Genomic DNA, 56,681 nt, shown 5'->3' on the forward strand with positions numbered 1-56,681 from the left:
GCTCCTGCTGACGAGCAAGTGGAGGAGGGCGATTCAGGCGAGGACGGCGCGGAGCTTCCTAGCGAGCCGCGCAGTCAGACAAACCTTCTCGATCGCCTGCTCTACAAGGGCGTACTGCCGCGATACGCCTTCCCGACGGATGTCGTCGCCTTCCACGTCTTCGATCGCGACAAGTCTGAGCCGTTCCACACCGAGTTCCGGTACGCCCCGAGCCAGGGGCTTTCCATCGCGCTCAGCCAATATGCGCCTGGCAAGGCCGTCTGGATCGACAACAAGGAGTGGACCTGCGGGGCGATCTACGCTCCGATGCACAAGGAACGATTCCAGGCATGGCGCGGCAAGTGGCTCTACTTCGAGTGCCAGGTCTGCCACTACGCCAAGCATTTCCCGTATGACCAGGCAGAGCGCGGTGAGGAGCGTGACTGTCCCGCGTGCGGAACGGTCGACAAGTTCGGCAAGGCGATGAACTGGATGCGCCCGCCTGGCTTCGCTCACCGTGCCAACGACGAGCCCGGCACCAGCCCAGATGATGCCCCCGCAAACAGCTACGCGACGCGCGCCAAGTTGGTAGCGGAAGGTCCCGAGGATGCCGAGGCGTGGGATCACGTCACTGACCGTCTGGAGCAGACCTACCGCCGCGACACACTTCTGGTCACCAACACAGGACCTCGCGGGGAGGGCTACACCTACTGCACCCGGTGCGGTCTCATCGAGCCGACCAAGGGCGCAACCGGTGTCGTGTCTGGAACCCACCCCAAGCCCTACCCGGACGAGCGCGAGCCGGACTGCCAGGGCTCGGCCTCGACGCGCGGACTGGTGCTGGGCACCGACTTCATCTCGGACGTGCTTCTCGTCCGCCTCAAAGTCGAGGCGCCGCTCACTCTGCGCCCGGAATTGCTCTCGACTCAGGTGGCGCTACGGACGATCGCGGAAGCCCTCACGATCGCGGCGACCGGCGAACTCGACGTGGACGCGAGCGAGTTGCAGGCCGAGTATCGGCCAGCGCTGACGCCGGCCGGTAACCATGGACTTGAGGCGGAGATCTACCTCTACGACACGCTGGCAGGTGGCGCGGGCTTCACGCGTCGTGTGCACGGCTATGGACTCTCGATCTTCAAGGAGGCGCTGGAGCGACTGGAGACCTGCCCGGCGGACTGTGATGCCTCCTGCTACCGGTGCCTGCGAAGCTTCCGGAACCGCTTCGAGCACGGGCTGCTGGACCGCAAGGTCGGGGCGGCCCTCCTGCGGTACGTGCTCGACGGCACGATGCCGAGCCTCGACGACGTTCGGGTGAGTCAGTCGATCGACAAGCTGCTCGCGGACCTCGACAGCCGCGATATCAACGGCCTCCAGTTCCTGAAGAACGAACCGGTTGATATCGATGGCCTGGGCACGATCACGGCACCGCTGTTGGCCCGCGGCAAGGGCAAGGATCGCATCTTCTACATCCAGAGCCCGCTCACCCGGGACCTGCCGCCGACTCAGGAACTCTGGGACGCCAAGGAACTCGGCGGCGTCCCCGTGTACCCGATCGATGACATGGTCGTGATGCGCAATCTGCCCGTGGCGAGCCAGCAGGTACTCAAGTGGCTGAGCTGACTGAACCGAGGGTGTACGAGACGGGGGTCGCCTCGAGACGAGCGTTCCTTGCCGGGGCGCCCGCAATGTGGAGCTATTCCTCGCTCAGGGACGTTGAGGGGTGCCCTCGTCGCTACGCACTCTCACGGGCGAACTACCCGGATCTGTGGGAGCAAAATGGGTATCCACGCATGCCCATTCCACCAGCGATCCGCGGCAATGTGGTTCATGGGGCACTGGAAATCATCCTCAAGGCGCTGGTCAAGGCGGGCTACACGTCAACTCGCTCAGCTGAAGCCGTGGCTGTTCTGCGTGAACTCGGCGGCTACACGAAGGTCGCGGAGGAGGTGCTCGCCGATCAACTCGCACAGTTTGACGGAAATCCCCGCCTCAGCAGCGACCGCCGCGAAAAACTCACTCGCGGACTCACGGATTGGATGCCCCAAGCGCGTGAACAGATCCAGACATACCTGAACCGCATGGAACTCCGACCATCGGCTGCATCTCGGGCGGGCACGCCTCAGAGCGACCCGGCCGTGCGATATCCAGCGCAGCCTGGTGATCACCTGGAGAAGGAACTGGTGGCGGGGTCGCTTCGTCTGCAGGGACGAATCGATCTGCTCAGCGTCGATGCCGATGGCGCCCAAATCACCGACTTCAAGACAGGCGTTGTAGACCCAGTTCATCACGACCAACTCCAGCTTTATGCGTTGCTCTGGAGTGAGGACGACATGGTCAACCCCGACGGACTCCCGGTGACGAGGCTGGTCGTGGCGTATCCAAGTCATGACGTCGCGGCAGCAGTGCCGACGGCTGAGGACCTGACCAAGCTTCGTAGTCAGGTGTCGGCCCGGATCGACGCCGCTGATGCTGCCGCCATCGGAGAACCTCCGGCTGCCATCGTTGCCGACCACTGTGGCTTGTGCAGCGTCCGTGGGCTGTGCGATACCTACTGGGCCAGCCGCACTGTGCCGACGGTCGAGGTGGCGGAGGGAGCCTGGTACGACCTGACCGGCACCGTCGTGCGGGAGCACGGCGTCAAGAGCTTCGTTCTCAGAGAGGCCGGTACCAACAGCGAGGTACTGGTACGGACACCAACACCGTCCTACGCCGTCACAATGGACCGCGAGATCCGCATCATCGGCGCCCGGCGGGTGGTGGATGCGGATGAGGAGGACGCGCTCATTGCCGCGGTCGCTAGCGTTTCCGAAGTCCTCGAAATGACCGAGTAGCCGCTACGACTGGCGGATGGCGCTCCGAAGCGGGTTGACCGGCAGCTATTCGTCATCGCCGGGCAGCGGCACCCGCGCCCCATGACGCACGGGCCGCACCAGGCGGTTAGTTCGCATAGACTCCTGCAAGTGTTCCTGCGCCGCGCGCCGCTTGGCCCATCGTTCAAACCACCAAGCAGCTACTTTCTCACCCCGGTCGGCAGGCTCTGGGTCCAGCAAATAGTTCGGCTCCTTGACGATGCCGAGCGAGTAGTCGCGAACGTTTTCGACAAGTGGGACACCGTAGAGGATGCGCTCGCGGCCGTGCTTCAGGAGTTCGTTTGTTGGCCAACCCAGTGCCGCCAGGCCTAGCCGCACCTTGCGCAGGCGCGGGCTTACGCCTTCACCGAACAGGCTGTTGACACGCACCAGTCCACCGCTGTGCTCGCAGAGTCGCACCAGCGCATCGACGGTAGGGTCGGAAAACTGCGACGTGCCGAACGACCGCGAACGACCCAACTCGTAGAAGCCCATGCGCTGATCCTCAGGACCGCCCATCGCTGAGGCGGGCCAGAACAGCCGGTTGTACTGACTGGAGCCTGTGCCATAGAGCGACGTCGTGCCGACGAATGACAACCGCGCCTCCCTGGTGATCGGCCGCCCCGCCATCGCCGAGGCGATCTCGCTGGGACGCGCGTACTTGGCGCGGTAGGCCGCGAGCACCGTCGGAGACACGGCGAGGGCGCCGACCAACTTGCCCGCCGCGAGTACGTTGTACGGCGCGATGGCACCGCAAACCGTTAGGTCCGCGACAACCGTGCCGACCCGCTCCCCTCGAGCACGTCGTGCCAGTCGCCCGATCTGAGTCTTCGCCTTTGAGTCGGCCAGCGCCTTGCGAAGCTCCACGGCGGTGGGCGCCAGACCGAGGTACCCGCCGATCAGTGACTGGATCTCCAGCGTCTCAGCGAGCAATGCGGATCGCTTCGACCGGAACAGGTGCGTCTCGGCCCGTTCCACCCAGGCATCCGTGTTGATGTTGCGGACCTCGCGGATCACAGCCGCGCGGTGGTGCTTGGCGCGGTGCCGTTCAGCATCCGCCTTGAGGCGAGCCACGACATCCGGGTGGGGGTGCTTCAGGTCGCGTGGCTGCAGCACGCCATCGCGCAGCAGGTCATCTTTATAGATCTCGTCACGCTGGGTGGCGATCCGCCTCGCGAGCCACTGAGCGACCTCGTCCGTCGGCTCGGCCTCGATCGCAGCCACGAACTGCTTGGTGTCCCAGCCCATCCAGTTGTCGCGCTCGGCAATCTGGACAACGGGGCTGGAGATGGCCGCCAGCCCGATCACGGCGTGGTACTCGGTCGCCGCATCCCGGATCAGGATGGGCATGGACCGTCCCGGCACCGTCGAGTAGGCGTTGGACCAGGTGTGGCGGAAGTAGCGCCAAATGTCGTGCAGCTTGAAGCCGGTCAGTTCACAGGTGCTGGCGCTGTCGACGATCTGCACGTATGGCTGGATGGTGTCGGCCGCGGGGTTCGCGGCCAACGCGTCGGCGAGTTCGCGGCCGTCACGCATCAGGTTGAAGACCGACACAAGTTCGCCGCCATGCTGGTGACTGCGTTCCATGCTTTGCACGAAGCGGCGAACGCTCGGCTGCCTGAGCTGCGCGTCACGACGCAAGTGCTCCTGCCGCCGGATGCGGGCCTTCTCGGTGTCCCGATCAGGGTGGGTATCGGGCGGGCTCAACAGTGGGACGTACTTGTCGACCTGGACCGTCCATCCCTGGTCAACTAGGTCGATGACCGCGTGCGCGGCAGCAGCCAGCGTCGGCTTGCTGTACAGGTCCGTGAGCCCCGCAGCGGTGAGCCAGAAGGTGTGGTCCAGCGGCTTCTCGGCGTCGGACTGCGCCCGTGACAACAGCGTGCACAGGTTGGAGAAGCCGCGTCGCTCGGTGCCAGTGGCACCCACCGGAAGCGTGAGGGAGACAGACTTGTCGTCGCCGTCGGTCATGACTTCTGCAGCATCCGTCCGTAGTTATTGCTCCAGACCTGGACAAGATCGTGCAGCGGCTGTCCGGCACGCTCCAACTGCACCGCACTTCGAGCGAAAGAGAGCAAGAACAACTCCAGCGAGGTGCGATGTTCGGCTGCAGCCTCGCCCTCGCCAGCTAGCAACGGTTGGTAGAGCGCTGCAAACGCTGGGTGGTCGGCATTCATGGTCAGGACGAGCGTCCGGTCCGCGAGCGCCGAGTGGAACATCGCCTCCATGGGTAGTGCCTCCGACGCCAGCCGATACTGGATCGCGCCACTGCATCCCCCGGACGGAATCACAGGCAGGTCAGGGTCGGCTGCTGCAGCGATTCGGCAGGAGGCCTCGGCGGCTGTCTGGAACTTCACCTCCTCGAAGGCCTGACGCACGCGGGCGTTGAGCATCCGGGCGATCGATTCCAACTCTGGTTCCATGGCCTCGCGGAGCGTCGCCGAGGGCCGGATACCTTGCTTGTTGATCGTGATGCCGAATTGCTCATCAAGGCGCGGGTCGAACTCGATTTCGCACCTCCACCAGTCGTCGTAGTTCTCCTTGCGTTTCCCCCCCATCAGGTACCAGCCACTGGCGATCTCTCGTCCAGCGCGCAGGATCGAGACGCCCCCACTGCCCACGATGCCGAGCCGACGCTTGGTGACGTTGTCGAGGTGGTGCCAGTGCTCGACCGGGAGCACGGTGAATCGGACAGACACCATGGCAGTACCGCCGCCGGCGATCTCCAACTCGTAGTGGAGTTCCTCGAAGGCGAGGCGCGCCGATGCTCCCTCGACCTCGGTGGTCAGCATGGTCGGGTCGACCGCTTCGACCGGCGTGCCGTTGATCGTCAAATGCAAACCAGAGGCAATGAAGCGACGGTACATCCGACCTAGATCACGGTGCAGTGACCGCTCAAGCCAGACCAGACGCCGATACTCTATCCGGTCGCACTGCATCCAGTGGACGCGGCACCCCGACGCGCCAGTGCTACGGGGACCGCGTTGCGCGACGAGCGTAGCATCGGTTCCCCCGGCGATGGCATCCACGTCGAGAGCTACTGTGCGTTCGTATCCGCCATCGCGCCAAGCCGTGACTTCGACGCGACGTGCTTGGCTGAGGCTCGCTGAAGGGAGACCCATTCCAAACCGTCCGAACGATTGGCGTGCGTCGAAGCGGGACGAACCGCCGAAGCGCAGGCAGAGTTCCAAAGTAGTCTTGGACATGCCAACCCCGTTGTCTTCGACCACGATCTCGGGAAGCGCATCTGCGTGTTCACGAGTGATCGAAATTGCCACTTCCGAGGCCGATGCTTGGAGAGAGTTGTCGACCAACTCAGCGAGGCTTGTGGAGATGCTGAGGTATCCAGACTCCCGCACCGCGCGGATGAAGTTGGAGGACACCAGAAGGTTCTCACCTCGGGGCGCGTATCGGCTCATGTTCCTCCTTGGGGCAAACTCCTTGGGTTCAGAGTAGCTCCGCGGAGGGCAGATGTCATCCTTGTGGCACGCCAGGTTTCGCCGCTTCAGAGCGAGAGAGCGGCGCGAGGTGAACTGCAAGGATTCCACGGTGGCTGCTCACTTCATCTGGTCAGGGTTTGCCATGTCTTCGGTGTAACTCATGGTTGCCTTCTTCAGTAGCGACGGCCGGTGGAGAGCCGCCCGTCGAAGTTGATCTCGAACGCGTTGAGGGCGCCCTGCCAGCGCTGTGTCCATCCTGCTCGTCGCGCCGGCGGGTTGTGCGCCACACAGCGAGGTACACACACTTGAGCGCAGCCTGCTCGTCGGGGGAAGTGTCAACGGGCCTTCACAGCCTACGGATCTGCGTTGACCGCCCGGGTCGCGTTCATGGTGCACCCGACCCGGGTGGATCTCGCCGTCGAACTGCAGGACCCGAACGAACTCCGCCCAAGCGTCGCACCACAGCTTCACGATCGCCACGCATCAGGTGCCCCATTCCTCGATGAACTCGAGGAACCGGGTCTCCGCTGCCGAGAACGGTGTCGGAGGTATAGAGCCACACGTCGGCAACGCGACGGCAGGCCTTCCACAGCCTGCGGACACTGCAGACGCGATGGCGGTCCTCTCACGGTTTTACCACTGCAGGGACCGATTTCCGCCTGCCGGGAATGTTGCTGAGTGAGCTCTCACTCACTACACTCGATCCGTGACCCGCGCGACACCCATGCCCCCACAGGAGCGACGCGCCTCCCTCGTCGAGGCGACCCTCCCCCTCCTCCTCCAACACGGCCCCTCCCTCACCACCAAGCAGGTGGCCGAGGCCGCCGGCGTGGCTGAGGGCACCATCTTCCGTGCCTTCACCTCGCTCCCCGACCTCATCGCCGCCACCACGCGTGAGGCGCTCTCAGCTGCACGTCTGCAGCGGGACATCGCCGCCGTCGAACCAGGCGACACCCTCCTCTCGAAGTCGCACGCAGCCATCGCCATCCTCACCCGGCGCATGGCCGACGTCCGCAACCTCCTCCACACCGTCCACCACAGCCAGGAGTCCGACGGCGGGGCCTGCCTCCGCGACGAACTCGAGGCTCGCCGCGACGAACTCGAGGCCTGGCTGATGGAACAGCTCGAACCCCACATCGACGAACTCTCGATCGAGCCGCAGGCCTACGTCGAGTTCCTGCGCACCATCGCACTGGGCCACGTGTTCAACTACACGCACGGCTCCGCAGCCCTCACCCCCGAAACCCTCGCCTCCCTCGCCCTCACCGGCGCCCGAAAGGCCAACTAATGCTCTCCCGCCTGGCGCGGCTCATCAACCGCTACATCCGCCCCTACTGGGGCCTCCTCTCCATCGTGATCGTGCTGCAGACCATCGCCACCATCATGAGCCTCTACCTCCCCACCCTCAACGCCCGCATCATCGATGAGGGCGTCGTGAAGGGCGACCCCGGCTTCATCTGGGGCACCGGCGGCATCATGCTGCTCCTCTCCGCCGTTCAGGGCGCCGCGCAGATCGGCGCGGTCTGGGCCGGCGCGAACGCGGCCATGCAGTTCGGCCGCGACGTCCGCACCGCAATCTTCAACCGCGCGCTGAGCTTCTCCACGCAGGAGCTCAACAAGTTCGGCGCCCCGTCGCTGATCACGCGCAACACCAACGACGTGCAGCAGGTGCAGATGCTGGTCCTCATGACCGCGGTCATGCTGGTCTCGGCACCCATCACCATGGTGGGCGGCGTGTTCATGGCGCTGCGTGAAGACGCCGGGCTGTCCTGGATCATCCTGGCCGCCGTCGTCATCCTCGGCATCGGCATCGTCGTGCTCATCGTCAACATGGGGCCGCTGTTCGAGAAGATGCAGAAGCGCATCGACTCCCTGAACCGCGTGCTGCGCGAGCAGATCACCGGCATCCGCGTCGTGCGCGCGTTCGTCCGCGAGCCCCACGAGGCCGTCCGCTTCGAGAAGACCAACGCCGAACTGGTGGACGTCACCACCAAGGTGGGTCGCCTCATGGCCTTCCTCTTCCCCTTCGTCGGCTTCATCATGAACATCTCGACGGTGGGCGTGATGTGGTTCGGCGCGCACCGCATCGAATCCGGCGACATCCAGATCGGCCAGCTCACCGCCTTCATCGCCTACCTCATGCAGATCCTCATCTCCGTGATGATGACCACCATGCTGCTGGTGATGGCGCCCCGCGCCGCCGTCTCCGCTGACCGCATCATGGAGGTCCTCGACACCGAGTCCTCCGTCGCCCCGCCCGCCGAACCGCAGCAGGCGACCATGGTGCGCGGCAACGTCGTCTTCGATGGCGTGAGCTTCGCCTACCCGGGCGCCGAGGCCCCCGTCCTCAAGGACGTCTCCTTCACGCTCACCCCCGGCAAGACCACGGCCATCATCGGCTCCACCGGCGCCGGCAAGTCCACTCTGATCAACCTCATCCCCCGCCTGTTCGACGCGACGGGAGGCCGCGTCCTCGTCGACGGCGTGGACGTGCGCGACTACGACCCAGACGACCTCTGGGCCCGCATCGGCCTCATCCCCCAGAAGCCGTACCTGTTCACCGGCACGGTGGGCAGCAACCTGCGCTATGGCAAGCCGGACGCCACCGACGACGAACTGTGGGAGGCGCTCACCGTCGCCCAGGCCGCGGATTTCGTCCGTGAACGCGACGGGCAGCTCGAGTCGAACATCGTCCAGGGCGGCACCAACGTCTCAGGTGGCCAGCGCCAGCGTCTGGCCATCGCCCGCGCGTTGGTGAAGAAGCCCGGCGTCTACGTGTTCGACGACTCGTTCTCGGCCCTCGACGTCGCCACCGACGCCCGGCTCCGCGCCGCTCTGGCGCCGGTGACGCGCGAATCGTCGGTGCTCGTGGTCGCCCAGCGCATCTCCACCATCACCTCCGCCGACGAGATCCTGGTCATGGACCACGGGCAGATCGTCGGCCGGGGCACCCACGAAGAGCTCCTCGAGAGCAACCCGACGTATCAAGAGATCGTCGAATCCCAGTTCAGCGCGGAGGAGGCGGCCTGATGACCGACACGACCACCACCCAGAACCCCGACGACGACATGGCCCTGCCCGTCAAGGCCAACGAGCGCCCCAAGCACGGCCCCGGCCGCCAGATGGGCCCTGGCGGCCACGGCATGGGCACCGGAGAGAAGGCCGCCAACTTCGGCGTGTCCGCGCGGCGACTGCTGCGCCACCTCCGGCCCGAGCGCGCCTGGATCATCACCGCCATCGCGCTGGGCACCCTCTCCGTCGCGCTCGGCGTGGTCGGCCCGAAGATCCTGGGCCTGGCCACCGACAAGATGCTCGAGGGCATCGTCGGCAAGCAGTTCCCGGCCACCGCCACCAAGGAACAGATCATCCAGGGCGCCGAGGCACAGGGGCAGACCGAGTTCGCCGACCTACTCCGCAACCTCAACTTCGTCCCCGGAGAAGGCATCGACTTCGGCGCCATCGGCAGCATCCTGATGCTGGTGCTGGCGTTGTACGTTGCTTCGTTCGCGTTCTCCTACCTCCAGGGCTGGATCCTCAACGGCGCCGTGCAGCGCACCATCTACGACATGCGCCAGCGCGTCTCCGCCAAGCTGGACAGGCTGCCGCTGCGCTACTTCGACAAGCAGCCCCGCGGCGAGGTGCTCAGCCGCGTCACCAACGACATCGACAACGTGTCGCAGACGCTGCAGCAGACGCTGTCGCAGCTGCTCAACTCGCTGCTGATGGTCGTCGGCGTGCTGATCATGATGTTCTGGATCTCGCCGACGCTGGCGCTCGTCGCCCTCGTCAGCATCCCCGTCGCCGTGCTCATCACCGCCATCATCGGCAAGCGCTCCCAGAAGCTGTTCGCGCAGAACTGGAAGTCGACGGGTGAGCTCAACGCCCACATCGAAGAGGCGTTCACGGGCCACGCGCTGGTGAAGGTGTTCGGCCGCCAGAAGGAGGTCGAGGCGGTCTTCGCCGAACGCAACGATGAGCTGTACAAGGCCGGCTTCGGTGCCCAGTTCATCTCCGGCATCATCATGCCGCTGATGTTCTTCGTCGGGAACCTCAACTACGTGGTGATCGCGGTGCTCGGTGGCCTGAGGGTCGCGACTGGCCAGATGAACATCGGCGACGTGCAGGCGTTCATCCAGTACAGCCGCCAGTTCACGCAGCCGCTGACCCAGGTGGCGTCGATGGCCAACCTCATGCAGTCGGGCGTCGCCTCCGCGGAGCGCGTCTTCGAACTGCTGGACGCCGAAGAGATGACCGGGCTCGACACGTTCGCCGAGTCCGGCCAGGCGCAGAGCGCAGGCCAGGCGGGAGCGCCCGGCAACGTGACGGGCCGCATCGAGTTCGAGCACGTCGACTTCTCGTACTCCCCCGACAAGCCGCTGATCCGCGACCTCAACCTGGCCGCCGAGCCCGGCCAAACCGTCGCCATCGTCGGCCCCACCGGAGCCGGCAAGACCACGTTGGTCAACCTCATCATGCGGTTCTACGACCTCGACAGCGGCCGCATCACCATCGACGGCGTGGACATCGCCATGCTCCCGCGCGGCGAGGTGCGCCGGAACATCGGCATGGTGCTGCAGGACACCTGGCTGTTCGGCGGGACGATCCGGGACAACATCGCCTACGGCCGCCCGGACGCCACCCCGGACGAGATCATCGAGGCCGCCAAGGCCACGTTCGTCGACCGCTTCGTGCACTCGCTGCCGGACGGTTACGACACGGTGATCGACGAGGAGGGCTCGAACGTCTCGGCGGGCGAGAAGCAGCTCATCACGATCGCCAGGGCGTTCCTGGCCGACCCTGCGCTGCTCATCCTCGACGAGGCCACCAGCTCCGTGGACACGCGCACCGAGCTGCTGCTGCAGCACGCCATGGCCGCGCTGCGGACCGGGCGCACGTCGTTCGTGATCGCCCACCGGTTGTCCACCATTCGCGACGCAGACCTCATCCTCGTGATGGAGGACGGGGCCATCGTCGAGAAGGGCGACCACCACGAACTGCTGGCAGCCGAGGGTGCGTATTACGACCTGTATCAGTCGCAGTTCGCGGCGGCGATCGAGGACTGACGGGTAGATCCGCGCAGCGCCGGCGAGCGCCGGAACCCCCGGGCACGGGGGGCCTGACCCAGGGCCCCACGGGTCCGGGGGTTCCTTCGTTCTAAACTGCGCCCACCCTTTGGGGTGGTTTTCGGGGCGGGACGCTGGCTCGAGCGATTTTGTCAGTGCGTTCTTATTTAATGGTACGTATGAACGAGACGCGCGAGGTGTTGCTGCAGGGCATGGCTGCCCTGTGGCAGGACATCGGCTCGCTGGGCCTGGACCCGGCAGCCGACGTCCAGCGTCGCGCCCAGCTCGCGGCATTGCTGGACGAGTTTCAGGCGCAGGCCGCGGGTGCCCGGCTGCGGCTGCTGCACGACGCACGCCTGGCAGCCGACGACGCATTGGTGGAGCGGGTGCGGCAGTCGGTGCGCACCACCACCGCGCAGGCCACCGCATCACTGAAGCTCGCCATGGATCTCGGGGAACGCTTCCCGCTCATCGCGTCCGCGTTGAACGACGGGGAGCTCTCGTTGGCGCAGGCCGAAGCGATCATCTCCGGGCTCCGAAAGCTCCCCAACGCCGTAACACGTGCGGAGTTGGTGAAGTGCCAGGAATCGGTGCTGGCGGAGGTTCACAACCTCGGCCCGGACGAGTTGCGGGAGCTGGCCAGTCACGTGTTCCGGGTGATCGACCCCGACGGCGCCGAAGCCGAAGACAAGAAGAGGCTCGACGCCCAAGACCGCGCCGCCCACCGCAGCCGGTTCCTGATCATCACCCCGGATCATCACGGGTCCTCGCGGTTCAGCGGCCAGCTCCCCACCGCCCAGGTAGAACTCCTCGCCGCGCAGTTGGACGCGGTGGCGCCGCCGGCGTCGTCGTACCGCGACTCGGATGAACCCTCCGGGCCCGCAGTGCGGCGCGCCGACGCGTTGATGATCCTGGTGCAGACCGCGGCCGCCACCGGGAAGCTACCCGCCCACGGCGGAGACCGGCCCCAGGTCCACATCACCGTCAACTACGACACCCTGCTCACCGGGCTGGGCCGCGTCGACGTCCTCGGCGGCCACAGCCAGGGCGGCCTATCCGCCGCCGACGCCCGCCACCTGGCCTGCGATGCGGATCTGATCCCCGTCGTACTCGGCACCCACTCCCAACCCCTGGACGTCGGCCGCAAACACCGCCTGTTCCCCACCGGGATCCGCACAGCCCTCGCACTGCGCGACGGAGGCTGCGCGTTCCCCGGCTGCACCGCCACACCACGGGCCTGCGAAGCCCACCACATCGTCCCCTGGTGGGCAGGCGGAGAATCGTCGATCACCAACGCAGTGCTGTTGTGTGCACACCACCACCGGCTGGTCGAACCAGACCCACACCAATCAGCCGAATCACAATGGCAGGTCCACCTCGACCCGGACACCGGAAAGCCGTGGTTCACCCCACCCCGGCATGTCGATCCGGCCCGGAGACCCAGGCAACACCGAAGGCACCTCCTACGCGAACACCTCACCTCCACCAAGGCACCACCCTGCCCAGATGAACCCGACACCGCCGAACCGGAAGGCACCGAGGCCGTCGTCACGGGGCATGAACCTGTGGACCGGCCTGCAGACTTCAGCCACCTCGACGACCTCGTCGCGAGAACAGCCGCAATCTGGCAACCCGTTTGAGGCGGCGCTCTCCCACGCCGTGGGGAAAGTGAGGTACCCAGCGTGCGTTTCAACACCGGGCTTCCTCGCCGTCCTTCACGTTCGCCAACAGCATCCCTCCAAGACAAGGAAACAACAATGACGGAGACAACCACCACCCGCGAAGCCGATGTGGCAAGCAGAGATCTCGCCCACACTGGTACAGCCGCAGCCCGCACCGACCCACTGCTGCTCGCTCTGGTGCGCACGTTCAATAGTGCAGATGCCGATTGCGCGCTGAGCATCACCCTCAGCGTCCAGGGGGAGATCATCACGGGCACGCTCATCGGAGTCAGGCAATGGGCGACGTTGGCCGCGCAGCAACTGCGCCAGAGCAACGTCGCCGGCGGAGGACTGGAACTCGTAGCGGCAGCCATTGAAAGGACCTTCGCGCCAACGGAAGAAGACCCCGAACGAGCCGCGCCGGGAGACGAGATCCACCTCATGGACGCTGCCTACTTCGGTTCCGGCTCTCCGCTCCCTCCGGAGGGGAACCTGCTTTGGCGCGGCAAGCTCGCCAGCGTCGACGGATGGCACTGGGGCACCTACCTCGGCTGACGTGAGCCCGGGGAGCCATGCACTCTCCCCCAACCTGCCGCTGCGGGCTGGCCCAGGGAGCGAGAACGTCCGCGATAACGAAAGCACTGGCGGCGGCCCAGGCCTGGGGGTGGCAGCTCACGGGGCACGGCATCAGGCTGAGGACCTCCTCGGCAACCCGTGCCTCGGAGGACGTCTCGGGCGACTGCTGGGTTTGACGCCGTCCTTGGCCTCAAAGTCAGCGCTGAGCGCAGCAGTGATAGCCAGTGCTGGGTTTGAAGCCCCACCGCGACTTGATTAGTTTAACTTTCAACCGTATACTGGAGGCATGACTCTCGCACCCGAAACGCGCATGGGCCGCCTCGAGCTGCGCGTCCGCGACCTGAAGCAGCAGCTCGCCTTCTACACCGACGGCGTGGGCCTCGTCCCGCTCTCGGACGAGCCCGGCGCCGTGACGCTCGGCCTGGGTCAGACCCCCATCGTCCGCCTCACCGAATCCCGCGACCTGCGCTCCGCGCCGCGTAGCGCCGCCGGCCTGTTCCATACAGCCGTGCTGTACAACGAGCTGCCGGACCTGGCCCGCACCCTGGTGTCGATGTACACCAAGTACCCCGAGACCTATGCCGGCACGGGCGACCACCTGGTGTCGCAGGCGTTCTACTTCACAGACCCGGAGGGCAACGGCGTCGAGCTCTACCACGACCGCCCCCGCGACGAGTGGACCTGGATCGGCGACCAGGTGCAGATGAGCACCCTCTACATCGACCCCGAGAAGTTCGTGCGCACCCACCTCACGGACCAGCCCACCAGCCAGGCGGGCGAGCTGGGCCACGTGCACCTTCAGGTGGGCGACGTGGCGTCGGCCCAGAAGTTCTACGTCGACGCACTGGGGTTCAACCAGACGTTCCTGCTCGGCGGCCAGGCGCTGTTCGTGTCCGCCGGCGGCTACCACCACCACATGGCGATGAACGTGTGGAACTCCGCCGGCGCCGGCCCCCGCACCAACACGCTGGGCATGGGCGTCGTGGACATCCTCGTGCCCACCGTCGACGAGGTCGCCAAGGCCGACGAGCGGCTGCGGGCCGCAGGCTTCACCGGGTCGCACGACGGGCGCACCCTCACGGTGCTCGACCCGTGGCGCAACGAGATCCGCCTGACGGCCGACGTCTGACGAACCCAGGGAGACGCCCAAATCCAGATTCGGTGTCACTCATGACCCCAGATCTGGATTTGGCATCCCGGGGCCCGCGATAGCCCCCATAGCGGCCCTCAGCGCGCAAGAATGGGTCATCCTCCCGAAAGGACTCCCCATGACCGATCTCTGGAGCCAGGACCCCCGGTACGCGCTGCGGGTCACACCCGATTTCGACCTGGCCACGTTCGACCGCAACTCCACCCCGGGCTGGGAGGGCAGCAAAGACGACGCCGAGGAGTACATCGCCGGCAACGAGAAGCTGCTGAACGAGCTCCAGGAACGGTTCTTCGCCCACGGTCGCTCCGGCGGCACGAAGAAGATCCTCGTCGTGGTGCAGGGCCTCGACACCGCGGGCAAGGGCGGCATCGCCCGCCACGTCTTCGGGCTGTTCGACCCCCAAGGCATCCGGCTCACCAGCTTCGGGGTCCCCACCGAGGAGGAGCGCGCCAACCACTACCTGTGGCGCGTCGAGAAGGCTCTGCCCCCGCCCGGCCTCATCGGGCTGTTCGACCGCTCCCACTACGAGGACGTGCTCGTCGTGCGCGTGGACGGCATCGTGGAGGAGGACGTCTGGTCCAAGCGCTACGACGAGATCAACGAGTGGGAGCAGAAGCTCGTCGACGACGACACCGTGGTGTTGAAGTTCGCCATGATGGTCTCGAAGGACGAGCAGGCCAAGCGACTGATGGAGCGCATCGACCGGCCGGACAAGCGGTGGAAGTACAACCCCGGCGACCTCGACACCCGAGCCAAGTGGGACGAGTTCCAGGAGGCCTACGCGGACGTCTTCCGCCTCACCAGCACCGGCTACGCGCCGTGGATGGTGTTGCCGGCGGACCGGAAGTGGTACTCCCGGTTGGCGGTCACCGAGATCCTGCTGCGCACCCTCATCGACATGAACCTGCGCTGGCCGGAGCCCGAGGAGGGGTGGACGCCGGAGCGGGAACGCGCCCGCCTGGCGGAGACCATGAGCACCGAGGCGCTGGCCGAGGATTTCGCCGACACCGAGGAGACCGTGCGCGACGCGATCGACAACAGCCTCGAAGTGTCCGAGGACGCGGCCCGGATCCGCACCCAGGCCGAGCCGCAGGACGTGCGGGAGACCGCCGTCGCGGACGTGGAGGCGAAGCGGGCAGCGCTCCTGGCGGATCTCGACGCGACGCTGGCGCACAAGAGGGAGTTGCTCGACCAACGCGGTAGCGGCGTCGGGGAATAGGACTTAGACGAGTTCGACGGGGCGTTCCAGCGCGGTGCGCTCGTCGTCGGGCAGGTACCCCATCAGCAGCCTCAACGCGTCCACGCGGACGGAGCTCTCGACGCCGTCGATCTGGCGCAGCATGTCTGCGGCGATGACCTCTGCCTGCGTGCTGCGCGGCGTGTACTGCCATGCGCGGGCGACCAGCTCGCGGTCCACCAGTTCCTTCTTCGCCAGACGGTCGAGCACGGTCATCACAGTCGTGTACGCGAGCTCCCGCTCTTCGGAGAGCTTGGCGTGCACGTCGGCGACACTCATGGGCGCTTGTGCGGCCCAGAGCACCTCCATCACACGCTGCTCGAGTTCACCCCTGGATGACATGGGCCAAGCATAGGCGCTACTCGCCCCAGTTTTAGCGACAGGTTGTCGAAGTACGACGCAAAGTAGTACCGTGCGGCCATGGATCCTGTGATTCTCGCACGGTGGCAATTCGGGATCACCACCGTCTACCACTATCTCTTCGTCCCCATCACGATCGCCATGTCCATGCTCGTGGCCGTCCTCCAGACACTGTGGGTGCGCACCGGCAAGGACGCCTACCTGCGCCTCACCAAATTCTTCGGCAAGCTCTTCCTGATCAACTTCGCGTTGGGTGTCGTGACCGGCATCGTGCAGGAGTTCCAGTTCGGCATGAACTGGTCCGAGTACTCGCGCTTCGTCGGCGACGTCTTCGGGGCGCCGCTCGCGCTCGAGGCGCTGCTGGCCTTCTTCCTCGAGTCCACGTTCCTGGGCCTGTGGATCTTCGGCTGGGACAAGCTCCCCAAGTGGCTGCACCTCATGGCCATCTACATGGCCGCGTTCGGCACCATGCTGTCGGCGGTGTTCATCCTCGCGGCGAACTCGTGGATGCAGCACCCCGTGGGCACCATCTTCAACAACGGCCGCGCCGAACTCGACGGCGTCGACGGCTTCCTCCAGGTGCTGACCAACCCGGTGTTCCTCGTCACGTTCCCCCACGTCATCTTCGCTGCCTACATGGTGGCCGGCGGCCTGCTGGCCGCCATCGGCGGCTGGCACCTGGCCAGGATCAACCGCGACGGCGAGGCCAAGGCCGGCGACACGCAGGCCTACCGGTTCGCCACCAAGTTCGGCGCCTGGGTGCTGCTCGTGGCCTCCGTCGGTGTCATCTTCACCGGCGACCTCCAGTCCAAGATCATGACCGAGGTGCAGCCCATGAAGATGGCCGCCGCCGAGGGACTGTTCTACACGGAGGAGAACGCCTCGTTCTCCATAGTGACGATCGGCAACCTGGAGGGCACGGAGGAAGTCTTCGCCATCAAGATCCCCGGCCTGCTGTCCACCCTCTCGGGCCACGAAACGGTCAAGGGCATCAACAACCTGCGCGACGAGTACGCCGCCAACGGCTTCCAGCGCTTCGACGAGACCAAGACCACGCTCCAGACCCAGTACGCGGCCGAACTCCAGGCCAACTACGAGGTGGACCCCATGCCCAACGTGGCCGTGTCCTACTGGACCTTCCGGCTCATGATCGGCCTGGGCTTCATCGGCATCGCGATCGCGGCCTTCACCCTATGGAGCGTGCGCAAGGACCGCCTGCCGAAGTACAGCCTGCTCTGGACGCTGCTCATGTTCGCCATGCCGCTGCTGCCGCTGTTCTCCAACTCGTTCGGCTGGATCTTCACCGAGATGGGCCGCCAGCCGTGGCTGGTCGCCGGCGTGCTGCCCACCCAGGCAGGCGTCTCCGCCTCCGTCTCGGCGGGCGAGGTGCTGTTCTCCATGATCGTGTTCACCCTCCTCTACGGCGGCCTGGCCGTCCTCGAGGTGTGGCTGTTCCTCAAGTACGCGAAGGCCGGTCTCCCAGAGGTCGCCCCCGTCGAGGTACAGACGGATGCCGACGCCCCGATGAGCTTCGCTTACTGACAGGTTGAGACATGTTGAATCTGCTTGAAACCACCGTTCAGACCCCGATCCTCGTGGCCGTCTGGTTCGTCCTGGTCGCCGTCCTCTGGATCGGCTTCTTCTTCCTCGAAGGCTTCGACTTCGGCGTGGCCATGCTCATCCCCGTGTTCGGCAAGAACGAGAAGGAGAAGCGCGTCATCGTCAACACCATCGGCCCCCTGTGGGACGGCAACGAGGTGTGGCTGCTGACCGCGGGCGGCGCGATGTTCGCCGCCTTCCCCGGCTGGTACGCGACGACGTTCTCCGCGTTGTACCTGCCGCTCCTGCTCGTGCTCGTCGGGCTGATCCTGCGTGGCGTGGCGTTCGAGTACCGCTCGAAGCACCACGACTCGAAGTACCGCTCGATGCTCGACTGGTTCGCCACCATCGGCTCCTTCATCCCGTCGCTGGTGCTCGGTGTGGGCTTCGCCAACTTCGTCGTGGGTCTGCCGCAGGCCACCGTCGACACCCCCGTGGGGCCGGCGCCGCTGTTCGACGGCACCTTCTGGGGCCTCTTCGGGCCGTTCGCCCTGCTCGGCGGCGTGCTGCTCGTGGTGCTGTTCCTGGTGCACGGTTCGATGTTCCTGGCACTGAAGACCAGCGGCATCATCCACGACCGGGCCAAGGCGTTCGCGTCGAAGGTCGGCTGGCTGGCCGCGGCGCTCGTCGCGCTGTTCGTGATCGGGCAGAACATCTTCTGGCCGGCCACCTCCGAGTTCGGCGACTTCTCGATCTTCGCCTGGGTGGCCGGGGCGGTCGCGATCATCGCGATCGTGGCGGGGACGCTGCTGATCACCAAGGGCCGTGACGGCTGGGGCTTCATCTCCACCGGCATCACCGTGGTGGCGCTGTTCGTCGGGATCTTCCTGAAGATGTACGGCAACCTGGGCTTCGCCCAGAACGAGACCATCGCCGTGGCCGAGCGCCTCACGATGCTGTCGGCCGCGTCGTCGCCCACCACGCTGACCATCATGACCTGGGCAGCGGTGATCTTCGTTCCCATCGTGATCGCCTACCAGAGCTGGAGCTACTACGTCTTCAGCAAGCGGATCTCGACGAAGAACATCCCCGACGAGGTCCACGTGGCCGCCTGACTCGGATCCGCCTTGCGGAAACGTCCCGATCCGCCCACATTCGGGCGATCGGGACGTTTCCGCAAGGACAAGTTTCACAACCCTGATACCCATGGGGGTATTCTGAGTCTGTGCGCACGTTATTCCTCGCCCTGATCCTGGCCCTGACAGCCCTCCTCGCCGCGTGCGGTGACGAGGCCCCCTCCGAGTTCCCCGCCGACGCCGTCTTCCTCGACGTGCGGACCCCCGACGAGTACGACGCCGGGCACGTCGACGGCGCCCGCAACATCGACTTCTACGCCCCTGACTTCGCCGACCAATTGGCGGAGCTGCCCCGGGACGCCACCTACGTCGTGTACTGCCAGAGCGGCAACCGCTCCGGCCAGGCCAAGACTGCGATGGACGAGTTGGGCTTCACCGACGTCATCGACGGCGGGGCGTACTCCAGCCTGAGCTGACCCGCCCTGACCGGGTCCAGCCCACATTCCCCTGTGTGGAAGGATGATTGAGTGGCCGGACCCATCCATCCCAGACTCCTGAAGCGCGCCGAGGCGACCCGAAGGTTCCTGGTGGCCACGGTGGTCGTCGGCGTGGTCACGGCTGGGCTGCTGATCGCCCAGGCCAGGCTCATCGCCGACTGGGTCACCCTGGCGTTCGACACCGGCGGCTTCCCATCCCGCTGGGGCACCGCCCTGGTGCTGCTGCTCCTCGTGTTCCTCGGCCGCGGCCTCCTGTCCTGGCTCAACTCGTGGCTGGCGCACCGCAGCGCGGCCTCCGTGAAGTCGACGCTGCGTCGCGACGTGCTGGCGGCCAGGCTGGCCACCCCTGCGGGGGCCACGTCGTCGGCGTCCCTGCTGCGCACCGTCACGCAGGGCCTGGACGCGCTCGACGGCTACTTCAGCAAGTACCTCCCCCAACTCGGCCTGGCCGTCACCGTGCCGCTGCTCGTGGGCGGCACCATCCTGCTGGCAGATTGGCAGTCCGCGCTGATCATCGCGTTCACCCTGCCGCTCATCCCGGTGTTCATGGCGCTGATCGGGTGGACGACGGAGAAGGCCACGCGGCATTCGTACTCGGTGGCAGACCGGCTGGCCAACCACTTCGGCGACCTCATCAGCGGCCTCCCCACGCTGCAGGCGTTCGCGCGGGCCCGGGCCCAGAAGCGCGGCGTGGACCTCACCGAGGAGCAGTACCGCGGCGCCACCATGAAGGTGCTCTACATCTCGTTCCTGTCGGCGTTCGCGCTGGAGTTGCTGGCGTCGCTGTCGGTGGCGATCGTCGCGGTCACGGTGGGCTTCCGGCTGGTGTACGGCGACGTCGACTTCGCCACCGCCCTCTTCGTCCTCATTCTCGCGCCGGAGGCCTTCCTGCCCGTGCGGCAGGTGGGCGTGCACTTCCACGACTCGGCCGACGGCATCGCGGCCGCCGATGCCGCGTTCGAGGTGATCGACGCGGCCCCGACGCATGCGGGAACGCTGCCGGCCCCGGCGGGCGCCCTCGTCCTGGACGCCGTCTCGTTCACCTATCCCGGAGCGGCCGAGCCCGCCGTCGACCGGCTCGACCTGCGGGTGGAGCCCGGCGAGGTGGTGGCGCTGAGCGGGTCCTCGGGGGGCGGGAAGTCCACGACGTTGGCCATGACCATGGGCTTCCTCACGCCGGATTCCGGCACGGTGTCCGTGGGCGGCGTCTCCCTGGCGGACATCGACCTGGCCTCGTGGCGCGCCCAGGTGGCGTGGGTGGCGCAGGAACCGGGGCTGGTCAACGGCACCGTCGGCGACAACGTGGCGCTCGGCCACCCCTCGGCCCCGAAGGCAGAGCTCGCCCGCGCGCTGGCCGACGCGGGCGCTGATTTCGGCCTCGACAAGCACGTGGGCGACGACGGCGAGGGCCTGTCCGCCGGCGAGCGGCGCCGCGTAGCGCTGGCCCGCGCGTTGGTGCGGATCAGGCTCGGCGGCGCGCGGCTGCTCGTGCTCGACGAGCCGACGGCCGGCCTGGACGCCGCCACGGAGGCGCACGTCATCGGGGCCGTCCGCGCGACGGGCGCCGGGGCCCTCATCGTCAGCCATCGGCCCGCCGTGCTGGCCGCCGCCGACCGCGTGGTGGAGGTGGTGCCGGCATGAGGAAGACGATCCTCCTGGCCCGGGAGTTGATGGACGCGACGCCCAAGGGTCGCCGTCGGTTCCTGCTGGCGGTGCTGCTGGCGATGCTCGCCTCCAGTTCCTCCGTCGCGCTGCTGGGCGTCTCCGCCTGGCTGCTGTCGTTCGCCGCGATGGCGCCGCCGGTGCTGTACCTGCAGGCCGCCGCCGTGGGCGTGCGCGCGTTCGCCATCTCGCGGGGCGTCTTCCGCTACCTGGAGCGCACCGTCGGCCACGACCTGGCGCTGCGCATGCAGACGGCGCTGCGGGTGCGCGTCTACGAGAAACTGGCCGCCACCACCCTGATCGGCAGGCGTCGCGGCGACCTGCTCACCCGCGTCGTGGCCGACGTCACCGCCATCCAGGACCTCGTGGTGCGCGTGGTGATCCCGTTCGTCTCGGCCGCGCTGGTCGTCGTGGCCACCACGGTGATGTTCAGCGTGTTCAACTGGCCCACCGCCCTCGCGCTGCTGGCGACCGCGCTGCTGGCCGGGGTGGTGCTGCCGTGGTGGACCCAGCGGGCCAGCCTCGCCGTCGACCTGGCGGCGGTGCCCACCCGGGGTCGCCTGGCGGACGGCGTGCGCGAACTGGCGCGGACCGCCACGGATCTGGTGGCCTACGGAGCCGAGGACGCTGCGCTCGACAGGCTGCTGGGGATCGACGATGAACTGCGCCGGCAGGAGGCCCGCGGCGCCTGGATCCGCGGCATCGCGACGGGTGGCCAGCTCGTGGCCTCGGGGCTGGCCGTCGGAGCAGCGCTGTGGTTCGGCACCGGAGCCCTGACGGCCGGAGACCTGGACCCGCGCCTGCTGGCCTTGCTCGTCCTCACCCCGCTGGCGCTGCACGAGGTGCTCGGCACCTTCGCGCAGGCGGCGCAGACCTACACCCGGGCGCGCTCCGCGCTCGGCCGCCTCTCCGAGGTGCTGGAGGCCGAGCCTGTCGGCACCGGAGACGTCGTGCCCGGCGAAGGAGCCCCGGGCCTCCTGCTGGAGGACGCGACCATCGGCTGGCCGCTGCCCGACGGCGACTCCGTGGTGGTCCAGGAGCACGTCTCCCTGTCGGTGGCCCCGGGTGAGCGGGTGGCGCTGGTGGGACAGTCCGGCGTCGGCAAGACGACCCTCGCCGCCACCGCCATGGGGCTCATCCCCCCGCTGGCCGGCCGTGTGTCGAGGGGCGGTCGCGTCGGCTACCTGGAGCAGGACGCCCACATCTTCGCCACCACGGTCGCGGAGAATGTGCGCATCGGCGACAAGGACGCCACCGATGGGGCCATCCTCGACGCGCTGGCGAAGGCCGGGCTGCCGATGGACCCGCAGCGACGGCTGGGCGAATCAGGCACGACGATCAGCGGTGGCGAGCGTCGTCGCCTCGCGCTGGCGCGGCTCCTGGTGGGCACGCGGGACCTCATCATCCTCGACGAGCCCACCGAGCACCTGGACCGCGAGACCGCCGACGCGCTGATGCGCGACGTGTGGGCCGCCTTCGCGGACGAGCCCGTCCTGGTCATCACGCACGACCCGGACGTGGTGGCTCTGTGCAGCAGGGTGGTGCGGATGAACCCCGCCAGCGAGTCGGCCTCCCCCGTGGTCAGCGGAAGCTCATAGCCACCTGGCGTCCCGCTTCCCTCGCCACTGCGATGGGGTCCGCCAGGGCGCGCTCACCGGCAAGGTCCCAGAGCGCGACGGCGAGGCCGTGGAAGTCCACCTCCCGGCGGCCGGCCACCAGGGCGACAGGCAGGTCCCTTCCCCGCGCCTCCGCCACCTCGGCAGCAATCTGCCGCACCACGTCGACGGCCTTGCCGCTGAAGCTCTGGGCGTCGAACGAGCCCTCCCCCGTCACCACGAGATCAGCGTCCTCCATGGCTTCGCGCAGCCCGATCGCGTCGGCCACCACCCGTGCGCCGGAGGTGGTGGTGGCGCCCCAGCGCTGCAGCGCGAAGCCTGCACCGCCCGCTGCGCCGGCGCCGGGTGCGTGGGGGTCGCCCCCCACCAACGCGGCCCAGTGCGCGAGGTTGGCGTCCATCTCCTCCACCAGGGAGGCGCCGCCCTTCTGCGGCCCGAACACTGCGGCCGCACCGTCGGGGCCGAGCAGCGGGTTGGTCACGTCGGACAGCACCAGCGCACCGCCTTCGGGCGGCGGCACGACGCCCGCCCACTCCACGGCCGTGATCCCCGGCAGTGCGGCGTTGCCCAGCTGCTCCGTGAGAGCGGTCGGCTGGGGTGCGCGTGCCACGCTCAGGCCGAGCGCGACGAGCAGGCCCAGGCCCCCGTCGGTGGAGGCGCTGCCCCCGAGCGCAAGGAGGAGCCGGGTGGCGCCGGCGTCCAGCGCGGCGCGGATGGCCAGGCCGAGGCCGCGGGTGTGCGCCTCGCGCGGCGCCAGATGCCCGATCGTGGTGAGCCCGCAGCAATGGGCCAGCTCCACCACACCCGTGCCGTCCGGGAGCCGCACCCACGACGCGTGCCGGAGGTTTCCGAGCGCGTCGACGGTGTCGAGCGGCAACCGTTCGGCACCCGCGAGGGTGGCGAACGCGTCGAGGGTGCCCTCCCCGCCGTCGGCCATGGGGCGGATGGTCAGCCGGTCCGCCGGGCGCACGTCGACCCACCCGTCCGCGATCGCGCGGGCGGCCTGGACGGCGGTCATGGTCGACTTGAACGAGTCGGGTGCGATCACCACGCGCATGGACGACGGTAACCCGGAGGGGGTCTACAACGCGAGCACTTCGCGGAAGTCGCCCTCCGACACGCCGGTCGAACGGCGTGGAAACCCCTGGGATGGCGCCCGGCTGCCCACGGTTCGACCCGCTGCCGCGCCCGCCGACAGGCGCCCGCGATCAGCCGCTAGAGTGGCCGGGTGACCGCCCCCGTTTCCACCGATGGACGCCGCCTCAGGGTGGCCCAGTTCATCGATAACTACGGCCCGGGTGCCAACGGCCTGATGTTCGCCGTGCAGCAGTTGGAGGGCAACCTGCTCGACGCCGGGCACGAGGTGATCGTCGTCGCCCCCGCCGCGAAAGGGCCCAACCCGCACCACGGCCGCCCCGGCCGCAGCGAGATCCGGCTCCCCTCGGTGCGCGTACCGAAGATGCCCACGCGCGTGGCCAACGGTCGGCACTTCGAGCGCACCATCGACGAGATCGCGAAGCTGAAGCCCGACGTCCTGCACGTGCACGGCTTCGGCACCATCGGTGTGCTCGGCACCTGGGCCGCGCAGCGGCTCGGCATCCCCATGCTGCTGACGTGGCACACCGATTTCGACGCGTACGCAGACCACTATTCGACCGTGTTGCCCCTGCTCACCGGAGTGCTGCGGGCGTGGGCGACGATCACCCGGGGCGACTTCGTCAGCCAGCGCGACATCCGCGCCGCGGAGGTGCGCTACGAGGACCGCGGCCGCTCGACGGCGTCGCTGCTCGCCCTGTGCCAGAAGATGCTGGAGACGGCCACCCTGGTGACCACCCCGTCGCCGAAGACCGCGCTGCGCTGCCGGCACCTCACGGAGAACATCAACGTGCGGGTGGTGCCCAACGGTGTGGACCCGCTCCCGCCCGGCCCCCCGCCGATCACTCATCCCGACGGGCCGATGGTGCTGTACGCCGGCCGCATCGCACCGGAGAAGGGCATCCCGCTGCTGGCCGAGGCCTTCACGTTGGTGCACGCCCAGTACCCCGACGCGCGGCTGTGCATCGTCGGAGACTGGCAACGGTATTCGGGCATCAAGCGGATCCTCGCCGAAGGCCGCGACGCGGGCCGCATCATCCTGCCCGGCGAGCAGAAGCGCGACGACCTCGGCGCGTTCTACGGCATGGCGGACGTGTTCGCATTCCCCAGCCTCACCGACACCCAGGCCCTCGTCCTGCACGAGGCCGCGCTGGCGGGCCTGCCCATCGTCTCAGTGGACCACGAACTGCAACTCGTGATCGAACCCGGCGTCAATGGCGAGATCACCCGCCCGACGCCCGCGTCCCTGGCCGCCGGCATCATCCGGGTGCTGGAGAAGCTGCCGGATGACACCTGGCGGGCCAGGGCGCGCGAGCGCTCCGTCGAACTCGGCTCGCAGTGGAGCATCGCTTCGCAGGCCGCGGAGATGCTGTCGATCTACGCCGAGGTCGCCGCCTCCGGGCGCTGAGACCAGCGCCCGGCGCGGCCTACTTACCGGTCATGTCGGCCGGGATCACCCAGGCGTCGAAGTCCTCGCCGGCGACACCGTTGGCGATCGCCGACTCACGCAGCGACGTGCCCTCCTTGTGCGCCTGCTTGGCGATCTTGGCGGCCATGTCGTAGCCGATGTGCCGGTTCAGCGCGGTGACCAGCATCAGGTTGGACGACAGGTTCGCGTTGATCCGCTCCAGGTTCGGCTCGATGCCGACGGCGCAGTGGTCCGTGAACGAGCGCATGCCGTCCGCCAGCAGGCGGATCGACTCCAGCACGGCGTGGGCCATCACGGGCTTGAACACGTTGAGCTGGAAGTTGCCCTGGCTTCCCGCGAAGCCGACGGTGGCGTCGTTGCCGAACACCCGCGCTACCACCATAGTGAGGGCCTCCGACTGCGTCGGGTTCACCTTGCCGGGCATGATCGACGAGCCGGGCTCGTTCTCGGGGATCAGCAGCTCGCCGATGCCGTTGCGCGGGCCCGAGGCGTACCAGCGCACGTCGTTGGCCAGCTTCATCAGCGCGCCGGCCAGCACGCGCAGCGCGCCGCTGACCTCGACCAGGGAGTCGTGCGCCGACAGCGCGGCGAACAGGTTCTCCGCCTGGCGGAACTCCAGGCCGGTCTCCTCGGAGATCTTCTTCGCGGTCAGCGCGCCGAACTCCGGGTGGGCGTTGAGTCCGGTGCCGACGGCGGTGCCGCCGATCGCCAGGTCACGCGCCCGCGAATCTGCGAACCTGATGCCCTCGGCGGCGAAGTCGAGCTGGGCGACCCAGCCGCCGAACACCTGTCCCAGCCGCACCGGCGTGGCGTCCTGCAGGTGGGTTCGTCCCACCATCACCACGTCGTCGTACTGCCTGGCCTTGGTGTCCAGCACCTCACGCAGCTTCTCTAAGGCCGGGTACAGCAGCGAGTTGAGCTCGCTGACCACCGCGATGTGCATGGCCGTGGGGAAGGTGTCGTTGGACGACTGGCCGCGGTTGACGTGGTCGTTGGGGTGGACGGGCTGCTTGGAGCCCATCTCGCCGCCGGCCAGTTCGATGGCGCGGTTGGAGATGACCTCGTTGGAGTTCATGTTGGACTGGGTGCCGGAACCGGTCTGGAACACCACCAGCGGGAAGTGGTCGTCCAGCTTGCCGGCGATCACCTCGTCGGCGGCGCGGGCGATGAGCTCGGCCACATCGGACGGCAGTTCGCCCAGTTCGCCGTTGGCCTGGGCGGCGGCCTTCTTCAGGACCCCGAGGGCCCGCACCATCGGGCGGCCCCAGACGAAGGCGTTGCGGCCGATGTCGAAGTTGTGGAGGCTGCGTTCGGTCTGCGCGCCCCAGTAGCGGTCTGCGGCAACGTCGATGTTGCCCATTGAGTCGGATTCAATGCGTGCCATGGCCCCGACGCTACCCCGCCGCGACGACAGAGCGGTGCGATACCGCGCAGTGAGATCGGGGGAGTGCTCCCCCGTCGGTGCTCTGACCGCCGAGTGCCCCAGGGCATGAAAAGGCCCGACCCGCTGCCCTTGGGGGGCGGCAGCGGGTCGGGCGGCTTTCGGGCTCCCGAATGCTCGGGAAGATGGGATTACTCTAGCGGGATTTCTCGCCATTGCAAAGCCGGACGAGGCAATTGGTCTGATGTTTCCCTGAGTTTTTCCTGAAAGCCCTTCTCAGGGGCAGTTCGCCTAGCCAGCGGCCTGTATCAGCCCTTCCGGAGCGAGCGGAAACCCCGCAACCTGAGACTGTTCAAGACCACGAAGACACTCGAGAACGCCATCGCGGCACCCGCGATCATGGGTGTCAGCATCCCGAAGGCGGCCAGCGGGATGGCCGCCGTGTTGTAGCCGAAGGCCCACAGCAGGTTGCCCTTGATCGTGCGCAGCGTGGCGCGCGACAGGCGCACCGCGTCGACGGCGGCGCTGAGGTCGTGGCGCATGAGCGTGATGTCGCCGGCGGCGATGGCCGCGTCGGTGCCGGTGCCCATGGCGATGCCCAGGTCTGCCTGCGCGATGGCGGCCGCGTCGTTGACGCCGTCGCCCACCATGGCCACCTGCTGGCCCTTGGCCTGCAGTTCCTTGATGGCGGCCACCTTGCCCTCGGGGGTGACCCCTGCACGGACGTCGTGGATGCCGAGCGACTCCGCCACGGCGCGCGCCGTGGCCTCGTTGTCGCCGCTCAACAGCACGGGGGTGAGGCCCAGCTTCTTCAACTGCTCGACGGCGACCCCTGCCGACTCCTTGATGGTGTCGGCCACCACCACGCGGCCGAGGATCCGCTGCTCATCGGCGACCTCGACGACGGAACCGATCACGTCGCGGCTCCACTCCGCACGGCCATGGCCCAGATCGGCCATGAACGCGGGCGAACCGGCGTAGACGGTGCGGCCGCCCACGATGCCGCGGACACCGCGGCCGGGCACGTTCTGGAAGTCCTCGACGGGCAGGGGCCGGTCCACCGCCGCGACGAGAGCGGCGGCGATGGGGTGCTCGGAGGCGGCCTCGACGGCGGCCGCCAGCCCGAGCAGCTCCTCGCGGTCCACGCCATCCACGGGCTCCACGTCCACGACGGACATGTGGCCCGTGGTCAGCGTGCCGGTCTTGTCGAACACGATGGTCTGCACGCGGCGGGCACGCTCCAACACCTGCGGGCCCCGGATCACGGTGCCCAACTGGGCGCCCCTGCCGGTGCCCACCATAAGAGCCGACGGGGTGGCCAGACCGAGCGCACACGGACAGGCGATGATCAGCACGGAGATGGCGGCGGAGAGCGCCACCGTCCAGCCGTGCGCGGCGACCAGGTGGCCCACCAGCGTCACGGCGGCGATACCCAGGACGACGGGCACGAAGATGCTGGACACCTTGTCCGCGAGGCGCTGGACGTCGGCCTTGCCCTCCTGGGCCTCCTCCACCATCTTCGCGATGCGGGCCAGCTGCGAGTTGGCGCCCACCGCAGTGGTGCGCACCACCAGGCGGCCGGTGGTGTTCACAGACCCGCCGACCACCGTCGTGCCCGGCTCCACCTCTACCGGCAGCGATTCGCCGGTGATGATCGACGCGTCGACGGCGGAGCGCCCCTCGACGACCTCACCGTCGGTGGCGACCTTCTCACCGGGGCGGACGACGACGAGGTCACCGACAGCGAGCGACTTCACGTCGACGAGCTGCTCCTCGCCGTCACGCAGGACGGTGGCCTGCTTGGCGCCGACCTCGAGCAGCGCACGCATCGCGGCGCCCGATTCGGTCTTCGCGCGGGCCTCGATGTATCGGCCCAACAGCAGGAAGGAGATGATGACGACGGCGGCCTCGAAGTAGATGAAGCCCATCGCATCCTGTTGCGCGAGGTTGAACTCGAAGTGGTGCTTCATGCCGATCTCGCCGGCGTGGCCGAACAGCATGGCGTAGAGGGACCAGGCGAACGCGGTGCCGGTGCCCATGGTCACGAGCGTGTCCATGGTGGTGGCGCCGTGGCGCAGGTTGGTGAAGGTCGCCTTGTGGAACGACCGGCCCAGCCATAGCACCACGACGGCGGACAGGACCAGCGCCGCCCACTGCCAACCGGGGAATTGCAACGCGGGGATCATCGAGACCAGCACGACGGGGGTGCTGAGGATGAACGACCAGAGCACGCGCGGCTTGAGCGCGGCGGCCTCGTCGTTCTTCTCGCTCACAGGGACGGGCAGCGTGGCCCCGTAGCCGGTCTTCTCGACGACGGCGATGAGGTCGTCAGCCGTGAAGTTGGGCGGGGCTTCGACCGTCGCCTTCTCGGTGGAGTAGTTCACCGAGGCGGTCACCCCGTCCACCTTGTTGAGCTTCTTCTCGATCCGCGCGGCGCAGGAGGCACAGGTCATGCCCTGGATGTCGAGTTGGATCTTGTTGGTGATGGGTTGGGTCCTGGTGGTGGACATGCTTCCTCTTGCCTGATGCGCGTTGGCTACTACGGTCCCCGCGGCTGGCGCAGGGCAGGCCGAACAACCCCCGGGCGGCTACGCCCGGGGAAGTTGCCCGGATGGGGTCAGGTGGTCAGGCGCTCAGGCCTCGACGACGGTGTAGCCGCCGGCTTCGCGGACCGCCTCGATGATGGCGTCGAACGGGATGCGCTCGTCGGACTCGACCGACATGGTGCCGCCCTCGAGCGCGACGGAGACGTTGTTGACGCCTTCGACGTCGGAGACCTCTTCGGTGACGTGGTGGACGCAGTTGCCGCAGGTCATGCCCGAAACGGTGTAGTTGGTGATCACAGAGATGGTCCTTCCTTGGGTGACGGGCTATCGGGTCAGGCGCTTGATCGCCTGCATCGCCTCGTCAATCTTCTCTTTGCCCTCCGGGCCGCCCTTGCGGGCAGCGTCGGCGACACAGTGCGAGAGGTGGTCCTCGAGCAGCCCGAGCGACACCGCCTTCAGCGCCGAGGTCACGGCCGTGACCTGGGTGAGAACGTCGATGCAGTACTGGTCCTCTTCAACCATGCGGGCGAGACCGCGGACCTGGCCTTCGATCAGGCGCAGGCGCCGCAAATAGGCTGCCTTCTCCGGCGTGTAACCGTGAGTGTGACAGGTTTCAGTTTCCGTCGTCATGGCACCTCCCTCTCGATCGAGCATACCCCGGGGGGGTAAGGATTTCAATCTCATCCCATCATCCCATCGAGGTTTCCCGGCCGGCCCCCGGGGTGGCCTACCGCTCGGATCGACGCGCGATCCCCCACATATCCACAATGAACCCACAGGTGCTGTGGATAACTAGCGCCCTGAAGATGCACGACAGGTGAACCCGGCCCCCATATACCACGCTGGCCCCTCGGGATGGAAAACGGGGCTGAATCGTACAAACCACCTTGCCAACACACATTTGCGACATCGCTTCCACTGTGGCCCCACAGCACGGGTGACGAGAGGACGAGCGGATGACGGGCAGAGCGCGTCTCTTTGTGGACAAATTGCCAGAGGCTGGCCGACCATCGTCAATATAACGATTTGATAACGGTGGATTCACGCTCAGCACACAGATTCGTCCACACCCCTGGGACTCAGCGCCCGCCGGTTATCCACAGTCATCCACAGGCTGTCCACAGGCCCCTCCACACGCTGGGGGCAGGTCTGAGCAGGAACCGTCGGAGGGGTGCCTTAGCCTAAGCAACGGAACTGGAAGGGGGTGAGCTGATGACGGCGCATGCAACAACGGCGGTCTTCGATGACCGCGAGCTCGACCGCACGCCTCCGCAGGATCTCGCCGCTGAGCAGAGCGTGCTGGGCGCGATGATGATGTCGAAGGATGCCATCTCAGACGTCGTCGAGGTGCTGCGCGGCACAGACTTCTACCGCCCCAACCACGAGTCCATCTACGACGCCATCATCAGCCTCTACGGCCGCGGCGAGCCGGCAGACCCCATCACTGTGGCCGGGGAGCTCGGCAAGACCGGGCTCCTTGCCAAGGTGGGCGGAGCCGTCTACCTGCACGACCTGCTCTCCAGCGTCTCCATCGCCGCGAACGCGCCCTACTACGCGGAGATCGTCCGCGACAAGGCCGTGTTGCGTCGGTTGGTCAACGCCTCTATCCGCATCGCGCAGCTGGGCTACGGCGGCCAGGGCGAAGTGGACAAGATCGTCGACGAGGCCCAGCAGACGCTCTTCGAGGTGACGGACCGCAACTCCTCCGAAGACTACAAGTCGCTCCGGGAACTGCTGGAGCCCACGTTCGATGAGATGGAGGCCATCGCCAACAGCGGCGACGCGCTCTCCGGCGTCCCCACCGGCTTCACAGAACTGGACCGCATCACCAACGGCCTGCACGGCGGCCAGATGATCATCGTGGCCGCGCGCCCGGGCGTCGGCAAGTCGACGTTCGCGCTCGACGTGTGCCGCTCGGCCGCCATCCACCACAACCTCCCCGCCGCGTTCTTCTCGCTCGAAATGAGCCGCACGGAAATCGTGATGAAGGTGCTCTCCGCCGAGGCGTCGGTACCCCTGGGGCGTATCCGCGGCGGCAAGATGGACGAGAACGACTGGCAGCGGGTCACGGACAAGTCGGCCATCCTCGCGGAGAAGAACTTCTTCATCGACGACTCCCCCAACCTCACCATGATGGAGATCCGCGCGAAGGCCCGCCGCCTGAAGCAGCGCCACGACCTGCAGCTGCTCGCCATCGACTACATCCAGCTGATGAGCTCCGGCAAGAAGGTGGAGTCGCGTCAGTTGGAGGTGTCGGAGTTCTCCCGCCAGATCAAGCTGTTGGCCAAAGAGCTCGAGATCCCGGTCATCGCTCTGTCGCAGCTCTCACGTAACACCGAGCAGCGCAAGGACGGCATCCCGCAGCTGTCAGACCTGCGTGAATCAGGCTCGCTGGAGCAGGACGCCGACATCGTGTTGATGCTGCACCGCCCGGAGATGTACTCCCAGAACCCCTCCGACGAGGAGCGCGGGCTGGCGGCCTTCCACATCCCGAAGCACCGAAACGGCGAGACGGGCAAGATCGACGCGCTCTTCCAGGGCCACTACAGCCGGTTCACCAACGCCCCCATGTGATCCCTGGCCGGCGCCGAGCCGGCTCAGGACGCGGTGACGGCGTCTGCGACGGTGCGCAGCGGCACCCGCTCGCCCAGCCCCACATTGAGCAGGGCAGCAACTTCTGCGCCCGCCCGGGTGAGGTCGCCCTGGCGGAACAGGAAGCTCACGTCGAGGATCTCGTAGCGCGGGGAGCCAGCCGCGAGTTCCTCCTGGAACCGGGAGCTCCCGTCGGTGAAGCCACAGTCGACGGCGGCGAAAGTGCGCTGGGCGTCGGCCTCGAGGTCCCAGGTGCGCACGGACATCACGGTGTCGGCCGCCTGCTGCCCGTGCGCGGTGGCGTTGCGGCGCACCACGTCTGCGACGGTGCCCGGGAGACCTGCCAGCGCCTCGATCCCCGTCCAGTCGGAGCCGACGGCCCGGTCGACCAGCTCGGCCCAACTCCCGGTGGCCGGCACGGTGACCTGCACCCCTCCACAGACCGCCAGGTCGTTGACGTCGCAGGCGGAGTCGTCGACCACGATCGAGCGGATCGGGGTGCGCAGCAGTGGGAGGCTCTCCATCCTCCCATTGGACGCCTTGCCGCGACGGTAATCAACCCTCGCCCCTGGCCCGGCGGGTACCGTTGCCCCATGGCCGCGCTGCTCACCGAGTACCACCTCACAGACCCCGATGACATGCACCCCGCCGTCGCGCTGGCCCGCTACGGGAAGCGCCGCACGGGCGACCTGTTCGTCGGCCTCTGGCTGGGCATGATCGTCGAGGCCCAGCAGATGCGGCCCAGCCTGCACAACGTGAAGCGCCAGGTGGTGAAGTTCGAAGCGGGCCAGGACCTGCGCAGGGCGATCCAGGAGGTTGGGCGCGATGCCGTCGACGCCGAGTTGGCAGATGCGGCACGGGTCTATTTCGCTTCCGCGCTGGAGGACGCGTCCTACACCTCCACCCTGCTGAAGATGCGCAGGCTCTCCGGCACGCAGGTCCGCGACAAGGCCGCCCACGAAGTGCTCCGCACGGCAGACCTCATCCTCGAGGCCCGGCTCGGTGAACGCTACGTCCCCCTGTTGGTGAGCGGCTTCCTCGCCGGCCTCGCGCCGCACGGTCCACGCGAGCTGAGGGAGGCCCTCGCCGACCATCCGGAACTGGTGGACACGATCACCCCCCTCCTCGAGGCGTGAGGACCCAGCATTCGGAGGGAGAATCCGGCCACATCGGCCCATATGGCGATGATGTGGCAGATATCTCCCTCCATATTTCAGAGCTCCGGCACCTGCTCAGCGCCTGGTACGCGGCCAACGCGCGGCCGCTGCCGTGGCGTGAGCCTGGGGTGTCTCCGTGGGGCGTCCTCGTCAGCGAGATCATGCTGCAGCAGACGCCCGCGGCCAGGGTGGAGGGGCCCTGGCTGGCATGGGTGGGGCGCTGGCCGACGCCCGCCGCGCTTGCCGCGGCGCCCACGGCGGACGTCCTCCGCGCCTGGGGTCGGCTCGGCTACCCGCGCCGCGCGCTGCGCCTCCAGGAGGCGTCCCGCGCTGTGGTGGAGCGGCACGACGGCGAGCTCCCCCAGAGCGAGGACGCCCTGCTCGAACTCCCGGGGGTGGGCAGCTACACGGCGGCAGCGGTGATGGCCTTCGCGTTCGGCCGCCGGTCCCTGGTGCTGGACGTGAACGTGCGGCGGGTCCTCGCCCGCCTCGACGGCGGGGTGGAGCATCCGGCCCGCACAGAGACCGCGGCGGAGCGACGCCGCGCCTGGGTCTTCGTCCCGGAGGGCGACGCGGAGGCGGCCACCTGGTCCGCCGCGGCCATGGAACTGGGCGCCACCGTCTGCATCGCCCGCAACCCGCAGTGCGGCCGCTGCCCCGTGGCCGGGCACTGCTCCTGGCTCGCGCTCGGCCAGCCGGCCTGGGAAGGCCCGCCGCGCGTCGGCCAGGCGTGGGAGGGCACGGACCGCCAGTGCCGCGGCCGCATCATGGCCGCCCTCCGCTCGGCCCACGCACCCGTCCTCGTCGCCGACCTCAACTGGCCCGACGCGGAGCAACTCAGCCGCTGCATGACCTCGCTGGTCCAGGACGGCCTGGCCGAGAGCCTCGACGAGGGCCTCACCCTCCCCCGTTGATGGCCGCTAGTTCCCCAGCGAGCGGGGCGCGTACATGATCACGGCCACCCCGACTAGGCAGAACAGCGCCCCGATCACGTCCCACCGGTCCGGGCGGAAGCCGTCCACCACCATCCCCCACGCCAGCGACCCGGCGACGAACACGCCCCCGTAGGCCGCGAGGATCCGCCCGAAGTTGGCGTCCGGTTGCAGGGTGGCCACCATGCCGTACAGGCCGAGCGCGATCACCCCGCCACCGATCCACAACCAGCCGCGGTGCTCGCGCAACCCCTGCCACACCAGCCAGGCGCCGCCGATCTCAAGGACCGCGGCGACGACGAAGAGGGCGATGGAACGAAACGGCAGCATCCGCACAGCCTAGGCTGGAGCCATGATCAAGGCCGTCGTCTTCGACCTGGGGGAGGTCCTCTCCTCGCCGCCGTCGCTCCTGCCCATGCTGGCAGGGCAGGTCGGCACCACCCCCGAACTCCTCAAGGAGCACTACTGGACGGGTCGGGCAGAGTATGACGCCGGCGCCCCGGACGGCGACTACTGGGGCCCGCTGCTCACGGCCGTCGGGCACGATGTCCACGACGCCGACCTCATCGCCGAGATCGCGCACCTCGACGCCGACATCTGGGCCAACCTCCGCCCGGCAGCGTGGCAACTCCTCCGCGACTGCAGGCAGGCCGGGGTGACCGTGGCCGTGCTGTCCAACTCACCGCACGCCATGCAGTTGGCAGCCGACGGGGCGGTCTGGCGCGCCGACGTGGACCACCTCTACGTCTCCGCCAGCCTGGGGGCGGTCAAGCCGCAGCCTGCCATCTACGAGCGCGTGACCAGCGACCTCGGGCTGGCACCCGGCGAGATCGCCTTCATCGACGACAAGCAGGCCAACGTCGACGGCGCCCTATCGGTGGGCTGGCAGGCCCACCAGTGGGTGGACGATCACGACACGCGCGCCTGGCTCACCACGCTGGGGGTGCTCTCGGCCTGATCCGCAGGGGCGCGGCGCACCGGGCGCGTGACCAGCGGCAACGCCACGGCCACCACTGCGAGGGCGCCCATCACGGAGAACGCCAGGGTGTAGGAGCCGGCATCGCCGACCAGGCCTGCCGCCAGCAGCGGCCCGAGCACTCCGCCGCCCGACCAGCCCACCAGCATCAGCCCGTAGATGGCGCCGGCGTGGCTCAACCCGAAGAACTGTCCGGCCGTGGACGGCAGCACGCCGAACGCCCCGCCGTAGCAGAGGTACACCACGGCGGCGAGCGCCAGGAACCAGAAGCCTTGGGCGTGCGGCAGCAGGATCAGCGCCACTCCCTCGAGGGCCAGGATCGTGGCCAGCATCGGCAGGCGACCCAGCTTCTCCGCGACGGCGGCCCAGGCCACCCGGCCGCCACCGTTGAACAGCGCCAGCACGCCGACGATGCCCGCGGCCGCCGCCGGGGTGAACCCGCCCACGTCGACGGCGGCGCTGGCCATCATCGAGATCAGGGAGATGCCCGCCATCACGGCGAGCATCAGGATGCCGGTGAGCAGGTACCACTGGGGCGTGCGCAGGGCCTGGGGCGCGGTGAGGTCGCCCTCGACCACCTTCTTCGGACCGGCCGCGACAACCGGCGACACCAGCAGCGCGGCGCCGATGAGGCCCAGCACCAGGTAGGCGATGCCCAGCCAGCGGAAGGCAAGCGCCGGCGTGTCGGGCGTCATCGCGACGAGCCACTGCGCGAACGGCGACGTGACGGTCGCGCCGAAACCGAAACCGCCGACGGCGAGGCCGGTGACCAGCGCGGTGTGGTCCGGGAACCACTTCTGCAGAAGCGCGACCGGCACGATGTAGGCCATGCCCAGGCCGAAGCCGCCGATGACGCCGTAGCCCAGCACCAGCAGCCAGAAGTGGCCGGGGGCCGTGGCAAGGGAGGCCAGCAGGACGCCCAGCCCGTAGATGACCATGCCGATGATGGCGACGGTGCGGGGGCTGCTGCGGTCCTGCAGGCGCCCGCCGATGGAGGCGCCGACGAAGATCATGCCGATGGCCGTCTCGAACGGGACGGAGGCCTGCACGTGACTCAGGGCCATCGCCTCCGGCGCCTGCAGGGCGCGCCCGAACAGACTCCAGGCGTACACGCCGCCGATGACCAACTGAACCAACACACCGCCGACTAGGGCTGCCCACTTCGTACGCACGATGGGTCAGTCTAAGCAACGAACCCCCGGGCATTGCGCCCGGGGGTTCGTCAGCTACTTCAGGGAGGGGGAATCAGGCACAGCTCCACGGCTGGAAGCCGCGCTGCGCGTAGAGGCGGTTGGCCACGGTGATCTGCTCCTCGCGGGTGGCCTGGTGCGGGTAGGCAGCGAAGTCGCCGCCGTTGACCGAGCGCCAGGTCTGCAGGTTGAACTGCAGGCCGCCGTAGTAGCCGTTGCCGGTGTTGATGTTCCAGCGGCCGCCGGACTCGCACCGGGCGATCCGGTCCCACGTCGCGGCGCGGCTCAGGTCGATGCGCTGGTTGGCCGGCAGCTGCGGGGCGGTCTCGACGGGGACCCCGGCCAGCGGCGGGGCCGCGGCCGGGATGGTCGTCACGGCGGGGGTACCGGTGGTGGCGAACTGGATGATGTTGTTGAACTGCCACTGGTTTTCGGTGACGAACGCGCCGTCGTCGTGGGCTACCACGGAGGTCAGCGCGTAGGTGCGGCAGCCGTTGCGGCCGGTGGCGGCGGTGTCGCACTCGGTGCGCCACTGGCGGCCGTCCGTGGCCGTCCAGGTGCGGGTGCCACCGGGCTTGCCTCCGGCGGCCAGGGGGTTGCCCACCCACTGGTCACGGCCGGAGGGGAGGTAGGTGAGGTTGTTGAACACCCACCCGTTGTGCAGGACGTGCTGGCCCTGGACCGTGGCCACCTTGGTGGTCCAGATCTCGGTGCGGCACCGCACGACGGTGTCTGAGTACTTGTCGCAGGAGGTCTTCCAGTACCGGCCGTTGACAAGGTGATTGCCCGGCGTCGTGTACATGTTCGTCTCGACGGCCTGCGCGGTCTGCGGGGCCACGAGGGCCAGCCCGAGACCGACGACGGCCGCGGAGGCTGCGGCTAGGAGGCGCTTCAGCATGGAGGGGGTCCTTTCGAAGTAGCGGGATGACGTTAACACCCCGCGGGCCCTTTTCCAAAGAATTTCTCAGGATTACCTTCAGGTTCGAGGCGATCGGTCACCCCGACAAGCGTGTTTACCCCGGGGCGCCGCGACACCGACTGAGAACTCTCAGCCCTCGTTCACCGATGCGAAATTCCGCCCCCCTCCGGCAGCTGCCCGCCATCGGCCACGCCCCCACAGACCGGCGGCTAGCCTGAGCGGATACCGGAAGGAATCCCCTATGCGCATCAGCGTCCCCCGCGAGGTCAAGAACAACGAGAACCGGGTCGCCATCACCCCCGTCGGCGTCCAGGAACTCACCCATAGCGGGCACCAGGTCGTCGTCGAGGCAGGGGCCGGAGTGGGCTCCAGCTTCACCGACGACTCGTATCGCGACGCCGGCGCCTCGGTAGTGGCGGACGTGGACCGCGTCTGGGGTGACGCCGAGCTCGTCCTCAAGGTGAAGGAGCCCGTCGCCGCGGAGTACCGTCACCTGCGCGAGGGCCTCACCGTCTTCACCTACCTCCACCTGGCGGCGGACGAACCTCTGGTCGACGCCCTGCTCGGCTCCGGCGCCACGTCGATCGCCTACGAGACGGTGCAGCAGCCCAACGGCCTGCTCCCCCTGCTCTATCCCATGAGCGAGGTGGCGGGGTGCCTCGCCCCCCAGATGGGCGCGTACCACCTGATGAAGACGCAGGGCGGCCGCGGCGTGCTGATGGGCGGCGTGGCGGGCGTGCCCAACGCGAGGGTGCTGGTGCTCGGCGGCGGCACCGCCGGCCAGAACGCCGTCAACACCGCCCTGGGCATGAACGCGGACGTGACCGTACTCGACACCGACATCGACAAGCTGCGTCAGGCCTACTGGCGCTGGAACAACCGGGTGCACGGCCTCCGCTCGTCCGACATGGCCATCCGCGAGCACCTGGCGCAGGCCGACCTGGTGATCGGCACCGTCCTCATCCCGGGCGGCCGGACGCCGCGCCTGGTCACCAACGAGATGGTGGCCACCATGAAGCCGGGCTCCGTGCTGGTGGACGTGTCCATCGACCAGGGCGGCTGCTTCGAGGACAGCCGGCCCACCACGCACGACGACCCCACGTACCAGGTGCACGGCTCCACCTTCTACTGCGTGGCCAACATGCCCGCGATGGTGCCCAACACCTCCACCTGGGCGCTGACCAACGCGACGCTGCCCAACGTGGAGCGGATCGCCGAGCACGGCTGGCGCGAAGCCATGCGGCTCGACGCAGCGCTGGCGAAGGGCCTGGCGACGCACGCCGGGCAGCTCACGTCGCAGCCGGTGGCCGAGGCCTTCAACCGCGACTGGGCCGCCGTCGAGGACGTCATCGCTGAAGCGTGACCGCCGGCAGCCGGCTCAGTCCGCGAGGAACGGCGCGACGGTGGCCTTGGGGCGCCCGATGATCGCGCGGTCGCCGCGGATCAGCACCGGGCGTTGCGCCATTTCCGGGTGCTCGGCGAGCACCTTGGCCACCTGCTCAGCGGTGCGGACGTCGTCGTCGGACAGAGTGCTGCGGTTGAAGTTGGCGTCGCGGCGGACCAGGTCTGTGGGGTGGGCGTCGAGCTTGGCGATCACGTCGAGCCACTCATCCTCGGTGAGCGGCACCTTGACGTAGTTGCGCACGGTGAGCGCGAACGGCGAGGCCTCTGCCGCCTCGAGCGCGGCGCGCGACGTGGAGCAGCGCGGGTTGTGGAGGATGGTCAGCTCTGACATGGTCGCCCCTTCTCTCTGGTCACCGCCAACCTACCGCCCGCCCGTGACAAGCCCCGGGATAACAATCCGGTTGCTGTTGCCCGCGGCACCGGTCCGGCCGGAGCCCACGGCGCCAGACTTGGGGGATGAGGACACGGTCAATGCTGATGGTGCTGCTGCTGCTCGCCGGGATCGGCGTCGTGAGCTGGCAGCAGGCCCCGCGCGCCGCCGCGTGCAGTTGCGTGGCGCAGTCGGTCACCGAACACGCCGAGAGCGCGGATCTCGTCGCCGAGGGCATCGTGGTGGGCGTGGACCGGCCCGAGAACCCGCAGAGCTCCATGGACGACGCGACCTACACCGTCGAACTCACCCGCTTGTGGAAGGGCCCGGAGGCCCCGCAGGTGGCCGTCCTCTCCCCGGTCAGCGGCGCGAGCTGCGGCCTGGAGGGCCTCTCCGAGGGCATGACCATCGCGCTGTTCTCCCGCGACGACAACGGCGTGTGGCGCTCGGACCTCTGCGACGGCACCGGCCCCATGAACGACGCCATGGCGGCGGAACTGACCACCGCGAAGGGCGAGCCGAGGGTGCTCACCCCGTCGGCCGACTCCTCGACTGCGCCCTCCCCCGGCCCCGACAACGGCAGCCCGGAGGTCCTCTACACGGCGCTGGGGGTGGCAGCGGTCGCGTTGCTGGCGCTGGTCGTGCTCGGTTGGGTGCGCCGCCGTCGATCCGACTAGACGGCCGCCGGCGGTGCGGTCCAACGCTGCTTGAGCCAGCGCCACCCGCGTCGGATCCTGGCCATCATCGCCAACGCGAGCCAGATCATCAGGGCCAGCAGGACCGCGGCGACGACCGCCGCCAGGACGGGGAACAGCACGGCGAGGGTGGTGACGCCGACCACCCCGATGTCGCCGGCGACCGAGGCCGTCACGTTCGAGACCGGCTCCGGTGAGCTGTTGACGGCCAGCCGGATCCCCGCCTTCGAGAGGTGGCTGAGCAGTGCGGTGACGCCGCCGACGGCGGCGAGCGAGATGGTGAGGAGGTCGCCGTTGGCGCCCGCGATCAGGGCGCCGATCACCGCGCCCGCCACCGGGCGGATGACGGTGGAGGGCACGTCCCAGACCGAATCGATGACCGGCACCTTGTCGGCGACCAGTTCCACCAGCGCGAGGATGCCCATGACGATCAGGACGTCGGTGCGCTGGAAACCCTCAGGGACGCCGCCGGTGTTCAGGAAGCGCCCGAGGATGCCGAGGATGAACACCGTGGCATACGCGTTGATGCCCGAGGCCCAGCCCGAGGCGAAGGTCATTGGCAGCAGTTCCATGCGTTGAAGTATGCGGCGCGGGCACGGTCAGCAACAGGCCTGCAGGCCCGGATCAGGGGGGAATGGGGGCCGGTTCAGTCCTCTGCGGGGGTCCAGCCTGCCGGCATCTGGACGAGCAACCCACCGTCCTCCACCTGCACCAGCAGCGACCTGATCTCCCCGAAGTGGTCGCCGTCGAGTTCGATCTCCTCCGGCCGGTGGAAGGTGATCTCGATCTCGCGGCACTGCTGGTAGTTCAGCTCGCGGCTGCGGTCGCGCTGCTTGCGGACGAATTCGCTGCGGGTGCGGTGCAGGATGGCGTTGTCCACCAGCACCTTCCAGGCCACCCTGGGCCAGCCGAAGACGCCGCGGGGGAAGACGCCGACCACGTCCAGCACACCGTCGTCGACGGCCGCGTCCGGCAGCAGCAGCACGTTGCCGCCGATGGAGCCGCAGTTGCCGATCAGGATGGTGTGCAGGCGGGCGCGCTCGGGTTCGGATTCGTCGAGCCGGTAGGTGAGCCGCATGCGATGGTTGCGGAACAGCGCCTCGACGCCTGCCTTGACGTACGCGAGCATGCCCACGCGCTTCTTCAGCTTCTCGTCGGTGGTCGACATGATCTGCGCATCCAGCCCCACCCCCGCGGCCACGAGGAAAACGCGTTCCTCCTCGTCGCCGTTGGGGCGGACCCAGCGGGCGATGCCGAGGTCCACCTTGCGGGGCTTTCCGTTGAAGGCCGCGTCGACGGACTCCGGCAGGTTGTCGAGGGTGAGGTCCAGGTTGCGGGCGAGCAGGTTGCCCGTGCCCTGCGGCGCGAGCGCCAGCGGGACCCCGCTGTCGCGCAGCCCCTCGGCGACGCAACGGATGGTGCCGTCGCCCCCCACGCCGAGCACCACGTCGACGCCCTTCTCGACGGCCTCCCGCGCCATCCCGACCCCGGGGTCGTCCTCCTCGGTCTCCAGCCAGAGGACCTCCCCCCAGCCCGCTTCGGCGCGCGCCGGCTCGACAACCGCCTCGAGGTCGGCGCGGTCGATCTTGGTGGGGTTGAAGATCACGGCGAGAGTGCTCATGTCCCTAGTGTGGCCCTTCCCGGGGCGGCTGGGGTCGATCGGCCACGGCCTCAGTCCTCCCACACCGGCACGTCGCGGGGCTCGAGGACGCCCTCCTGAAGCACCACGATGGCCCAGGGCTCCACCGTGGTGGCCCCGTCCACGATCATGCCCTCGCCCTCCTGCCAGTAGTTGTGCGCGGGCTCGGCCCATGACGCGGTGTCGATGAGGCGGCGCAGGACGCACCCCTCGGCGGGCATCGGCAACGTGAAGTCGATCGGGTGCTCGGCCATGTTGATCAGCACCCAGAAGTCGTCGCCGGGGTTGTTGATGCGCACCGCCACGGCCCGGTGGCCCTCCTCCGGGTAACCGTCGCCCGTCGGCGTGGAGAACAGGTAACTGACGTCCCTGTTGTCGGGGATGAGGTCGCCCCAGTGGGTCTGCTGCAGCGACTCGTGGCGCTGCCGGAGGTTGGCGATGAAGGTGGCGAACCGGAACAGCGAGTTGGCATCGTCCTGGTTGTCGAAGCGCCCGAAGTTGTCGTGGTAGGCCGCGTCGACGCCTGCCTCGACGTCGACGAGGTGGGGCGCCGCCGTCGGGATCATGGCGTAGTTGTTCAGCATGGCCAGCGAGTCGAGCTCCCAGGGGTTGTTGTTGCCGTTCTGGGTGCGGCCGAACTCGTCGCCGGCCACCACCATCGGCACGCCGCGGGAGAAGAACAGGATGGTCCACAGGTTGCGCACCCGCTGGCGGCGCAGCGCCTGGGAGCCACCCGAATCCCAGGACAGGTTGTTGTCGGAGCCGCCGTCGGAGGGCCCGAACGGGTATGGCTGGTCGTTGTTCTTCTCCTGGTAGCTGACGAGGTCCACCATGTTGAAGCCGTCGTGCGCGTCGACGAAGTTGATGGACTTCTGCGCGCCGCCCGAGTCGTGGAAGTGGTGGTAGTCGCCGTTCATCATGTCGAGGAAGTCACGCATGTTGGCGTCGCCCTTGCTGAAGCGGCGCACCGCGTCGCGGTACCGGCCGTTCCATTCGCCCCAGCCGCGCGGGAAGTTGCCCACCTCGTAGCCCCACAGGTCCCACGCCTCGGCGATAACCTCGATGTGCTCACTGGCGGCGAAGTCCGCGATGGCGACCAGCAGCGGGTGGTCCGTGAAGAACCGCTTCTGGTTGGCCCAGTCCTCCGGGTGCGCCTCGTCCGGTTTGCGGCCCAGCACGGTGGCAAGGTCGAAGCGGAACCCGTCGACGCCCATGTCCGTGGTCCAGTAGCGCAGCGAGTCCAGCACCAGCCTGCAGGCGGCGTCCGACGAGAAGTTGAGCTGGTTGGAGGTGCCGGTGGCGCCGTCGACCAGCACGAAATCGGCGGTCATCTGGTAATAGTCGGCCGTGGCGAAGCCGCCCAGCGAGGTGAAGCCGGTGCTGTTGACGTCGCCGTCCCAGTTGCCGCCCTCGGCCGTGTGGTTGTAGACGACGTCGAGGTAGACCTCCATGCCGACGGAGTGGAAGGCCGACACCATCTCCTTGAACTCGCGCGTGGGGCCGCCGTAGCTCTGGTCCGACGAGTAGCCGCGGTGGGGCGCGAAGTAGCTCAGGGTCATGTAGCCCCAGGCATTGGTATAGCCGCGGCGGGCGGATTCCGACGCGTTGGTCTGCTGCAGCGGGAGCAGTTCGACGGTGGTGAAGCCCAGCGCCTTCAGGTAGGGCGCCATCATGCCGGCGCCCTTGTAGGTGCCGCGGAACTCGTCGGGGATGCTCTCGACGCCTTCGTAGCCGGGCTCGTCCTTCAGCAGTTCGCCCAGGCGGCAGACGGACGGGTGCCCGGTGAGCTGCGGCACCGAGACCTCGTAGATGGACGACTTCTCGGCGGGCAGGCGCGGCTTCTCGGCGATGGGCGTGTAATCGGTGATCACGATGCCCTTCGGGGCCTGGCGGGCGGTGTCGACCGAGCGCCGCGTGGGCAGCGGTTCCTCGGGCTCGACGTCCTCAGCCGCCGGGGTGGGGTCCACCTCCACCGGGCCGGTGCCGAACACCTCATCGTTGCCGTGCTCGAGGATGCTGTCGGAGAAGACGTTGTGGCTGATCTCGCGCGCATAGGGGTCGAACAGCACCTTGTTCGGGTTGAACCGGTTGCCGTCCTCGTCCATGTCCGCCTCGAAGCCCTCCTCCGTGCCGGGCTCCCAGGTGTCGACGTAGGGCCAGTTGCGGCCCCAGACCCGATAGCCGTACAGGGCCCCGAGCGGCAGGCCCTGGATGTTGGCGCGCCAGATCCCGTCCGGCCCCTTGGCGGGGAGGAAGGTGTGGGACGCGTCGGCGCCCAGCGCCTCCGGATAGATCTCCAGTTGGACGCGGGTGGCGGCCGGGGCGTGGACGGCGAACGTGATGCCTTCCGCCGAAGGGCTTGCTCCGAGCGGCCAGTCCGCGGTGGGCCAGCCGGGTTCGTCGAGTGCGATGATCATCCCTCGATTGTGGCAAACACTGGGGCCGCCCGGTAAAACACGCCTCATCCTGCGGCAGGCCGTACCCCGGCGGCGCCACCCCACACCATGAGAATTCTCCTCGGACGGGCACTCCGAGGGTCCCGCGGCGCCGTAGTCTCTCAGGATGTACAGGCACGTCTTCTGGGACCTGGGCGGGACGCTCGTCGACACCTATCCGGCGCTCGACGCGGCACTGGCCGACGTGGTGCGCAGCCACGGCCTCGAACTGTTGGATTCAGAGGTGGCGATGCTGACGCGCAGGTCGACGGGCGAGGCCATCGCCGCGCTGAGCGGGCGCTTCGACCTGCCGGAGTCGGAGTTCGAGGACGCCGAGGCTGCCTTGAAGACGCGGTGGAGGTCGGCTCCCCCGCCGGCCATGCCCGGCGCCCGGGAACTGCTGCGCGATGTCTCCGCGGCGGGCGGTCTCAACCTCGTGGTGACACACCGCGACCGCAGTTCCGCCCAGACGCTGCTGGACGGGCTGGGACTCGTCGTCGACGACCTCATCTCCACCTCCGACGGCCACCCGCGCAAGCCTTACCCCCAGCTGTACCTGATGCTGATGGAGCGGCACGGGCTGGACCCGGCGGACTGCCTGAGCGTGGGCGACCGGCCGATCGACGCGGAGGCCGCCATGGCGGCGGGGATGACGGCGGCCACGGTGGAGTCGGCTGCTGCTCCCGTCGACGACGCGGCCGAGCACTCAGTCGCCCACCTGGACGACCTGCGCCCGCTCCTGGGCCTCGATTCTCGGCCGCACGGGGCCTAGAGGAAGTCGTCCCAGCTGTCGACCTGGTCCTTCAACCGCTCGTAGAGCCCTTCGAACTGGTCCTTCTGACCGGAATCACTGAGGGCCTGGTCCACGGCGGAGATGGCGTCGCTGGCCAGTTGTTCGTCGCCGCTGCGGAGCGCGCTGGAGAGATCGCGCAGGCCGGCGTCGACGGCCTTGCGCGCATCGTTGTCGAGGTTGCCGCCCGTGAAGGCTTCACGTACGGCGGTGCTGAGCTCATCGGCCGCCGCCTGAGCCGACTGCGCGGCCCCCTCGATGTTGCCCGGGTCCGCCGGTGGGGGCGCCTGAGTGACAGGGGGCGCGGTCTCCACGGGCGGTTCAGTCTGCGGCGGAGGCGCCTCGGTGGTGACCGGGGCCGTCGTTGCCGGCGCAGCCGTCGTCGTCGCGGGGGCGGCCGAAGGGCTGGGGCTGGGCGAGGGCGTGGGGCTGGGGGACGCCTCGGTGGTCTGCGGGGAGGGTGAGACCGAGGGCGAGGCGTCGCCGCTCGGCGAGGCCGACGCCGGCACGGCAGCGGTGGGCGACCGGTCCGCCGTGAGCTGCGGGTCCCCGGACAGCAGCCACCAGGCGAAGCCGACCACCATCAGCACGGCCAGCGCGATGAGGCCGATCAACAGGCCGCGCCGGCTGCCCTCTTCCTCTTCTTCCATGGGCAGGAGGACATCGCTGTCCTCGGGCTCTGCGGCGGCCCGGGCCGGCGCGACCACGGGCGCCGCAACCACGGGGCCGGGTGCGTCGGCCGGGTAGGCCCGCATGGGCGCGGGGAGACCCGCGGCCGGCACCACTGCCGTGTCCTCCCCCACCACCACGGGCGGCGGGAGGAGTTGGGTGACGGCTTCGGCGGTCTCGGCGCGCAGCGCCGCCTCGAGGGTGGCCGCATCCGCCGGCCGGGCGTCCGGGTCCTTGGCCAGCATGGCGGTGACGATGGCGGCCAACTGCGGCGGCACGTCGGGACGGGCCTCCTGGATGTTGGGTACCGGCTCCGTGGCGTGGGCCATCATCGTGGACACCGCGGTGGGGCCCTGGAAGGGGGGCCGGCCGGTGATGAGGGCGAACAGCACGCAGCCGAGCGCGTAGATGTCTGCGCGCTGGTCGACCCGCATCCCGCGGGCCTGTTCCGGCGCCAGGTAGGCGGCGGTGCCGATGACGGCACCGGTGGCGGTCAGCGGCGAACCGGAATCTGCCACCGCCTCGTCGATGATGTGGGTGATGCCGAAGTCGAGCACCTTGACCGCACCGTCGGCGGCGCGGGCGATGTTGCCGGGCTTGACGTCGCGGTGCACCAGGCCGGCGTGGTGGGCGGCGCCGAGCGCCGCCGAGACCTGGATCGCAATGCTGCGGATCTCTTCGAACGGGAAAGCGCCGCGGGTCCGCAACTCGTCCGCCAGCGTGCTGCCGGGCAGCAGCTCCATGACGAGGAACGCCCGGTCGTTGTCGACGCCGGCGTCGAAGACGGTGACGATGTTGGGGTGGTTCAGGGCGGCCGTGACGCGCGTCTCCCGGCGGAAGCGTTCCGCGGTGACCTCCGCGTCCTCCATCTCCGCGACCACCTTGACGGCGACCTCGCGGTCCAGCACCTGATCCCGGGCGCGCCAGACGGTGGACATGCCACCACGACCGAGCCGCTCTTCGAGGAGGTAGCGGCCGGCGAGGACATACCCCGGGCCGGGTTGGCTGCGCTCCGTCATGGTCCGAGCCTAGCCCCCGTTCCTGTCAGGGGAGGACCTACCGTCTCACGCCCCTTGCCAGGAACGGTTGGCCGGCGGCTCAGTCGTCGTCGACCTCACCGGCCAGGGCCTTGGCCGCGAGATTCTCCTCCTCGGCCACCTCCCAGACCTCCTTGGCGGCCTGGAAGTTGAGCACGACGATGCCGAGACCGAGGATGAGGTCCGGCCATCCATTGGGCACCAGGGTGAGCGTCAGGAGGCCCATGGCGATGATGCCGATGTTGATGATCACGTCGTTGCGGGCGGCGAGCCAGGCGGCCTTGGTCATGGATCCGCCGTGGTCGCGCTGGCGCAGCAACAGGAACGCGCACAGGGAGTTGACCACCACGGCGCCGCCCGCGGTGAGGATCAGCGACAGGGGATCCGGCGCGTCCGGGTTGGAGAACTTGGCCACCGCCTGCCACAGCGCCGCGGCGGCGGGGGCCAGGATGACCAACCCCATGACCTTGCCGGCCTTCGCGCGCCGCGCAAGCGGCCAGCCCAGCGCGGCGAAGATCAGCAGGTTGACGGTGGTGTCCTCGAGGAAGTCGACCGAATCCGCGAAGAGCGACACGGACCCGATGGCCCACGCCACCGTCGCTTCGATGAAGAAGTAACCCAGGTTCAGGCCCGCCACCACCAGCACGGTGCGGCGGAGCAGGCGGGCTTTGGCGGGGTCGAGCTCGATCACGGGCTGAATGTACTACCACATGCAATGTCCGCCAGCAGGGGGGCGTCCGCGCGGGTCCACACAGGGAGGTCCCCACTGGAGGAGATCTGATGCGGCGGCCCGTCAGCCTTCCGCGAGCACGTCCTTCATGGACTCCGGGCCCCACGTGAGGATCTGGGCGTTGGGGATGGCCGTGAAGAGGACGGCGTTGCCGTGGCCCACGAAGACCGTCTGGTCCTCGCTGGGCTCGGCGTAGATCTCGTAGCCGGCGTCCGCGGCGCTGCTCATGATGGAGTCGATGACGGGCTGGGGGTCCTCGTCGATCATCATCACGGCGGACTGCTCCGACTGGGTCACGATGGTGCTCTCCGGCAGCTTCATGCCCTTCGGCACGGTGACGTCCATGGGCCCGACCTTGATCACCTCGGTCTGGATCTCCCCGGTGAACGCCTCCTCCTCCGGCTGCGGGAGACCGCTCTGGGTGCCGCCCGCCGGGGCGGACGCGGTCACCTCGGGCGCGGGCGTCGGTTCTTCCGAGCCGGTGCAGGCAGCCAGCGAAAGCGCGGCGACAACGGTGACGGCAAGTGCGCCGGGTCTCATCCTCATGGGCGCAATTCTATGCAGCGTCCGGGGACAGGCCCTCGAAGAGGTCCGTGGCCGGCCCGTCGCCCTGCGGGAACGGCTGCCCGGCACCGAGGAGATAGGCCTCCCCCGCGCCGGGGAGTTCCTGCATGATCGAGAAGAACTGCCAGAACGGGTCCTCCGCGTTGACCTGGCTGCGGTGCGTGAAGAGCGCGCGGCGGCAGATGTCAAGGTACGGCTGCAGCTCGACCACCGCGACGATCTGTTCCGGGTCCGGGCCGAAGCGGCGCTCCGCCTCGTCGTCGCTGTGGTCGTGATCAGCACCCCACAGCTCCAGACCACGCTCGCGGGCGATGGCGTAGGCCTCCGCCCACCGGCTGGTGTTGTGCGTGTTCCAGAGCACCCGCTGCACCTGCCACGGCGATCCGAGATCCGGCCGGTGCGACGGAGTGGCCGCCAGCTGCACGGCGTACATCAGCACGCGGTGGGCCTGGATGTGGTCCGGGTGGCCGTAGTTGCCGTGCGGGTCATAGGTGACAGCCACCTGCGGGCGGCGGGTGCGGATGACCTCGACGAGGTGGTCCGCCGCCTCGAGGAGGTCTGCGCGCCAGAACGCGTTGTCCGGCATCTCGTCGGGCACGCCCGCGCGGCCCGCCTCCGTGGTGATCATCCCGCTGTCGTGGTAGCGGCCGACCCCGCCGAGGAAGAGGTGGTCCGTGACGCCGATGACACTCATGGCCTGCGCGATCTCCTCCTGCCGGTGCACGCCCAACTCCTGCGGGGAGTAGTGCGCCCAGTCGGGCACCAGGATCTCGCCGAGTTCGCCCAGCGTGCAGGTCACGAGCGTGACCTGGGCGCCTTCGGCGAGGTACCGGGCCATGGTGGCGGCGGACTGGCTGGATTCGTCGTCGGGATGGGCGTGCACGAGCAGGAGCCGGCGATCAGGGAGCATGTCCTTCAGCATAGGCACCGTCAGTTCCTGAGCAGAGTGGCGAACTCGACGAAGTCGTCGACCTCAACCTTGCGCTTCGAGCCCACGAGGGCGTCGGCGAGTTCGTCGGCGCCGGCGCGGACGCGGCGGCCCAGCGAGGCGACACCCGGGCCGCCGAAGTCCGACGTCGCGGCGAAGATGGCCGTGCGCATGGTCAGCGCGCCCAGGTAGCTGAAGAGGGGGCGCATGGCGAACTCGAGCATCAGCGAGTGGCGCTCCGTGCCGCCGGTGGCGGCCATGAGGACCTGCTTGCCCTTGAGCGTGTCCATGTCGAGGATGTCGAAGAAGCTCTTGAACAGGCCGGACATGGAGGCCGAGAACGTGGGACTGACGACGATGAGGCCGTCCGCGGCGGCCACGGCGTCGGTGATGCGGGCCAGTTCGCCGGTGGGGAACCCGGTGAGCATGGCGTCGACGATGGGGTGGGCCAGCTCGCGGAGTTCCGCGACGGTGACCTCGAGCTCCTCCCCCTTGGCGGCGAGGGAATCACGCAGCCGGGCGACGATGTCGTCGCTCAGCACGCGGGTGGACGACGGCGACCCCAGGCCGCCGGAAATAACGACGATGCGCTGCATGTGTCTCTCCTCAGAGCTTGTTGTCGTCTTCGGCGCGGGTGCCGGTCCAGCGGTCCACCTGCGGCTCGCCGGGCGCCGCCTCCTCGACGGGCCCCCGGGTGGCGAGCAGGCTCGCGTGGGTGGGGGCGTCGGGCACGTGCGCGGGCTTGAGCTTCGCGAACTCCTTGCGGAGCACGGGCACGACCTCTTCGCCGAGCAGGTCGAGCTGCTCGAGCACCACCTTCTGCGGCAGGCCGGCGTGGTCCATGAGGAACAGCTGGCGCTGGTAGTCGCCGGCGTACTCGCGGAAGCCGAGCACCCGCTCGATGACCTGTTGGGGCGACCCGACGGTGAGCGGCGTCTCGCGGGTGAAGTCCTCCAGCGACGGGCCGCCGCCGTAGACGGGGGCGTTGTCGAAGTAGGGGCGGAACTCGCGCACGGCGTCCTGCGAGTTCTTGCGCATGAAGACCTGGCCGCCGAGGCCGACGATCGCCTGATCCGCCGAGCCGTGGCCATAGTGCTCGTAGCGGCGGCGGTACAACTCCACCATCCGCCGGGTGTGCGAGGAGGGCCAAAAGATGTTGTTGTGGAAGAAGCCGTCACCGTAGTAGGCGGCCTGCTCCGCGATCTCGGGCGAGCGGATGGAGCCATGCCACACGAACGGCGGGATGCCGTCCAGCGGGCGGGGGGTGGAGGTGAAGCCGTGCAGCGGGGTGCGGTACTTGCCCTCGAAGTTGACGACCTCCTCGCGCCACAGCGCGTGCAGCAGCGAGTAGTTCTCGACGGCGAGGCCGATGCCCTCGCGGATGTCCTTGCCGAACCAGGGGTAGACGGGGCCGGTGTTGCCGCGTCCCATCATGAGGTCGACGCGGCCCTCCGCCAGGTGCTGCGCGTAGGCGTAGTCCTCGGCCAGGCGCACCGGGTCGTTGGTGGTGATGAGCGTGGTGGCGGTGGAGAGGAGGATCTTCTCGGTCTTCGCGGCCAGGTACGCCATCAGGATGGGCGGGTTGGCCGGCGCGATGAACGGCGGGTTGTGGTGCTCACCGGTGGCGAACACGTCCAGACCCACTTCCTCAGCCTTCATGGCGAGCTCGACGGTGGCCCGGATGCGGGCATTCTCCGTGGGCGTCCGGCCCGTGGTGGGGTCCGTGGTGACGTCACCGATGGTGAAGATGCCGAACTGCATGGTGTGCCTTTCCTTCAAGCTGATGTCATCACTGTACAACATGCTTGAGGATTCAACTATTCCTCTCCCCGGGCCCAAGCGCGCCGGCAGCTCAGGGTTGCAGCACCACCTTGATGCAACCGTCGGACTTGGTCTGGAACATCTTGTACGCCTCCGAGGCCTCAGACAGCGGCACGCGGTGCGTGGCGAAGCCCTCCAGCCCCATGACGTCGCCGTCCTCCAGCGCGAGTGCCAACAGCTCGTCGGTCCACCGTGGCACGTTGCACTGGCCGAGGCGCAACGTCAGCTGCTTGTCGAACAACGTCATCATGGGCATGGGATCGACCATCCCGCCGTAGACGCCGGCGACCGACAGGACGCCGCCGCGACGGACGGCGTCGATGGCGGTGTGGAGGGCATCCAGCCTGTCGATGCCGAGGTGTTTGAACATCTGGCGGCCCACCGGCTTAGGCATCCGGGCGGTCCCGGCGATGATCTGCGCGGTGAGCGGATTGCCGTGCGCCTCCATCCCGACGGCATCGATGACGCAGTCCGGGCCGCGGCCGTCCGTACGTCCGCGCAGCGCCACGGCGACATCCTTGACCTGACGGTAGTCGACGGTCTCCGCGCCCCACTCCTCGGCCAGGCGGAGCCGCTCGTCGACGAGGTCGACGCCCAGCACCCGGGTGGCGCCCTGGCGGAACGCGGAGCGCACCGCCATCTGCCCCACCGGGCCCAGCCCGAGGACCGCGACGGTGTCGCCGGGCTTCACCTCCGCGTACTTCGCCGCCTGCCACGCGGTGGGGAGGATGTCGCTGAGGTAGAGGAACCGCTCGTCGTCGAAATCGGCCGGGAGCTTCGCCGGCCCGAAGTCGGCGTGCGGCACCCGCACCCGCTCCGCCTGCCCGCCCGGCACGCCGCCGTACATCGAGGTGTACCCGAACAGCGCCGCCCCCCGGCCCTGTTCGCGCACCTGCGTGGTCTCGCACTGCGTATGGAGGCCGCGGGTGCACATCCAGCAGTGGCCGCAGGTAATGGTGAACGGGACCACCACGCGGTCACCCACGGCGAGGTTCTGCACCGCGCCGCCGACCTCCTCGACGATGCCCATGAACTCGTGGCCGAGAATGTCGCCCTTCTCGAGGAACGGCGCGAAAGTGGAGTAGAGGTGCAGGTCCGAGCCGCAGATGGCGGTGGAGGTCACGCGCAGCACGGCGTCTGTGGGCTCCATGATCCGCGGCTCGTCGACCTCCACGGTGCGGATGTCTTCAATGCCTTGCCAGGTGACTGCAAACATGTTCCAGCCTCACATGACGCGGCCGGCGGCGACACCCCTCATGGGGTGGTGCTGGGGCGGCTCCGCCTGAGGCGAAACAAGAACTCCGTGACGACAGCGGCCCTCGGTCAGACGACGCGGCGCATCCAGCCGTGCTTGTCCTCCGCGCGGCCGTACTGGATGTCCACGAGGTGTTGGCGGATCTCGCGGGTCTTGCTGCCCGGCATGCCGTCGGCCACCTCCTGGGGGCCGCAGTCCGGGGAGTTGAAGCCGGTGATGGGGGTCACGACGGCGGCGGTGCCGCAGGCGAACACCTCGGCGATCTGGCCGCTGGCCACGCCATCGAGCACCTCGTCGATGGAGATCCTGCGTTCCACGGCCTTGAGGTCATGATCCGCCGCGAGTTCCAGGATGGATTCGCGCGTGACGCCCGGCAGGATGGTGCCGAGGGCCGGCGTGAGCAGTTCGCCGTCGGCCGTCACGAACATGATGTTCATGGTGCCGCACTCCTCCACCCACTTGCGCTCCGCGCCGTCGAGCCACAGCACCTGGCCGCAGCCGTTGGCCGCCGCCTCCTCCGTGGCGATCAGGCTGGCGGCATAGTTGCCGCCGCACTTGGCGGTGCCGGTGCCGCCGGGGGCGGCGCGCGTGTAGTTGGGGGTGATCCACAGCTTCACGGGCTCCGAGTAGTACGGGCCCGCGGGCGTGGCGATCACGGCGTAGCGGTAGGTGTTGGCCTCGCGGACGCCGAGATAGGGCTCCGAGGCGATGGTGAACGGGCGCAGGTAGAGACTCTGCTCGTTCTCGCTGACCGGCACCCAGTGGTGCTCCAGCTTCACCAGTTCCTCCACCGACGCGAGGAAGAGGTCTTCGGGCAGGACGGCCATGCCCAGGCGGCGGGCGGAGTTCACGAAGCGGGCGGCGTTGCGCTCGGGACGGAACAGCCAGATCGAGTCGTCGTCGTGGCGGTAGGCCTTCAGTCCCTCGAAGATCTCCTGGCCGTAGTGCAGGACGGCGGAGGCGGGGTGCAGCGCCCATTCGGTGGTGGGCACGATGCGCGGTTCCTGCCAGCCGTCGCCACTGATGTAGTCGATCACTGCCATGTGGTCCACGTAGTAGCGACCGAAACCGGGGTCTGCGAGCGCCGCGTGACGGGCTGCTTCGGCGGTGGGGGTCGTGCTGCGTTTGATGGAGAACTGGGCCATGGAGGTGATGGTATCCCCGACGCACACCGGCGCCGGCGGGGGTCCACTCATCAAACCGCGGCTGAGCACCAGCCCCATCCATGCCGCACGGCCCGAATCCAGATGTGGGGCCGTGGACGACGCCGAATCTAGATGTGGCGCGTCCTCCCGGCCGACGAGAGGTCGCCGCCACCCGTCCGCCCGGCCTAGGCTGGCGCCATGACCGAACAGACCAGGAGCCCCCGCGCCGTCGACGTGCAGCGCGTGTCGTCCACCGATTTCCGCGCCACCAACGAGCGCGGCGGCGAGATCGCCATCGGCACCGGCGGCGACGACCTCTTCACCCCCGTGGAACTCCTGCTGGCCGCCATCGCGGCCTGCGGCTCCATCGACGTCGACATGCTGACCACCCGCCGCGCCGTGCCCGACGTGTTCGCCGTCGAGGCGTCCGGCACCAGCGTCAAGGACGAGACGGGCAACCGCCTGGAAGACATCCGGGTCACGTTCGACGTGCGCTTCCCTGAGGGGGAGGACGGCGACCGGGCCCGCCGGATCCTCGACAAGTCCATCGAGCGCGCCCGGGATGTCCTCTGCACCGTCTCGCGCACCGTCGCCCTCGGCACCCCGGTGGAAATGGTCCCGGCCAACCGGGAATGAAATGGCCCTCCCCCGGGTTGGGAGATGGGCAGGGCGGCTGACCGGCCGACCCGAATGAACACAGGAGCCGTCATGAAGAAACTCTGGAAAGCAGTCGCCGCCATAGCAGCCATGGGCGTGATGCTGACCGGCTGCGGCGGCTCCGACGACGGAGCGGATCCCGCAGTGGTGGGCGCAGACCCCGAGGCCGCCATCGAGATCGGCTCCATCTACGAGCCCGGCAACCTCAGCAACACCGGCGGCGGCGGCCAGGGCGTCACCGAGGCCCTGGGCGGCAACGTCTACGAGGCCCTGATCAAGCTGAACGACGACGGCTCCATCAGCAACCTCCTCGCGGAGGACTACGCGGTCAGCGACGACGGCCTCACCTACACCTTCACGCTGCGCGACGGCGTGAAGTTCCACTCCGGCCGCGACCTGACCGCAGCAGACGTGCAGGCCAGCTACGAGGCAGTGGTGGCCGAGGATTCCCAGGCGGCCCGCAAGTCCAGCTTCGCCGTCGTGGATTCCGTGGCGGCCCCCGACGACAAGACGGTGGTCTTCACGCTCAACTCGAAGTCCATCTCATTCCCGTACTACATGGCCTACGTGTGGATCGTGAACCCGGAACTCGGCGACCCGCTCACAGAGACCGACGGCACCGGCCCCTACACGCTGGACGAGTGGAAGCGCGGCAGCACGCTCAGCCTGGTGCGCAACGACGACTACTGGGGCGACAAGGCCAAGAACGGCCGCGTCACCTTCAACTACTTCACCGACGCCAGCGCCTTGGGCAACGCCCTACTGACCGGCCAACTCGACCTGGTCACCACCATCCAGAGCCCGGATTCGCTCGTCCCGTTCGAGGACAACGACGAGTTCCAGATCAGCGAGGGCACCTCGACGGTGAAGGAACTGCTGGCGTTCAACGACCGGGTCGCCCCGTTCGACGACGCCCTCGTCCGCAAGGCGGTCTACTCCGCCGTCGACCGCGAGAAGCTCCTCAACGCGATCTGGGACGGCCGCGGCACGCTGATCGGCTCCATGGTGCCGCCCACGGACCCCTGGTACGAGGACCTCACGGACCTCAACCCGTACGACCCGGAGCTCTCCAAGGAACTGCTGACCGAGGCGGGCCTGGCGGACGGCTTCGAGTTCGAACTCCAGACCCCCAACTACGACCCGCACCCGCAGGTGGCCGAGTTCCTGAAGTCGGAGCTGGCCAAGGTGGGCATCACGGTCAACATCAAGACCATCACCGCCGACGAGTGGTACTCCAACGTGTTCAAGGAGCGCGCCTTCGAGGCCACGCTGCAGGAACACGTCAACGACCGCGACGTGGTCTGGTACGCCAACCCCGACTTCTACTGGGGCTACGACAACGCCGAGGTGCAGACGCTCGTGGCCGAGGCAGAGCAGGCGGATTCGCCCGAGGCGCAGGCGGAGAAGCTGAAGGAGGCCAACCGGATCATCGCGGATGAGGCCGCCAGCAACTGGCTCTACCTGTTCCCGCAGATCGTCGTGGCGCACAAGGACATCAGCGGGTTCCCGGTCAACGGCCTGAACTCCCAGTTCTTCGTCTACGGCATCACCAAGGGCTAATCTTTGGCAATGATCCAGCGGGAAACCCGGGCGGGCGCATGACCAGTTACCTGGTGCGCCGGCTCGGGTTTCTGCTGCTGAGCTTCCTGCTGGCGATGCTGCTGATCTTCGTGCTGCTGCGCCTCCTGCCGGGCGACCCGGCCAACGCGCTTCTCTCCGTCGACGCCACGCCGGAACAGATCCAGGCGGCGCAGGAGCAGGTGGGGTCCAACCTGCCGCTCTGGGAACAGCTCACCACCTGGCTCTCCGATGTTGCCCGGCTCGATCTGGGCAACTCCTTCATCTCCGGTAGCCCCGTCCTGCCCGACATCGCCCAACGCCTGACCGTCACGCTGCCGTTGACACTCATCGCGTTCATGCTGTCGGTCGTCGTCGCCGGCCTGCTGGGCTACACCGCGGCCGTGCGCTCGGATACCCGGCTGGGCGTGCTGCTGTCAGGCGTGGCGCAGCTGGGCATCGCGGTGCCGGTGTTCTGGATCGGCATCCTGCTCGTCTGGTTGCTCGCGCTGGAACTGCGGCTGCTCCCCTCTGGCGGTTTCCCGCGCACCGACTGGGAGGATCCGGTCGCCGCGCTCACCTCGTTGACACTGCCCGTGATCACCATCGTGTTCGTGATGAGTGCGTCCCTGACCCGGTACGTGCGCTCCGCGGTGCTGGACGTGCTGGACGCGGACCATCTGCGCAACGCCCGCGCCCTGGGCGCGAGCCCCACCGAGGCCTTCCTCCGTCACGGGCTGCGCAACGCGTCGGTGCCGGTGATCTCCATCCTGGGCATCGAGCTGGCGTCCACCCTGCTGGGCGCCGTGGTGGTGGAGGCCGTCTTCAACCTGCCGGGGCTGGGATCCATGCTGACCAAGGCCATCGCGGAGCACGACTACCCCAGCATCCAGGGCGTGCTGCTGGTCACCACGCTGTTCGTGCTGTTGATCGGTTTCCTCGCCGACGTGGTGCAGCGCGTCGTGGACCCGCGGCTGCGCGTCTCACTCTCGGGGGCCGACGCATGAGCGCCCCGGTCGAGCTGCCCGCGGCCGTCGTGCCCGCGCCGGCCCGCCGGCGGGCGCGGTTGCCGCTGACGCTGCTGGTGGGCACGGCATTCCTGCTGTCCGCCGTGGCGCTCGGAGTCGTCTCCCTCGTCTGGTTGCCGTTCGACCTGGCGGACACCTCCGGCGGGCGCCTCGAACCGCCCGGCACCCAGCACTGGATGGGCACCGACAGGCTGGGCCGCGACACCTTCAGCTTCATCATGGCCGGCACCCGCATCGCGCTGACCGTCGGCGTGGGCAGCTCGGCCATCGCCATGGTGGTGGGCACGGTCATCGGGCTGATCGCCGCGTTCTCCAGGGGCTGGCTCGACGACATCCAGTCGTCGCTGCTCGACGTGCTCATCGCGTTCCCCACGTTGCTGTTGGCCATGCTCATCGGCGCCGCGCAGGGCGCGAGCCTGGGCTCCGCCGTCGTCTCCATCGGGCTGGCGGCCTCCGCGATCGTCGCGCGCCTCACCCGCATCCTCGCCAAGAGGCTGCTGGGCGCGCAGTTCGTCACGGCGGCCCGCACGTCGGGCACCGGTTGGCTGGGCATCATCCGCTCGCACCTGCTGCCCAACATGTGGCCCACGCTCGTGGTGGCGGGCGCGCTGATCTTCGGGGCCGCCGTGCTGGCCGAGGCGTCGCTGTCCTACCTGGGGTTGGGCGTGCCGCCGCCCAACTCGTCGCTGGGGCGGTTGCTGCAGGAGTCGCAGTCGACGGTGAACTCGGCGCCCTGGGGAGCCGTCGCGCCGGGTGTGGTCATCGTGATCATCGTGTTGGGTGCCAACTTCGTCGCCGACGGGCTGCGCGAGCGGCTCGACCCGACGCGGAGGGAGCGGTCGTGAGCTACCTCGACGTCTCCGATCTCGCCGTCGTGGCCGGCGGCCGGCGGGTGGTGGACGGAGTGTCGTTCGCCGTCGACGCCGGTGAGCGCGTGGGCATCATCGGCGAATCCGGCTCCGGGAAGTCGCTGAGCATCTTCTCGGTGCTGGGGCTGCTGCCGCGCGGGCTGCGGGCCTCCGGGTCCGTCCGGGT

At 68.5% G+C, this 56,681-nt stretch carries 51 protein-coding genes (2 of these 51 cut by a window edge); 27 read left to right on the forward strand and 24 right to left on the reverse strand.

What is annotated here, in order from left to right; genetic code table 11:
- Both ACX1DX_RS09230 and ACX1DX_RS09235 read left to right on the forward strand, forming a co-directional pair.
- Positions 1-1,599: the final stretch of a DEAD/DEAH box helicase family protein gene (locus ACX1DX_RS09230; RefSeq protein ID WP_459396362.1), read on the forward strand. It extends 3,972 nt beyond the left edge of the window; 1,599 of the gene's 5,571 nt are visible here — the last part of the coding sequence; the start codon falls outside the window, past its left edge; it ends in the stop codon at positions 1,597-1,599.
- Between the two features lie 65 nt (positions 1,600-1,664).
- Positions 1,665-2,810, forward strand: coding sequence for a PD-(D/E)XK nuclease family protein (locus ACX1DX_RS09235; protein ID WP_459396363.1), 1,146 nt, complete (start codon positions 1,665-1,667; stop codon positions 2,808-2,810).
- 45 nt (positions 2,811-2,855) lie between these two features.
- Here ACX1DX_RS09235 and ACX1DX_RS09240 read toward each other — a convergent pair whose 3' ends face one another.
- Positions 2,856-4,799 (reverse strand): Druantia anti-phage system protein DruA, encoded by a 1,944-nt coding sequence (locus tag ACX1DX_RS09240; RefSeq protein ID WP_459396364.1) that lies wholly within the window; start codon positions 4,797-4,799, stop codon positions 2,856-2,858.
- Positions 4,796-6,247, reverse strand: a complete 1,452-nt coding sequence (locus ACX1DX_RS09245; RefSeq protein ID WP_459396365.1) for an ATP-binding protein — start codon at positions 6,245-6,247, stop codon at positions 4,796-4,798. The genes ACX1DX_RS09240 and ACX1DX_RS09245 overlap by 4 nt, the downstream gene beginning before the upstream one ends.
- Positions 6,248-6,974: 727 nt before the next feature.
- On the opposite strand from ACX1DX_RS09245, the gene ACX1DX_RS09250 reads away from it, so the two are divergent.
- The 7 genes from ACX1DX_RS09250 (at position 6,975) to ACX1DX_RS09280 (ending at position 15,937) form a co-directional block, all read left to right on the forward strand.
- On the forward strand, positions 6,975-7,556 hold the full coding sequence (locus ACX1DX_RS09250) for a TetR/AcrR family transcriptional regulator (protein ID WP_459396366.1): 582 nt from the start codon (positions 6,975-6,977) through the stop codon (positions 7,554-7,556).
- The gene (locus ACX1DX_RS09255) at positions 7,556-9,298 is read left to right on the forward strand and encodes an ABC transporter ATP-binding protein (protein WP_459396367.1); all 1,743 of its coding nucleotides are present in this window, start codon (positions 7,556-7,558) and stop codon (positions 9,296-9,298) included. The genes ACX1DX_RS09250 and ACX1DX_RS09255 overlap by 1 nt, the downstream gene beginning before the upstream one ends.
- A complete protein-coding gene (locus tag ACX1DX_RS09260) occupies positions 9,298-11,331 on the forward strand; it encodes an ABC transporter ATP-binding protein (protein ID WP_459396368.1) in 2,034 nt (677 codons plus the stop codon). The genes ACX1DX_RS09255 and ACX1DX_RS09260 overlap by 1 nt, the downstream gene beginning before the upstream one ends.
- A 179-nt stretch (positions 11,332-11,510) precedes the next feature.
- A complete protein-coding gene (locus tag ACX1DX_RS09265) occupies positions 11,511-12,971 on the forward strand; it encodes an HNH endonuclease signature motif containing protein (protein WP_459396369.1) in 1,461 nt (486 codons plus the stop codon).
- 117 nt (positions 12,972-13,088) lie between these two features.
- On the forward strand, positions 13,089-13,547 hold the full coding sequence (locus tag ACX1DX_RS09270; RefSeq protein WP_459396370.1) for a GvpU-like protein: 459 nt from the start codon (positions 13,089-13,091) through the stop codon (positions 13,545-13,547).
- A gap of 307 nt (positions 13,548-13,854) precedes the next feature.
- A complete protein-coding gene (locus ACX1DX_RS09275) occupies positions 13,855-14,697 on the forward strand; it encodes a VOC family protein (protein ID WP_459396371.1) in 843 nt (280 codons plus the stop codon).
- Positions 14,698-14,836: 139 nt separating this feature from the next.
- Positions 14,837-15,937, forward strand: a complete 1,101-nt coding sequence (locus tag ACX1DX_RS09280) for a PPK2 family polyphosphate kinase (protein WP_076062810.1) — start codon at positions 14,837-14,839, stop codon at positions 15,935-15,937.
- Between the two features lie 3 nt (positions 15,938-15,940).
- Here the strand turns inward: ACX1DX_RS09280 and ACX1DX_RS09285 are convergent, their stop codons facing one another.
- Positions 15,941-16,297: a BlaI/MecI/CopY family transcriptional regulator gene (locus ACX1DX_RS09285; RefSeq protein ID WP_076062813.1), complete on the reverse strand. Its 357-nt coding sequence runs from the start codon at positions 16,295-16,297 to the stop codon at positions 15,941-15,943.
- Positions 16,298-16,375: 78 nt separating this feature from the next.
- Between ACX1DX_RS09285 and ACX1DX_RS09290 the strand changes: the two genes are divergently transcribed.
- The 5 genes from ACX1DX_RS09290 to cydC all read left to right on the forward strand — a co-directional run bounded on the left by ACX1DX_RS09290 (position 16,376) and on the right by cydC (position 22,687).
- Complete coding sequence (locus ACX1DX_RS09290; protein WP_076062817.1) at positions 16,376-17,857, forward strand: cytochrome ubiquinol oxidase subunit I; 1,482 nt, start codon at positions 16,376-16,378, stop codon at positions 17,855-17,857.
- Positions 17,858-17,868: 11 nt separating this feature from the next.
- Positions 17,869-18,969: a cytochrome d ubiquinol oxidase subunit II gene (gene cydB, locus ACX1DX_RS09295; RefSeq protein ID WP_459396372.1), complete on the forward strand. Its 1,101-nt coding sequence runs from the start codon at positions 17,869-17,871 to the stop codon at positions 18,967-18,969.
- Positions 18,970-19,079: 110 nt separating this feature from the next.
- Positions 19,080-19,406 (forward strand): rhodanese-like domain-containing protein, encoded by a 327-nt coding sequence (locus tag ACX1DX_RS09300; protein ID WP_459396373.1) that lies wholly within the window; start codon positions 19,080-19,082, stop codon positions 19,404-19,406.
- A 111-nt stretch (positions 19,407-19,517) separates the two neighbouring features.
- Entirely contained in the window at positions 19,518-21,068 is a 1,551-nt protein-coding gene (gene cydD / locus ACX1DX_RS09305) for a thiol reductant ABC exporter subunit CydD (protein ID WP_459398202.1), read from the forward strand.
- Positions 21,065-22,687, forward strand: coding sequence for a thiol reductant ABC exporter subunit CydC (cydC, locus tag ACX1DX_RS09310; protein WP_459396374.1), 1,623 nt, complete (start codon positions 21,065-21,067; stop codon positions 22,685-22,687). The genes cydD and cydC overlap by 4 nt, the downstream gene beginning before the upstream one ends.
- Here the strand turns inward: cydC and ACX1DX_RS09315 are convergent.
- The gene (locus ACX1DX_RS09315; protein WP_459396375.1) at positions 22,671-23,756 is read right to left on the reverse strand and encodes a glycerate kinase; all 1,086 of its coding nucleotides are present in this window, start codon (positions 23,754-23,756) and stop codon (positions 22,671-22,673) included. The genes cydC and ACX1DX_RS09315 overlap by 17 nt on opposite strands.
- A gap of 177 nt (positions 23,757-23,933) precedes the next feature.
- Here ACX1DX_RS09315 and ACX1DX_RS09320 point away from each other — a divergent pair, with 177 nt between their 5' ends.
- The gene (locus ACX1DX_RS09320; RefSeq protein WP_459396376.1) at positions 23,934-25,208 is read left to right on the forward strand and encodes a glycosyltransferase; all 1,275 of its coding nucleotides are present in this window, start codon (positions 23,934-23,936) and stop codon (positions 25,206-25,208) included.
- A gap of 19 nt (positions 25,209-25,227) precedes the next feature.
- Here the strand turns inward: ACX1DX_RS09320 and fumC are convergent, their stop codons facing one another.
- From fumC to ACX1DX_RS09340, 4 genes are all read right to left on the reverse strand, one after another.
- Positions 25,228-26,613, reverse strand: coding sequence for a class II fumarate hydratase (gene fumC, locus ACX1DX_RS09325; protein WP_459396377.1), 1,386 nt, complete (start codon positions 26,611-26,613; stop codon positions 25,228-25,230).
- A gap of 305 nt (positions 26,614-26,918) precedes the next feature.
- Positions 26,919-29,120, reverse strand: coding sequence for a heavy metal translocating P-type ATPase (locus ACX1DX_RS09330; protein WP_459396378.1), 2,202 nt, complete (start codon positions 29,118-29,120; stop codon positions 26,919-26,921).
- Positions 29,121-29,243: 123 nt separating this feature from the next.
- On the reverse strand, positions 29,244-29,453 hold the full coding sequence (locus tag ACX1DX_RS09335) for a heavy-metal-associated domain-containing protein (protein ID WP_076062838.1): 210 nt from the start codon (positions 29,451-29,453) through the stop codon (positions 29,244-29,246).
- A 27-nt stretch (positions 29,454-29,480) separates the two neighbouring features.
- Positions 29,481-29,786, reverse strand: a complete 306-nt coding sequence (locus ACX1DX_RS09340) for a metal-sensitive transcriptional regulator (RefSeq protein ID WP_076062841.1) — start codon at positions 29,784-29,786, stop codon at positions 29,481-29,483.
- A gap of 582 nt (positions 29,787-30,368) precedes the next feature.
- On the opposite strand from ACX1DX_RS09340, the gene dnaB reads away from it, so the two are divergent.
- Positions 30,369-31,730: a replicative DNA helicase gene (gene dnaB, locus ACX1DX_RS09345; protein WP_076062844.1), complete on the forward strand. Its 1,362-nt coding sequence runs from the start codon at positions 30,369-30,371 to the stop codon at positions 31,728-31,730.
- A 23-nt stretch (positions 31,731-31,753) separates the two neighbouring features.
- On the opposite strand, the gene ACX1DX_RS09350 is transcribed toward dnaB, so the two are convergent.
- Positions 31,754-32,272 (reverse strand): hypothetical protein, encoded by a 519-nt coding sequence (locus ACX1DX_RS09350; protein ID WP_076062847.1) that lies wholly within the window; start codon positions 32,270-32,272, stop codon positions 31,754-31,756.
- 69 nt (positions 32,273-32,341) lie between these two features.
- Between ACX1DX_RS09350 and ACX1DX_RS09355 the strand changes: the two genes are divergently transcribed.
- On the forward strand, positions 32,342-32,884 hold the full coding sequence (locus tag ACX1DX_RS09355; RefSeq protein WP_459396379.1) for a DUF6553 family protein: 543 nt from the start codon (positions 32,342-32,344) through the stop codon (positions 32,882-32,884).
- 53 nt (positions 32,885-32,937) lie between these two features.
- Entirely contained in the window at positions 32,938-33,819 is an 882-nt protein-coding gene (locus ACX1DX_RS09360) for an iron-sulfur binding domain-containing protein (RefSeq protein WP_459396380.1), read from the forward strand.
- A 6-nt stretch (positions 33,820-33,825) separates the two neighbouring features.
- On the opposite strand, the gene ACX1DX_RS09365 is transcribed toward ACX1DX_RS09360, so the two are convergent.
- On the reverse strand, positions 33,826-34,167 hold the full coding sequence (locus ACX1DX_RS09365; RefSeq protein WP_076062854.1) for a YnfA family protein: 342 nt from the start codon (positions 34,165-34,167) through the stop codon (positions 33,826-33,828).
- A 22-nt stretch (positions 34,168-34,189) separates the two neighbouring features.
- Here ACX1DX_RS09365 and ACX1DX_RS09370 point away from each other — a divergent pair, with 22 nt between their 5' ends.
- Complete coding sequence (locus ACX1DX_RS09370; RefSeq protein WP_459396381.1) at positions 34,190-34,795, forward strand: HAD family hydrolase; 606 nt, start codon at positions 34,190-34,192, stop codon at positions 34,793-34,795.
- Here the strand turns inward: ACX1DX_RS09370 and ACX1DX_RS09375 are convergent.
- Together ACX1DX_RS09375 and ACX1DX_RS09380 are read right to left on the reverse strand one after the other, a co-directional pair.
- Positions 34,747-35,985, reverse strand: a complete 1,239-nt coding sequence (locus tag ACX1DX_RS09375; RefSeq protein ID WP_459396382.1) for an L-lactate MFS transporter — start codon at positions 35,983-35,985, stop codon at positions 34,747-34,749. The genes ACX1DX_RS09370 and ACX1DX_RS09375 overlap by 49 nt on opposite strands.
- Before the next feature lie 73 nt (positions 35,986-36,058).
- Entirely contained in the window at positions 36,059-36,901 is an 843-nt protein-coding gene (locus ACX1DX_RS09380; protein WP_459396383.1) for a transglycosylase family protein, read from the reverse strand.
- A gap of 262 nt (positions 36,902-37,163) precedes the next feature.
- On the opposite strand from ACX1DX_RS09380, the gene ald reads away from it, so the two are divergent.
- Positions 37,164-38,285, forward strand: a complete 1,122-nt coding sequence (gene ald, locus ACX1DX_RS09385) for an alanine dehydrogenase (protein ID WP_459396384.1) — start codon at positions 37,164-37,166, stop codon at positions 38,283-38,285.
- A gap of 15 nt (positions 38,286-38,300) precedes the next feature.
- Here the strand turns inward: ald and ACX1DX_RS09390 are convergent, their stop codons facing one another.
- Positions 38,301-38,657: an ArsC/Spx/MgsR family protein gene (locus tag ACX1DX_RS09390; RefSeq protein WP_459396385.1), complete on the reverse strand. Its 357-nt coding sequence runs from the start codon at positions 38,655-38,657 to the stop codon at positions 38,301-38,303.
- A gap of 125 nt (positions 38,658-38,782) precedes the next feature.
- On the opposite strand from ACX1DX_RS09390, the gene ACX1DX_RS09395 reads away from it, so the two are divergent.
- On the forward strand, positions 38,783-39,373 hold the full coding sequence (locus ACX1DX_RS09395) for a netrin-like domain-containing protein (protein ID WP_459396386.1): 591 nt from the start codon (positions 38,783-38,785) through the stop codon (positions 39,371-39,373).
- Here ACX1DX_RS09395 and ACX1DX_RS09400 read toward each other — a convergent pair.
- From ACX1DX_RS09400 to ACX1DX_RS09410, 3 genes are all read right to left on the reverse strand, one after another.
- On the reverse strand, positions 39,370-39,963 hold the full coding sequence (locus tag ACX1DX_RS09400) for a DUF4126 domain-containing protein (protein ID WP_076062872.1): 594 nt from the start codon (positions 39,961-39,963) through the stop codon (positions 39,370-39,372). The two genes, ACX1DX_RS09395 and ACX1DX_RS09400, sit on opposite strands and share 4 nt — an antisense overlap.
- Positions 39,964-40,037: 74 nt before the next feature.
- A complete protein-coding gene (locus ACX1DX_RS09405) occupies positions 40,038-41,012 on the reverse strand; it encodes a diacylglycerol/lipid kinase family protein (RefSeq protein ID WP_459396387.1) in 975 nt (324 codons plus the stop codon).
- Between the two features lie 50 nt (positions 41,013-41,062).
- Positions 41,063-43,447 carry an alpha-amylase family glycosyl hydrolase gene (locus ACX1DX_RS09410; RefSeq protein ID WP_459396388.1) on the reverse strand — a complete coding sequence of 795 codons (2,385 nt, stop codon included), beginning with the start codon at positions 43,445-43,447 and terminating at the stop codon, positions 41,063-41,065.
- Positions 43,448-43,592: 145 nt separating this feature from the next.
- Here ACX1DX_RS09410 and ACX1DX_RS09415 point away from each other — a divergent pair, with 145 nt between their 5' ends.
- On the forward strand, positions 43,593-44,237 hold the full coding sequence (locus ACX1DX_RS09415) for an HAD-IA family hydrolase (RefSeq protein WP_459396389.1): 645 nt from the start codon (positions 43,593-43,595) through the stop codon (positions 44,235-44,237).
- Here the strand turns inward: ACX1DX_RS09415 and ACX1DX_RS09420 are convergent.
- The 8 genes from ACX1DX_RS09420 to ACX1DX_RS09455 all read right to left on the reverse strand — a co-directional run bounded on the left by ACX1DX_RS09420 (position 44,234) and on the right by ACX1DX_RS09455 (position 52,404).
- A complete protein-coding gene (locus ACX1DX_RS09420; RefSeq protein ID WP_459396390.1) occupies positions 44,234-45,943 on the reverse strand; it encodes a protein kinase domain-containing protein in 1,710 nt (569 codons plus the stop codon). The genes ACX1DX_RS09415 and ACX1DX_RS09420 overlap by 4 nt on opposite strands.
- Positions 45,944-46,022: 79 nt before the next feature.
- On the reverse strand, positions 46,023-46,652 hold the full coding sequence (locus ACX1DX_RS09425) for a cation efflux transmembrane domain-containing protein (protein WP_459396391.1): 630 nt from the start codon (positions 46,650-46,652) through the stop codon (positions 46,023-46,025).
- A gap of 102 nt (positions 46,653-46,754) precedes the next feature.
- Entirely contained in the window at positions 46,755-47,237 is a 483-nt protein-coding gene (locus tag ACX1DX_RS09430; protein WP_459396392.1) for a hypothetical protein, read from the reverse strand.
- A 10-nt stretch (positions 47,238-47,247) separates the two neighbouring features.
- Positions 47,248-48,165, reverse strand: a complete 918-nt coding sequence (gene mshB / locus ACX1DX_RS09435; RefSeq protein WP_459396393.1) for an N-acetyl-1-D-myo-inositol-2-amino-2-deoxy-alpha-D-glucopyranoside deacetylase — start codon at positions 48,163-48,165, stop codon at positions 47,248-47,250.
- 20 nt (positions 48,166-48,185) lie between these two features.
- A complete protein-coding gene (locus ACX1DX_RS09440) occupies positions 48,186-48,779 on the reverse strand; it encodes a CE1759 family FMN reductase (protein WP_459396394.1) in 594 nt (197 codons plus the stop codon).
- A gap of 10 nt (positions 48,780-48,789) precedes the next feature.
- A complete protein-coding gene (locus ACX1DX_RS09445; protein WP_459398203.1) occupies positions 48,790-49,944 on the reverse strand; it encodes an LLM class flavin-dependent oxidoreductase in 1,155 nt (384 codons plus the stop codon).
- 91 nt (positions 49,945-50,035) lie between these two features.
- On the reverse strand, positions 50,036-51,220 hold the full coding sequence (locus ACX1DX_RS09450) for a zinc-dependent alcohol dehydrogenase (protein ID WP_459396395.1): 1,185 nt from the start codon (positions 51,218-51,220) through the stop codon (positions 50,036-50,038).
- Between the two features lie 107 nt (positions 51,221-51,327).
- The gene (locus ACX1DX_RS09455; protein ID WP_459396396.1) at positions 51,328-52,404 is read right to left on the reverse strand and encodes a branched-chain amino acid aminotransferase; all 1,077 of its coding nucleotides are present in this window, start codon (positions 52,402-52,404) and stop codon (positions 51,328-51,330) included.
- A gap of 198 nt (positions 52,405-52,602) precedes the next feature.
- Here ACX1DX_RS09455 and ACX1DX_RS09460 point away from each other — a divergent pair, with 198 nt between their 5' ends.
- From ACX1DX_RS09460 to ACX1DX_RS09480, 5 genes are all read left to right on the forward strand, one after another.
- Positions 52,603-53,040 (forward strand): OsmC family protein, encoded by a 438-nt coding sequence (locus ACX1DX_RS09460; RefSeq protein WP_182763256.1) that lies wholly within the window; start codon positions 52,603-52,605, stop codon positions 53,038-53,040.
- A 72-nt stretch (positions 53,041-53,112) separates the two neighbouring features.
- The gene (locus ACX1DX_RS09465) at positions 53,113-54,621 is read left to right on the forward strand and encodes an ABC transporter substrate-binding protein (protein ID WP_459396397.1); all 1,509 of its coding nucleotides are present in this window, start codon (positions 53,113-53,115) and stop codon (positions 54,619-54,621) included.
- A 38-nt stretch (positions 54,622-54,659) separates the two neighbouring features.
- Complete coding sequence (locus ACX1DX_RS09470) at positions 54,660-55,625, forward strand: ABC transporter permease (protein WP_459396398.1); 966 nt, start codon at positions 54,660-54,662, stop codon at positions 55,623-55,625.
- On the forward strand, positions 55,622-56,491 hold the full coding sequence (locus tag ACX1DX_RS09475; protein ID WP_459396399.1) for an ABC transporter permease: 870 nt from the start codon (positions 55,622-55,624) through the stop codon (positions 56,489-56,491). Before ACX1DX_RS09470 ends, ACX1DX_RS09475 begins: the two co-directional genes overlap by 4 nt.
- Positions 56,488-56,681, forward strand: partial view of an ABC transporter ATP-binding protein gene (locus ACX1DX_RS09480; RefSeq protein ID WP_459396400.1) — the beginning only. It continues 604 nt past the right edge of the window; only the first 194 of its 798 coding nucleotides appear in the window; the start codon lies at positions 56,488-56,490; its stop codon lies off the right edge, out of view. The genes ACX1DX_RS09475 and ACX1DX_RS09480 overlap by 4 nt, the downstream gene beginning before the upstream one ends.

This window comes from Tessaracoccus zhenghani (assembly GCF_054552775.1).

Bases quoted from the DNA above. Each gene is read 5' to 3' on its own strand.
- ACX1DX_RS09235 (WP_459396363.1), top strand. From the start codon at position 1,665: ATGTGGAGCTATTCCTCGCTCAGGGACGTTGAGGGGTGCCCTCGTCGC.
- ACX1DX_RS09240 (WP_459396364.1), bottom strand. From the start codon at position 4,799: ATGACCGACGGCGACGACAAGTCTGTCTCCCTCACGCTTCCGGTGGGT.
- ACX1DX_RS09245 (WP_459396365.1), bottom strand. From the start codon at position 6,247: ATGAGCCGATACGCGCCCCGAGGTGAGAACCTTCTGGTGTCCTCCAAC.
- ACX1DX_RS09255 (WP_459396367.1), top strand. From the start codon at position 7,556: ATGCTCTCCCGCCTGGCGCGGCTCATCAACCGCTACATCCGCCCCTAC.
- ACX1DX_RS09260 (WP_459396368.1), top strand. From the start codon at position 9,298: ATGACCGACACGACCACCACCCAGAACCCCGACGACGACATGGCCCTG.
- ACX1DX_RS09265 (WP_459396369.1), top strand. From the start codon at position 11,511: ATGAACGAGACGCGCGAGGTGTTGCTGCAGGGCATGGCTGCCCTGTGG.
- ACX1DX_RS09270 (WP_459396370.1), top strand. From the start codon at position 13,089: ATGACGGAGACAACCACCACCCGCGAAGCCGATGTGGCAAGCAGAGAT.
- ACX1DX_RS09275 (WP_459396371.1), top strand. From the start codon at position 13,855: ATGACTCTCGCACCCGAAACGCGCATGGGCCGCCTCGAGCTGCGCGTC.
- ACX1DX_RS09280 (WP_076062810.1), top strand. From the start codon at position 14,837: ATGACCGATCTCTGGAGCCAGGACCCCCGGTACGCGCTGCGGGTCACA.
- ACX1DX_RS09285 (WP_076062813.1), bottom strand. From the start codon at position 16,297: ATGTCATCCAGGGGTGAACTCGAGCAGCGTGTGATGGAGGTGCTCTGG.
- ACX1DX_RS09290 (WP_076062817.1), top strand. From the start codon at position 16,376: ATGGATCCTGTGATTCTCGCACGGTGGCAATTCGGGATCACCACCGTC.
- cydB (WP_459396372.1), top strand. From the start codon at position 17,869: ATGTTGAATCTGCTTGAAACCACCGTTCAGACCCCGATCCTCGTGGCC.
- cydC (WP_459396374.1), top strand. From the start codon at position 21,065: ATGAGGAAGACGATCCTCCTGGCCCGGGAGTTGATGGACGCGACGCCC.
- fumC (WP_459396377.1), bottom strand. From the start codon at position 26,613: ATGGCACGCATTGAATCCGACTCAATGGGCAACATCGACGTTGCCGCA.
- ACX1DX_RS09330 (WP_459396378.1), bottom strand. From the start codon at position 29,120: ATGTCCACCACCAGGACCCAACCCATCACCAACAAGATCCAACTCGAC.
- ACX1DX_RS09340 (WP_076062841.1), bottom strand. From the start codon at position 29,786: ATGACGACGGAAACTGAAACCTGTCACACTCACGGTTACACGCCGGAG.
- dnaB (WP_076062844.1), top strand. From the start codon at position 30,369: ATGACGGCGCATGCAACAACGGCGGTCTTCGATGACCGCGAGCTCGAC.
- ACX1DX_RS09350 (WP_076062847.1), bottom strand. From the start codon at position 32,272: ATGGAGAGCCTCCCACTGCTGCGCACCCCGATCCGCTCGATCGTGGTC.
- ACX1DX_RS09355 (WP_459396379.1), top strand. From the start codon at position 32,342: ATGGCCGCGCTGCTCACCGAGTACCACCTCACAGACCCCGATGACATG.
- ACX1DX_RS09365 (WP_076062854.1), bottom strand. From the start codon at position 34,167: ATGCTGCCGTTTCGTTCCATCGCCCTCTTCGTCGTCGCCGCGGTCCTT.
- ACX1DX_RS09370 (WP_459396381.1), top strand. From the start codon at position 34,190: ATGATCAAGGCCGTCGTCTTCGACCTGGGGGAGGTCCTCTCCTCGCCG.
- ACX1DX_RS09380 (WP_459396383.1), bottom strand. From the start codon at position 36,901: ATGCTGAAGCGCCTCCTAGCCGCAGCCTCCGCGGCCGTCGTCGGTCTC.
- ald (WP_459396384.1), top strand. From the start codon at position 37,164: ATGCGCATCAGCGTCCCCCGCGAGGTCAAGAACAACGAGAACCGGGTC.
- ACX1DX_RS09390 (WP_459396385.1), bottom strand. From the start codon at position 38,657: ATGTCAGAGCTGACCATCCTCCACAACCCGCGCTGCTCCACGTCGCGC.
- ACX1DX_RS09395 (WP_459396386.1), top strand. From the start codon at position 38,783: ATGAGGACACGGTCAATGCTGATGGTGCTGCTGCTGCTCGCCGGGATC.
- ACX1DX_RS09400 (WP_076062872.1), bottom strand. From the start codon at position 39,963: ATGGAACTGCTGCCAATGACCTTCGCCTCGGGCTGGGCCTCGGGCATC.
- ACX1DX_RS09405 (WP_459396387.1), bottom strand. From the start codon at position 41,012: ATGAGCACTCTCGCCGTGATCTTCAACCCCACCAAGATCGACCGCGCC.
- ACX1DX_RS09410 (WP_459396388.1), bottom strand. From the start codon at position 43,447: ATGATCATCGCACTCGACGAACCCGGCTGGCCCACCGCGGACTGGCCG.
- ACX1DX_RS09415 (WP_459396389.1), top strand. From the start codon at position 43,593: ATGTACAGGCACGTCTTCTGGGACCTGGGCGGGACGCTCGTCGACACC.
- ACX1DX_RS09420 (WP_459396390.1), bottom strand. From the start codon at position 45,943: ATGACGGAGCGCAGCCAACCCGGCCCGGGGTATGTCCTCGCCGGCCGC.
- ACX1DX_RS09430 (WP_459396392.1), bottom strand. From the start codon at position 47,237: ATGAGGATGAGACCCGGCGCACTTGCCGTCACCGTTGTCGCCGCGCTT.
- mshB (WP_459396393.1), bottom strand. From the start codon at position 48,165: ATGCTCCCTGATCGCCGGCTCCTGCTCGTGCACGCCCATCCCGACGAC.
- ACX1DX_RS09440 (WP_459396394.1), bottom strand. From the start codon at position 48,779: ATGCAGCGCATCGTCGTTATTTCCGGCGGCCTGGGGTCGCCGTCGTCC.
- ACX1DX_RS09445 (WP_459398203.1), bottom strand. From the start codon at position 49,944: ATGCAGTTCGGCATCTTCACCATCGGTGACGTCACCACGGACCCCACC.
- ACX1DX_RS09450 (WP_459396395.1), bottom strand. From the start codon at position 51,220: ATGTTTGCAGTCACCTGGCAAGGCATTGAAGACATCCGCACCGTGGAG.
- ACX1DX_RS09455 (WP_459396396.1), bottom strand. From the start codon at position 52,404: ATGGCCCAGTTCTCCATCAAACGCAGCACGACCCCCACCGCCGAAGCA.
- ACX1DX_RS09460 (WP_182763256.1), top strand. From the start codon at position 52,603: ATGACCGAACAGACCAGGAGCCCCCGCGCCGTCGACGTGCAGCGCGTG.
- ACX1DX_RS09465 (WP_459396397.1), top strand. From the start codon at position 53,113: ATGAAGAAACTCTGGAAAGCAGTCGCCGCCATAGCAGCCATGGGCGTG.
- ACX1DX_RS09470 (WP_459396398.1), top strand. From the start codon at position 54,660: ATGACCAGTTACCTGGTGCGCCGGCTCGGGTTTCTGCTGCTGAGCTTC.
- ACX1DX_RS09475 (WP_459396399.1), top strand. From the start codon at position 55,622: ATGAGCGCCCCGGTCGAGCTGCCCGCGGCCGTCGTGCCCGCGCCGGCC.